This window comes from Mycobacterium sp. (assembly GCF_039583785.1).
Taxonomy (GTDB): Bacteria; Actinomycetota; Actinomycetes; order Mycobacteriales; family Mycobacteriaceae; genus Mycobacterium.
Genome location: NZ_JAVKSG010000019.1, coordinates 1 through 53,691, shown reverse-complemented (window position 1 = coordinate 53,691; position 53,691 = coordinate 1). Strand labels below are relative to the sequence as shown.

The 53,691-nt window shown below is 66.9% G+C and carries 53 protein-coding genes and 1 tRNA gene; 12 read left to right on the top strand and 42 right to left on the bottom strand.

Annotation, left to right across the window (positions count from 1 at the left end):
• The 14 genes from clpC1 to ftsH all read right to left on the bottom strand — a co-directional run.
• On the bottom strand, window positions 1–1,763 hold a 1,763-nt coding region (gene clpC1, locus ABDV69_RS08895; protein ID WP_343573348.1), incomplete at its 3' end, for an ATP-dependent protease ATP-binding subunit ClpC.
• A gap of 241 nt (window positions 1,764–2,004) precedes the next feature.
• Complete coding sequence (lsr2, locus tag ABDV69_RS08890) at window positions 2,005–2,343, bottom strand: histone-like nucleoid-structuring protein Lsr2 (protein WP_343573346.1); 339 nt, start codon at window positions 2,341–2,343, stop codon at window positions 2,005–2,007.
• A gap of 119 nt (window positions 2,344–2,462) precedes the next feature.
• On the bottom strand, window positions 2,463–3,980 hold the full coding sequence (gene lysS / locus ABDV69_RS08885) for a lysine--tRNA ligase (RefSeq protein ID WP_343573345.1): 1,518 nt from the start codon (window positions 3,978–3,980) through the stop codon (window positions 2,463–2,465).
• A 96-nt stretch (window positions 3,981–4,076) separates the two neighbouring features.
• Entirely contained in the window at window positions 4,077–4,901 is an 825-nt protein-coding gene (locus ABDV69_RS08880; protein WP_343573344.1) for a type III pantothenate kinase, read from the bottom strand.
• 28 nt (window positions 4,902–4,929) lie between these two features.
• The gene (gene panD / locus ABDV69_RS08875; RefSeq protein WP_343573343.1) at window positions 4,930–5,337 is read right to left on the bottom strand and encodes an aspartate 1-decarboxylase; all 408 of its coding nucleotides are present in this window, start codon (window positions 5,335–5,337) and stop codon (window positions 4,930–4,932) included.
• A complete protein-coding gene (gene panC, locus ABDV69_RS08870; protein WP_343573342.1) occupies window positions 5,337–6,281 on the bottom strand; it encodes a pantoate--beta-alanine ligase in 945 nt (314 codons plus the stop codon). Before panC ends, panD begins: the two co-directional genes overlap by 1 nt.
• Window positions 6,278–7,189, bottom strand: coding sequence for a DUF2520 domain-containing protein (locus tag ABDV69_RS08865; protein ID WP_343573340.1), 912 nt, complete (start codon window positions 7,187–7,189; stop codon window positions 6,278–6,280). The genes panC and ABDV69_RS08865 overlap by 4 nt, the downstream gene beginning before the upstream one ends.
• A 191-nt stretch (window positions 7,190–7,380) precedes the next feature.
• Complete coding sequence (locus tag ABDV69_RS08860; RefSeq protein WP_343573339.1) at window positions 7,381–8,970, bottom strand: DUF6779 domain-containing protein; 1,590 nt, start codon at window positions 8,968–8,970, stop codon at window positions 7,381–7,383.
• Between the two features lie 98 nt (window positions 8,971–9,068).
• Entirely contained in the window at window positions 9,069–9,545 is a 477-nt protein-coding gene (locus ABDV69_RS08855; RefSeq protein WP_343573337.1) for a DUF3180 domain-containing protein, read from the bottom strand.
• Window positions 9,545–10,084, bottom strand: coding sequence for a 2-amino-4-hydroxy-6-hydroxymethyldihydropteridine diphosphokinase (gene folK, locus ABDV69_RS08850; protein WP_343573336.1), 540 nt, complete (start codon window positions 10,082–10,084; stop codon window positions 9,545–9,547). The genes ABDV69_RS08855 and folK overlap by 1 nt, the downstream gene beginning before the upstream one ends.
• A 52-nt stretch (window positions 10,085–10,136) precedes the next feature.
• Window positions 10,137–10,526, bottom strand: coding sequence for a dihydroneopterin aldolase (folB, locus tag ABDV69_RS08845; protein WP_343573335.1), 390 nt, complete (start codon window positions 10,524–10,526; stop codon window positions 10,137–10,139).
• Window positions 10,519–11,361: a dihydropteroate synthase gene (gene folP, locus ABDV69_RS08840; RefSeq protein ID WP_343573333.1), complete on the bottom strand. Its 843-nt coding sequence runs from the start codon at window positions 11,359–11,361 to the stop codon at window positions 10,519–10,521. The genes folB and folP overlap by 8 nt, the downstream gene beginning before the upstream one ends.
• Complete coding sequence (gene folE / locus ABDV69_RS08835; RefSeq protein ID WP_343573332.1) at window positions 11,358–11,966, bottom strand: GTP cyclohydrolase I FolE; 609 nt, start codon at window positions 11,964–11,966, stop codon at window positions 11,358–11,360. Before folE ends, folP begins: the two co-directional genes overlap by 4 nt.
• Window positions 11,967–11,983: 17 nt before the next feature.
• On the bottom strand, window positions 11,984–14,299 hold the full coding sequence (ftsH, locus tag ABDV69_RS08830; RefSeq protein WP_343573331.1) for an ATP-dependent zinc metalloprotease FtsH: 2,316 nt from the start codon (window positions 14,297–14,299) through the stop codon (window positions 11,984–11,986).
• 248 nt (window positions 14,300–14,547) lie between these two features.
• Between ftsH and ABDV69_RS08825 the strand changes: the two genes are divergently transcribed.
• On the top strand, window positions 14,548–15,480 hold the full coding sequence (locus ABDV69_RS08825) for an alpha/beta hydrolase (RefSeq protein WP_343573354.1): 933 nt from the start codon (window positions 14,548–14,550) through the stop codon (window positions 15,478–15,480).
• A gap of 269 nt (window positions 15,481–15,749) precedes the next feature.
• Here ABDV69_RS08825 and ABDV69_RS08820 read toward each other — a convergent pair whose 3' ends face one another.
• From ABDV69_RS08820 to dacB, 6 genes are all read right to left on the bottom strand, one after another.
• Window positions 15,750–16,502, bottom strand: a complete 753-nt coding sequence (locus tag ABDV69_RS08820; RefSeq protein WP_343573330.1) for an HAD family hydrolase — start codon at window positions 16,500–16,502, stop codon at window positions 15,750–15,752.
• Window positions 16,503–16,504: 2 nt separating this feature from the next.
• Window positions 16,505–17,515: a phosphotransferase gene (locus ABDV69_RS08815; RefSeq protein WP_343573329.1), complete on the bottom strand. Its 1,011-nt coding sequence runs from the start codon at window positions 17,513–17,515 to the stop codon at window positions 16,505–16,507.
• Window positions 17,516–17,647: 132 nt separating this feature from the next.
• The gene (gene hpt, locus ABDV69_RS08810; protein WP_343573328.1) at window positions 17,648–18,250 is read right to left on the bottom strand and encodes a hypoxanthine phosphoribosyltransferase; all 603 of its coding nucleotides are present in this window, start codon (window positions 18,248–18,250) and stop codon (window positions 17,648–17,650) included.
• 11 nt (window positions 18,251–18,261) lie between these two features.
• Window positions 18,262–19,224 (bottom strand): tRNA lysidine(34) synthetase TilS, encoded by a 963-nt coding sequence (gene tilS / locus ABDV69_RS08805; RefSeq protein ID WP_343573327.1) that lies wholly within the window; start codon window positions 19,222–19,224, stop codon window positions 18,262–18,264.
• Complete coding sequence (locus ABDV69_RS08800; RefSeq protein ID WP_343573325.1) at window positions 19,203–20,246, bottom strand: zinc-dependent metalloprotease; 1,044 nt, start codon at window positions 20,244–20,246, stop codon at window positions 19,203–19,205. Before ABDV69_RS08800 ends, tilS begins: the two co-directional genes overlap by 22 nt.
• Window positions 20,243–21,637 carry a D-alanyl-D-alanine carboxypeptidase/D-alanyl-D-alanine-endopeptidase gene (gene dacB / locus ABDV69_RS08795; RefSeq protein WP_343573324.1) on the bottom strand — a complete coding sequence of 465 codons (1,395 nt, stop codon included), beginning with the start codon at window positions 21,635–21,637 and terminating at the stop codon, window positions 20,243–20,245. The genes ABDV69_RS08800 and dacB overlap by 4 nt, the downstream gene beginning before the upstream one ends.
• A gap of 119 nt (window positions 21,638–21,756) precedes the next feature.
• Between dacB and ABDV69_RS08790 the strand changes: the two genes are divergently transcribed.
• The gene (locus tag ABDV69_RS08790) at window positions 21,757–22,245 is read left to right on the top strand and encodes an inorganic diphosphatase (protein ID WP_343573322.1); all 489 of its coding nucleotides are present in this window, start codon (window positions 21,757–21,759) and stop codon (window positions 22,243–22,245) included.
• Here the strand turns inward: ABDV69_RS08790 and ABDV69_RS08785 are convergent, their stop codons facing one another.
• On the bottom strand, window positions 22,246–23,208 hold the full coding sequence (locus ABDV69_RS08785) for a TerC/Alx family metal homeostasis membrane protein (RefSeq protein ID WP_343573321.1): 963 nt from the start codon (window positions 23,206–23,208) through the stop codon (window positions 22,246–22,248).
• Window positions 23,209–23,401: 193 nt separating this feature from the next.
• Between ABDV69_RS08785 and ABDV69_RS08780 the strand changes: the two genes are divergently transcribed.
• The 3 genes from ABDV69_RS08780 to ABDV69_RS08770 are packed head-to-tail and all read left to right on the top strand — an operon-like array spanning window position 23,402 to window position 25,711.
• Complete coding sequence (locus ABDV69_RS08780) at window positions 23,402–24,661, top strand: hypothetical protein (RefSeq protein WP_343573320.1); 1,260 nt, start codon at window positions 23,402–23,404, stop codon at window positions 24,659–24,661.
• A gap of 25 nt (window positions 24,662–24,686) precedes the next feature.
• Window positions 24,687–25,379 carry a glycosyltransferase family 2 protein gene (locus ABDV69_RS08775; protein WP_343573319.1) on the top strand — a complete coding sequence of 231 codons (693 nt, stop codon included), beginning with the start codon at window positions 24,687–24,689 and terminating at the stop codon, window positions 25,377–25,379.
• Window positions 25,376–25,711, top strand: a complete 336-nt coding sequence (locus ABDV69_RS08770) for a DUF2304 domain-containing protein (RefSeq protein ID WP_343573318.1) — start codon at window positions 25,376–25,378, stop codon at window positions 25,709–25,711. Before ABDV69_RS08775 ends, ABDV69_RS08770 begins: the two co-directional genes overlap by 4 nt.
• A gap of 7 nt (window positions 25,712–25,718) precedes the next feature.
• Here ABDV69_RS08770 and ABDV69_RS08765 read toward each other — a convergent pair whose 3' ends face one another.
• Window positions 25,719–26,663 (bottom strand): NAD-dependent epimerase/dehydratase family protein, encoded by a 945-nt coding sequence (locus ABDV69_RS08765; RefSeq protein WP_343573317.1) that lies wholly within the window; start codon window positions 26,661–26,663, stop codon window positions 25,719–25,721.
• Here ABDV69_RS08765 and ABDV69_RS08760 point away from each other — a divergent pair.
• The 3 genes from ABDV69_RS08760 to ABDV69_RS08750 all read left to right on the top strand — a co-directional run bounded on the left by ABDV69_RS08760 (window position 26,629) and on the right by ABDV69_RS08750 (window position 29,162).
• On the top strand, window positions 26,629–28,458 hold the full coding sequence (locus ABDV69_RS08760; RefSeq protein WP_343573315.1) for a hypothetical protein: 1,830 nt from the start codon (window positions 26,629–26,631) through the stop codon (window positions 28,456–28,458). The two genes, ABDV69_RS08765 and ABDV69_RS08760, sit on opposite strands and share 35 nt — an antisense overlap.
• 69 nt (window positions 28,459–28,527) lie before the next feature.
• Complete coding sequence (locus ABDV69_RS08755) at window positions 28,528–28,773, top strand: type II toxin-antitoxin system prevent-host-death family antitoxin (RefSeq protein ID WP_343573313.1); 246 nt, start codon at window positions 28,528–28,530, stop codon at window positions 28,771–28,773.
• Entirely contained in the window at window positions 28,770–29,162 is a 393-nt protein-coding gene (locus ABDV69_RS08750) for a type II toxin-antitoxin system VapC family toxin (RefSeq protein ID WP_343573311.1), read from the top strand. Before ABDV69_RS08755 ends, ABDV69_RS08750 begins: the two co-directional genes overlap by 4 nt.
• Before the next feature lie 14 nt (window positions 29,163–29,176).
• Here ABDV69_RS08750 and ABDV69_RS08745 read toward each other — a convergent pair.
• Both ABDV69_RS08745 and ABDV69_RS08740 read right to left on the bottom strand, forming a co-directional pair.
• Window positions 29,177–29,252 (bottom strand) — tRNA-Thr (locus ABDV69_RS08745).
• A gap of 22 nt (window positions 29,253–29,274) precedes the next feature.
• The gene (locus ABDV69_RS08740) at window positions 29,275–30,501 is read right to left on the bottom strand and encodes a DNA polymerase III subunit delta' (RefSeq protein ID WP_343573353.1); all 1,227 of its coding nucleotides are present in this window, start codon (window positions 30,499–30,501) and stop codon (window positions 29,275–29,277) included.
• 111 nt (window positions 30,502–30,612) lie between these two features.
• Between ABDV69_RS08740 and ABDV69_RS08735 the strand changes: the two genes are divergently transcribed.
• On the top strand, window positions 30,613–32,199 hold the full coding sequence (locus ABDV69_RS08735; protein ID WP_343573352.1) for an adenylate/guanylate cyclase domain-containing protein: 1,587 nt from the start codon (window positions 30,613–30,615) through the stop codon (window positions 32,197–32,199).
• Here the strand turns inward: ABDV69_RS08735 and ABDV69_RS08730 are convergent.
• The 4 genes from ABDV69_RS08730 to ABDV69_RS08715 all read right to left on the bottom strand — a co-directional run bounded on the left by ABDV69_RS08730 (window position 32,196) and on the right by ABDV69_RS08715 (window position 36,679).
• Window positions 32,196–32,594 carry a hypothetical protein gene (locus ABDV69_RS08730; RefSeq protein WP_343573310.1) on the bottom strand — a complete coding sequence of 133 codons (399 nt, stop codon included), beginning with the start codon at window positions 32,592–32,594 and terminating at the stop codon, window positions 32,196–32,198. The genes ABDV69_RS08735 and ABDV69_RS08730 overlap by 4 nt on opposite strands.
• 150 nt (window positions 32,595–32,744) lie before the next feature.
• Complete coding sequence (gene topA, locus ABDV69_RS08725) at window positions 32,745–35,534, bottom strand: type I DNA topoisomerase (RefSeq protein WP_343573308.1); 2,790 nt, start codon at window positions 35,532–35,534, stop codon at window positions 32,745–32,747.
• A gap of 189 nt (window positions 35,535–35,723) precedes the next feature.
• Window positions 35,724–36,302 (bottom strand): hypothetical protein, encoded by a 579-nt coding sequence (locus tag ABDV69_RS08720; protein ID WP_343573306.1) that lies wholly within the window; start codon window positions 36,300–36,302, stop codon window positions 35,724–35,726.
• A 173-nt stretch (window positions 36,303–36,475) separates the two neighbouring features.
• Complete coding sequence (locus tag ABDV69_RS08715; RefSeq protein ID WP_005138711.1) at window positions 36,476–36,679, bottom strand: cold-shock protein; 204 nt, start codon at window positions 36,677–36,679, stop codon at window positions 36,476–36,478.
• Window positions 36,680–37,016: 337 nt separating this feature from the next.
• Between ABDV69_RS08715 and ABDV69_RS08710 the strand changes: the two genes are divergently transcribed.
• Complete coding sequence (locus ABDV69_RS08710) at window positions 37,017–39,359, top strand: DEAD/DEAH box helicase (protein ID WP_343573351.1); 2,343 nt, start codon at window positions 37,017–37,019, stop codon at window positions 39,357–39,359.
• Window positions 39,360–39,657: 298 nt separating this feature from the next.
• The gene (locus ABDV69_RS08705) at window positions 39,658–40,677 is read left to right on the top strand and encodes a PAS domain-containing protein (RefSeq protein ID WP_343573304.1); all 1,020 of its coding nucleotides are present in this window, start codon (window positions 39,658–39,660) and stop codon (window positions 40,675–40,677) included.
• On the opposite strand, the gene ABDV69_RS08700 is transcribed toward ABDV69_RS08705, so the two are convergent.
• The 7 genes from ABDV69_RS08700 to ssd are packed head-to-tail and all read right to left on the bottom strand — an operon-like array spanning window position 40,674 to window position 45,146.
• Window positions 40,674–40,961 (bottom strand): Rv3654c family TadE-like protein, encoded by a 288-nt coding sequence (locus tag ABDV69_RS08700; protein WP_343573303.1) that lies wholly within the window; start codon window positions 40,959–40,961, stop codon window positions 40,674–40,676. The genes ABDV69_RS08705 and ABDV69_RS08700 overlap by 4 nt on opposite strands.
• Before the next feature lie 34 nt (window positions 40,962–40,995).
• On the bottom strand, window positions 40,996–41,295 hold the full coding sequence (locus ABDV69_RS08695) for a TadE family type IV pilus minor pilin (protein WP_343573302.1): 300 nt from the start codon (window positions 41,293–41,295) through the stop codon (window positions 40,996–40,998).
• 23 nt (window positions 41,296–41,318) lie between these two features.
• Complete coding sequence (locus ABDV69_RS08690; protein WP_343573301.1) at window positions 41,319–41,510, bottom strand: DUF4244 domain-containing protein; 192 nt, start codon at window positions 41,508–41,510, stop codon at window positions 41,319–41,321.
• Between the two features lie 33 nt (window positions 41,511–41,543).
• The gene (locus ABDV69_RS08685) at window positions 41,544–42,107 is read right to left on the bottom strand and encodes a type II secretion system F family protein (RefSeq protein ID WP_343573350.1); all 564 of its coding nucleotides are present in this window, start codon (window positions 42,105–42,107) and stop codon (window positions 41,544–41,546) included.
• A 14-nt stretch (window positions 42,108–42,121) separates the two neighbouring features.
• Complete coding sequence (locus ABDV69_RS08680; RefSeq protein ID WP_343573300.1) at window positions 42,122–42,916, bottom strand: type II secretion system F family protein; 795 nt, start codon at window positions 42,914–42,916, stop codon at window positions 42,122–42,124.
• On the bottom strand, window positions 42,913–44,070 hold the full coding sequence (locus ABDV69_RS08675) for a TadA family conjugal transfer-associated ATPase (protein ID WP_343573299.1): 1,158 nt from the start codon (window positions 44,068–44,070) through the stop codon (window positions 42,913–42,915). The genes ABDV69_RS08680 and ABDV69_RS08675 overlap by 4 nt, the downstream gene beginning before the upstream one ends.
• Window positions 44,067–45,146, bottom strand: a complete 1,080-nt coding sequence (gene ssd / locus ABDV69_RS08670; RefSeq protein WP_343573298.1) for a septum site-determining protein Ssd — start codon at window positions 45,144–45,146, stop codon at window positions 44,067–44,069. The genes ABDV69_RS08675 and ssd overlap by 4 nt, the downstream gene beginning before the upstream one ends.
• Window positions 45,147–45,528: 382 nt before the next feature.
• On the opposite strand from ssd, the gene ABDV69_RS08665 reads away from it, so the two are divergent.
• Complete coding sequence (locus ABDV69_RS08665; protein ID WP_343573297.1) at window positions 45,529–46,377, top strand: HAD-IB family hydrolase; 849 nt, start codon at window positions 45,529–45,531, stop codon at window positions 46,375–46,377.
• A 397-nt stretch (window positions 46,378–46,774) separates the two neighbouring features.
• Here the strand turns inward: ABDV69_RS08665 and ABDV69_RS08660 are convergent, their stop codons facing one another.
• The 7 genes from ABDV69_RS08660 to ABDV69_RS08630 form a co-directional block, all read right to left on the bottom strand.
• Window positions 46,775–47,557 (bottom strand): oxidoreductase, encoded by a 783-nt coding sequence (locus tag ABDV69_RS08660; RefSeq protein ID WP_343573296.1) that lies wholly within the window; start codon window positions 47,555–47,557, stop codon window positions 46,775–46,777.
• 68 nt (window positions 47,558–47,625) lie between these two features.
• Window positions 47,626–49,224 carry an ABC transporter ATP-binding protein gene (locus tag ABDV69_RS08655; protein WP_343573294.1) on the bottom strand — a complete coding sequence of 533 codons (1,599 nt, stop codon included), beginning with the start codon at window positions 49,222–49,224 and terminating at the stop codon, window positions 47,626–47,628.
• Window positions 49,212–50,069 carry an ABC transporter permease gene (locus tag ABDV69_RS08650; protein WP_343573292.1) on the bottom strand — a complete coding sequence of 286 codons (858 nt, stop codon included), beginning with the start codon at window positions 50,067–50,069 and terminating at the stop codon, window positions 49,212–49,214. The genes ABDV69_RS08655 and ABDV69_RS08650 overlap by 13 nt, the downstream gene beginning before the upstream one ends.
• Entirely contained in the window at window positions 50,062–50,988 is a 927-nt protein-coding gene (locus tag ABDV69_RS08645) for an ABC transporter permease (protein ID WP_343573291.1), read from the bottom strand. The genes ABDV69_RS08650 and ABDV69_RS08645 overlap by 8 nt, the downstream gene beginning before the upstream one ends.
• A gap of 1 nt (window position 50,989) precedes the next feature.
• A complete protein-coding gene (locus tag ABDV69_RS08640; protein ID WP_343573290.1) occupies window positions 50,990–52,600 on the bottom strand; it encodes an ABC transporter substrate-binding protein in 1,611 nt (536 codons plus the stop codon).
• 322 nt (window positions 52,601–52,922) lie between these two features.
• A complete protein-coding gene (locus tag ABDV69_RS08635; protein ID WP_343573288.1) occupies window positions 52,923–53,405 on the bottom strand; it encodes a hypothetical protein in 483 nt (160 codons plus the stop codon).
• 1 nt (window position 53,406) lies between these two features.
• Window positions 53,407–53,691: TNT domain-containing protein (locus ABDV69_RS08630; protein ID WP_343573287.1), on the bottom strand; the 285-nt coding region annotated here is incomplete at its 5' end.

Below are 53,691 nucleotides of genomic sequence, written 5' to 3'. Positions count from 1 at the left end.
CGGTCGTGGAACTCGCCCATGTCGATCTGGATGAGCGCGTCGTCGTCGCCGAACAGGAAGTTGGCCAGCGCCTTGGACAGCTCGGTCTTACCGACACCGGACGGGCCGGCGAAGATGAACGAACCGGACGGGCGCTTGGGGTCCTTCAACCCGGCGCGGGTACGGCGGATGGCCTTCGAAACAGCGCGGACCGCATCCTCCTGGCCGATGATCCGCTTGTGCAGTTCGTCTTCCATCCGCAGCAACCGGGTGGTCTCGGCCTCGGTGAGCTTGAACACCGGGATACCGGTCCAGTTACCGAGCACCTCGGCGATCTCGTTTTCGTCGACCTCGGCGACCACATCGAGATCGCCGGAGCGCCATTGCTTTTCCCGCTCAGCGCGCTGTCCAACCAGCTGCTTCTCGCGGTCACGCAGGCTGGCCGCTTTTTCGAAGTCCTGCGCGTCGATCGCGGACTCCTTTTCCCGGCGGGCGTCGGCGATCTTTTCGTCGAACTCGCGCAGGTCCGGCGGCGCGGTCATCCGGCGGATGCGCATCCGGGCGCCGGCCTCGTCGATCAGGTCGATCGCCTTGTCCGGCAGGAACCTGTCGTTGATGTAACGGTCGGCCAGGGTGGCGGCGGCCGCCACCGCGCCGTCGGTGATGGACACCCGGTGGTGCGCCTCGTAGCGGTCGCGCAGACCCTTGAGGATCTCGATGGTGTGCTCCACCGTGGGCTCACCGACCTGCACCGGCTGGAACCGGCGCTCCAGAGCGGCGTCCTTCTCGATGTACTTGCGGTACTCGTCGAGCGTGGTGGCACCGATGGTTTGCAGCTCACCGCGGGCCAGCTTCGGCTTGAGGATGGACGCCGCGTCGATCGCGCCCTCGGCCGCTCCGGCACCGACCAGCGTGTGCAGCTCGTCGATGAACAGGATGATGTCGCCGCGGGTGTTGATCTCCTTGAGCACCTTCTTCAGGCGCTCTTCGAAGTCACCGCGGTAGCGGCTGCCGGCCACCAGCGAACCCAGATCGAGGGTGTAGAGCTGCTTGTCTTTCAGCGTCTCGGGCACCTCGCCGTGCACGATCGCCTGGGCCAGGCCCTCCACGACGGCGGTCTTACCGACACCGGGCTCACCGATCAGCACCGGGTTGTTCTTGGTGCGCCGGGACAGCACCTGCATGACCCGCTCGATTTCCTTCGCGCGGCCGATGACCGGGTCGAGTTTGCCCTCCATGGCCGCCGCGGTCAGGTTGCGACCGAACTGGTCGAGCACCAGCGACGTCGACGGAGAGCCGGACTCGCCACCGCGGCCACCAGTGCCGGCCTCCGCGGTCTCCTTGCCCTGATAGCCGCTCAGCAACTGGATGACCTGCTGGCGCACCCGGGTGAGCTCGGCGCCCAGCTTGACCAGAACCTGGGCGGCGACGCCCTCGCCCTCACGAATCAGCCCGAGAAGAATGTGCTCGGTGCCGATGTAGTTGTGGCCGAGCTGCAGCGCCTCGCGCAGGCTCAGCTCCAGGACCTTCTTGGCGCGCGGGGTGAACGGGATGTGGCCGGACGGAGCCTGCTGACCTTGGCCGATGATCTCCTCGACCTGGCTGCGGACACCCTCCAGAGAGATGCCCAGCGACTCCAGCGACTTGGCCGCTACGCCTTCGCCTTCGTGGATGAGACCCAGCAGGATGTGCTCGGTGCCGATGTAGTTGTGGTTGAGCATCCGGGCCTCTTCTTGCGCCAAGACGACAACCCTGCGGGCACGGTCGGTAAAACGTTCGAACATTGGCGGTTACCTGCTCTTCCTCACCATCGGTACTTCGTCATCGTCGGCGGTGGGGCCGACACCGCGTACCTGACGTCCACTGTAGTGGGCGATCGGCCGGGCTTCCTACCTCGCTATCGCTGAGCCACTTCGGAGTTCCCGGCCACAACGCGGTTACAACAAAACAACGCGGGAAAACAGTGAATCGTTTCCCGCGTTGCTTGCAGATCAGTTCGCCACCAGCGAAAGCTGGCTCAGCCGATTAGGTTGCGGCGTGGAATGCGTCGATGACGTCGGCCGGGATACGACCGCGGGTCGACACGTTGTGTCCATTACGACGAGCCCAGTCGCGGATTGCCGCGCTCTGCTCACGATCAATGACACCACGACCCCGGCCCGAGCTCGAACGCCCGCGGCGGCGGCCTCCCACCCGGCGAGACGCTTCCACCCACTGCTTCAGGTCGTTGCGGAGTTTCGTCGCATTCTTGGCCGAAAGGTCAATCTCGTAGGTCACCCCGTCGAGGCCGAATTCAACGGTTTCGTCAGCAGCGCCTTCGCCGTCGAAATCGTCGACAAGAGTGACGGTCACTTTCTTCGCCATTGGCTGAGCCTCACGCTTTCTTCTTAGACACTTGCCATCCAGGACATGTGCTTGGACCGCCCCCGTCTAACAATCTGCCACACGCGCGCGAGTAATTCAATACGGTGCCACAGAACGGCTCAGTTGCTATGCGGACGCACAATAGGAAACAATACCGTCTCTCGTATTGAGAGCCCGGTCAAAGCCATCAGCAGCCGGTCGATGCCCATTCCGGTTCCGGTGCACGGCGGCATGGCGTGCTCGAGGGCAACAAGAAAATCCTCGTCTAGCTGCATTGCCTCATCGTCGCCGGCGGCCGCGGCTCGTGCCTGCTCAGCGAATCTTTCCCGCTGCACCACCGGGTCGATCAATTCCGAGTATCCGGTGGCCAGCTCGAATCCGCGGATATAAAGATCCCACTTCTCGGTTACCCCGGCAATACAGCGGTGTTGGCGCGTCAACGGAGTTGTCTCGACCGGAAAATCCTTGACGAAGGTGGGCGCTGTCAACGTCGAACCGACGGTGTGCTCCCAAAGTTCCTCGATCAACTTCCCGTGCCCGTACCCGCGGTCCGTCGGAACCTCGACGTCAAGTGACGCTGCGATAGCGAGCAAGCGATCGACACAGGTGTTGGGTGTGATCTCTTCGCCGAGAGCCTCTGACAGTGACGGATACATTTCCACCGACGCCCATTCTCCGTCGATGTCATACACGCTGCCGTCAGGTAGGGAGAGTTGTCGAGTACCGATCGCCTCGTCAGCCACCTGTTGAATAAGCTCACGGGTTACAACGGCAGAGTCGTCATAGGTTCCATACGCTTGATAGGTCTCCAACATGGAAAATTCAGGCGAATGCGTGGAATCGGCGCCTTCGTTTCGGAACACCCGATTTAGTTCGAAGACCTTGTCGAACCCGCCGACGACGCAGCGCTTCAGGAACAGTTCCGGCGCGATCCGCAGGTAGAGATCGAGGTCGAGCGCGTTGGAGTGCGTGACGAACGGACGAGCCGCCGCGCCACCGGCCAGAGTCTGCAACATCGGTGTCTCGACTTCTAAAAAGCCGCGCTGCTCGAGGGCGTTGCGTAATGCGCGGATGATCGCAATGCGCCGGCGGGCGACCGTCCGTGCCTCCGGACGCACGATCAGATCGACATAACGCTGCCGCACCCGTGATTCTTCACTCATCTCCTTATGCGCCACCGGCAGCGGCCGCAACGCCTTGGAGGCCATCTCCCAGCTGTCGCCGAGCACGGAGAGTTCACCACGGCGCGAGCTGATCACTTCGCCGTGAACAAAAACGATGTCGCCGATATCGACGTCGGCCTTCCATTGGTCGAGTGCTTGCTGCCCGACGCCGGCGAGGCTGAGCATGACCTGGAGTTGGGTGCCGTCGCCGTCCTGCAGGCTGGCAAAGCACAATTTGCCCGAGTTGCGGGCGAACACCACTCGGCCGGCCACCCCGACGACGTCACCGGTGGTCGAATCGGCAGGCAGGTCGGGATAGGCAGCGCGAATCTGCGCCAGCGTGTGGGTGCGCGCCACCTCGACGGGATAGGGATCGCGGCCCTCGGCCGCCAGGCGCTCGCGTTTGTCCCGGCGTATCCGGAACTGCTCGGGAAGGTCTGGTGGATCCTCAGAGTCGTAGCCGGCGGCGTTCACGAGCTGCCAGTTTAAAGGAGAAGCCGCGAAACAGAAGCAGGGGTCGTGATCGTGGCCCGGCGGCAACCCCTGCTTCTGTTTCGCGAGAAGGGACAGTCAGCGTGCGGTCTTGAGCCGACCACGCTGGCTGTCTCGGTTGTGCTCGAAGACCAGCCGCAGCCCGTGCAAGGTCAGGTGCTGGTCGTAATGATCGACCGAGTGCAACTCGGCCAGCAGCAGCGGCGCGGTGTGACCAGTAGCCACAACAGTGACCTGACTATCTGGGCCGCCGGAGAAGCCGTCGACGTCTTTGCGGATCCGGCCGACCAGACCGTCCACCAGACCTGCGAAGCCGAAAACCGCACCGGCTTGCATGCATTCGACCGTATTCTTGCCGACCACCGAGCGCGGCCGGGCCAGCTCTACCCGCCGCAAGGCCGCCGAGCGTGCAGCGGCAGCATCGGACGAAACCTGGATGCCCGGCGCAATCGCGCCACCCAGGAATTCACCTTTGGCCGACACCACGTCGACGCAGATCGACGAGCCGAAATCGATGACGATGGAAGCGGTATTGTACTTCTGAAAAGCTGAGAGACAGTTGACAATTCGGTCCGCGCCGACTTCTTTGGGGTTGTCGACAAGCAGCGGAATGCCGGTCCGCACACCGGGTTCGATCAGAACGTGCGGCACTGTCGGCCAATACTGCTCGAGCATCACCCGGACTTCGTGCAGCACCGAAGGCACCGTGGACAGCGCCGAAGCACCGGTTAGCTGATCGGAGTCGTCACCGATCAAGCCGTCTATCGTCAATGCAAGTTCGTCGGCCGTGATCTCGGATTCCGTCCGAATACGCCACTGCTGCACCACTTTCGCGTGCTCTTTGGTGCCCGATACCAGCCCGACGACGGTGTGGGTGTTGCGGACGTCGATGGCCAACAGCACGACTAGACTTCCTTCATCGGGGCGAGCTTCATCGCGGCGAGACCAGCTCGTCCGCATCAGCCGGCACGAACGCCGGATCGCTACCCAGGTCGATCGCTTTGTTCTCGGCGTCGACGAAGACGATCCTGGGTTGGTACGTGCGGGCCTGCGCGTCTTCCATCTGGGCGTAGGCGATCAGGATCACCAGGTCGCCGGGATGCACGAGATGAGCTGCTGCGCCGTTGATCCCGATCACGCCGCTACCGCGCTGCCCGGTGATCGCGTAGGTGACCAAGCGGGCGCCGTTGTCGATGTCGACGATGGTCACCTGTTCGCCCTCGAGCAGGTCGGCCGCGTCCATCAGGTCGGCGTCGATCGTCACCGAGCCCACGTAGTGCAGGTCGGCCTGCGTGACCGTCGCCCGGTGGATCTTCGACTTGAGCATTGTCCGTAACATCAATTCCTCCCTGGAGATTCGAGGGATTCGGGCAGCGCCGCGGACACTCGCCCGTCGACGCCCACGGTGGTTCCGATTTCGATGGCGACGTTGTCGAGCAGTCTGGTCTTGCCGAGCCGGGCCGCGACCAACAGCCGGCCGGCCCCGGCCACCGGGGCCGGACCCAGCGCGCTGTCGCGTACTTCGAGGTAGTCCACGTCGATGGTGGGTACCGCGGCGAGCACCGAGCGGGCCGCGTTCAGTGCAGCATCCGCGCCACCCGGTGCGGCATGCGAGCCGGCCAGCAGCGCAACCGACAAAAGTCCGGCCAGCTCGCGCTGCGCGACGTCGAGGTAGCGGTTGCGTGACGACATGGCCAGGCCGTCGGTCTCGCGCACGATCGGCACGCCGACCACTTTGGTGCCGATATTGAGATCGGCGGCCATCTGGCGGACCAGCACCAGTTGTTGATAGTCCTTCTCCCCGAAAAAGATTCGGTCGGGTGCGACAATCTGCATCAACTTGCACACGACGGTGAGCATGCCCGCGAAATGAGTCGGACGCGCGGCACCCTCGAGCTCGGATCCGAGCGGGCCCGGATGCACGACGGTCCGCGGGCCGTCCGGATACATCGCCGAAGCGGCTGGGGTGAAGGCAATTTCGACTCCTTCACCGCGTAAAAGTTCAAGGTCAGCCTCGACGACCCGCGGGTAGGCGTCGAGATCTTCGCCCCCACCGAACTGCAACGGGTTCACGAAGATCGAGACCACGACCACCGAACCGGGCACGCGTTTGGCGGCTCGCACCAGCGCGAGGTGTCCATCGTGCAGAGCTCCCATGGTCGGCACCAGCATTACCCGTCGACCGGTGTGCCGCAGCGCTCGGCTGACGTTGCTGACATCGCAGGGGTTGGCGTAGACGCTGAGTTCGCCGGCGTCGAATTTCGGGGGCCGCTGGATGCTCATTGGGCCAACACCTCGAGCACGTCGTCGGGTGCGTGCACCTTCTCGGCCGTGCGGATCGCGTTCACCCGGTAGGCCTGTGCCAGTTGGGGATCGACGGCCCGCAGCGCGCGCAGGTGCCCGGCGACCGTGCCGGCGTCGCCGCGGGCGATCGGGCCGGTGAGCGCCGCCTGCCCGCGCTGCAGGGTGTTTTCCAGGGCGGCACGGGCCAACGGCCCGAGGATGCGCTCAGCGATACCGTCGGGCTGGTTGTCGACGAGCTGTTGGCCGAGCAATTCGGTGCCCGCAGCCGCCGCCCGTAGCGCATCCAGCGCATCGGTGAGCACCGTGACGATGTGATTGCCCGCGTGGGCCAGCGCCGCGTGATACAGCGTGCGCGCCTGCTCGGGCACCCGGAACGGCTCGCCGCCGATCTCGAGCACCAGCGACTGTGCGATCGCGTAGCCGACCTCGTCGGCCGCGGTGATCCCGAAGCAGGTGTCCGGAAGCCGGGAGATGTCCTCGTCGGAACCGGTGAACGTCATCGCCGGGTGAATGGCCAGCGGAATGCAGTCCTGGGCGGTCAGCGGCGCCAGCACGCCGATGCCGTTGACGCCCGAGGTGTGTACGACGATGGTGCCCGGCCGTACGGCGGAGGTGGCGGCCAAACCCGAGACCAGCCCTGGCAATTCGGTGTCCGGCACGGCCAGCAACAGCAGTTCGGCGTTGCCGGCGACGTCAGGTACCGGCGCTACCGGGGTGTCGGCCAGCCGACGCTCGGCGCGCTGCCGGGAGGCGCGGGATACCGCACTGCAAGCAACCACGACGTGGTCGACGCGTTCCAGCGCCATACCCAACGCGGTTCCCACCCGGCCGGCGGAGATGATCCCCACCTTGAGCCGAGCCGGGCGCAATCCGTCGAACTGCACCATCGCAGACGACCCTCACAAGTCCTTTTGGTTTCGTTCCAGTCCCGCGCTGCGGGTACCGGACGGTCGTTAGGACTGTACCGTGCGACGACGCGGGCCGCGTCGCGGCCCGAGGAGAAGCGCGGTCATCGGACCCAGCCGTGCGACGATGCGGGCCGCGTCGCGGCCCGAGGAGAAGCGCGGTGGTGTTCGTCTCAGTCTTCGCGGCGCCGCCGACGCCCGCCGCCCTCGGACGGGGAGCTTTGCAGCCGCGCCAGCAGATCGGCCACCGAATGGCCGCCGGATTGCGGCTCCTCGGCCTCGGATAGCGGTTCTGTGCTGCGATGACGAGCGCCGGCCGGTGGCGGCGCCGACATCACCGGCCCGCGATCCGGAGGCGGCGGCACGGGCTGCCGCGGGGGAGGCGGCGGGGACATCGCCGGGGCCGATCCGGCGCTGCCTGGCTCGGAGTGGTCGACAGAGTGGCGGGATCGCGCGTGACCGCCCGATTCGCTCCAGTCGTCACCCGATTCGCTCCAGTCGTCACCCTGGTCGCTCTGTTCGGCGGCCGCGCTGGAGTGCCGCCCCCGCCGCTCGGCCGGCGGCTCCGCGGCGGGCTCGCCGATGGTCGGTGACCGGTGCGACGGCTTGTCTCGGGGCGGCCCGTTGTCGTATGCCCACGGCGTTGGTGCAGGGTTCTCGGGCTGAGCGGCGTCCCAGTTGCTGCCGGACGCAGGCAGCGACTGCCCTTCGGAGCTGACCGGCTGCCAGGATGGTGGCCGCGGCGCCTCGGCGGGTGGCGGCCAGGGGATCCGCGGCTCGGGCTGTGCCGGCTCAGGCCGTGCCGGCTCGGGCTGTGGCGGTGACGCGAATTGCGGCTCGGGCGAGGGAGATTCGGGTCGCCGGTGGGAACGCCGTGGGGCCGGCGGCTCGAACCGTTCGGGTCCGGTCGCCCCCCACACATTGGGCGTGGGCCATCCGCTGGGCTGGCCATGCGGCGGAGTCCAGTCGACGTCCGGCGCCGGCTCGTTGCGCGCTGCCGGGGTTTCCTGGTCGCCGGAACGCCGATGCGAACTGCGATCCGGCTCGGCGGCTTCGGCGGCGCCGCTTCCCTGCCGCGGTGGCGCGTAGGCCTCGTGCGGCTGCGGCGCGTAGTTCGGCTGGTAGCTGTCCGTCGCGGGCTGCCGCGGCGGAGCCGGGACCAGCGGTTCCTCGTGGACGTCAATGATCGAGTCGTCGGCCTGCCGGGCGGGCTCTTCGGCACGGACGGATTGCACCCGGTTGATGCGCTCGCGGGCGCTTTCGTTGTCGCGCTCCCATTCGCTGTAGCCACGCACGGCCCTGCGTTCGCCTTCCAAGGCCGGACGATCGCTGAGTTCGGCGTCGAACAGGATTTCCAGATTGGTGCGCAATGCCGCCAACTCGGCTCGCAGCTCCGATACTTCTTCGCTGGCCTGCGCTCGCAATTCGAGGGCCAGCTCGCGACGCAGCTGGGACTCCACCGTGAGCTCGTACTCGCGGCGGGCCGAGATCTCCCGGTCTAACTGCAGGTCGTACACCAGCTTGAGGTCTCGCGCCCGGGCTTGATCAACGTCGCTTTGCCGGCGGTAGATCACCGAGACGAAGGCCGCGACGACGGCGGCCCACAACGCGAGAATCACCGCGAGCTTGAGGAGCTCAACCCTATCGGTGAAGACGAGCGCGGAACTGGCGCCGATGGCCAGCACCAGCAACGCCGTCAGCAGCACCCACCCCGGTCTGCGCCCGCTGCGCCGCACGCGCGCGCCGCGGGACAGATCGGTCATGGCCCGACTGTACCGGCCCCGAGTCAGTCCACGTGTCGTCGTGCTCCGGCGTTTCTCACCTGGACTAATCACGGAAATCGGCTGTTCGCCGCGCCAAGCTAACTTTCGACGCTCTCACCGTTCTCGGTCGGGTCTCCCGGAGATTTACAGCAATGCTGCAACCACAGCGCGGCAATCACCAGACCCAGCGCGCTCAGGGCGGCGACGGCCGTCCCGGCGGTGTCCTCGGCGGCGACCCTGAGCCATGACCGCCGGGGCAACAGATACGCCAGGACGCCCACCCACCAGCCCAGCGTCCAGGCGCCGACCCAGGCCGACGCCTGGGCGATGACCAGGCTGCGAGCAACGGCGAGCGGATGCAGCCAGCCTGGCCCGTCGCCAATCTCGCCGGCAGCGATCTTCGCCCGCACATAACGGCCCCACACCGCCTCCGCGCAGCCGACCGCAAGCAGCGACAGACCCGTCCACACCGTGATCGGCGGAAACCATCGGTACATCACTGTGACCAGCACATATCCCGCGACTGCAGTGCCCAGTACCGCGGCCGTCAGGTCACGTTTGCGGGTGGGACTCATCAGCTTTCGGTGCGCAGCTCGAGAACAAATTCGGTGTGCCGCACGCTGGCGCGATCGGTTGGATCCAGCTCGGCGATCAGCTTGGCGATCGATTGCGTTCCGCCCGCCACGGTCAGCGTCGCGGCCGGGTCGACAGCCAGCCAGGGAATCAGCACGAAGGCGCGCAGGTGAGCCAGCGGATGCGGCATGGTCAGCCCGTCTTCCAGGGAGAACAGCTCGTTGTCGCCCTCCAGCGACGTCAGGTGGCAAGAGATCAGGTCAACATCGAGGGTGCGTGGGCCCCACTTCTGTCCGCGCACGCGATCGGCCGCGGCTTCCATCTCCTGCGCGCGGTGCAGCCAACCATGCCCGTCGAGCGTTGCGTCCTCGGCGATCAGCACCGCGTTGAGGAACGGGCCCTGCTCGACCCCACCCCAGGCCGCAGTCTCGTAGACCGGGGACACCGCTTGCACTGCATCGCCGAGCCGGTCCAGCACCGACTGCAGCCGTGCCAGCCGGTCGCCGATGTTGGATCCGATCGACAGTACGACGCGGGTCATCGGCGCCACTCCTCCACCCCGGCTACGCCGGCGTCATCGTCGTCGACGCGGGTCATACCGGCACCACCTGGCCCTGCCTGCCGCGCCGAGATCGGCGCGCCACTACGGCGACATCGGCGAAGGTGTGCGGAATGGGAGCTTGCGGCTTGTGCAGTGTCACCTCCACGGCGTGCACGCGATGGTCTTTCATGACGTCCTCGGCGATCTCGCCGGCGACCGTCTCAATCAAATTACGGGCCGGGCCCGCGACGATGGCGACCGCCCGCTCGGCGAGGACACCGTAGTCGTAGGTGTCGGCCAAGTCGTCACCAGCCGCGGCGTCCACCAGGTCTATCCACACGGTGATATCGACGAGGAAGTCCTGGCCGTCGGCACGCTCGTGGTCAAACACGCCGTGGTTGCCGCGAACTTTCAAGCCGCGCAACTTAATTCGATCAGTCATCAGCTCCCACCGCCCCAGCCCGTGTCCATGCCTCGACCACTTTGAGAGCATCGACCGAGGACCGCACGTCGTGCACCCGAACTCCCCACGCACCATGCAAGGCGGCCAGAGCCGACACCACCGCGGTTGCCGTCTCGCGGCCGTCCGGTGGCCGGACCTCGCTGTCGGGACCGGCCAGCAACCTGCCGAGAAACCGCTTGCGTGACGCACCGACCAGCACCGGAACTCCACCGGCCACCAACTCCGGTAGGGCGTGCAACAGCGCCCAGTTGTCCCGGGCGGACTTGGCGAAGCCCAGGCCGGGGTCGATGACCAGCTTGGCCGGATTCACTCCTGCGGTAACCGCGTTGTCGACGCAGGCCATCAACTCGGCGCGAACTTCGGCGACCACATCGCGGTAGGGCGGTACCTGGTGCGGCAGTTCGGCCGACACCGAACGCCAGTGCATCAGCACCCACGGCACATCGGCCTCGACCAACAGCGACGCCATGTCCTCGTCGGCGCGACCGCCGGAGACGTCGTTGACCATCGATGCGCCGTTCTCCAGGGCCGCCCGGGCAACGCCGGCGTGCATGGTGTCGACACTGACAGTAATTCCCTGGGCGGCAAGCTCTCTGACGACGGGTACGACGCGAGCCGTCTCGATCCGCGGATCGATTCGATGCGCACCGGGGCGGGTCGACTCGCCTCCGACGTCGACGATCGCCGCCCCGTCGGCGGCCAGCGCCAACCCTTGCTCGATAGCACGATCGGCATAGAGGTAGCGCCCGCCATCCGAGAACGAGTCGTCGGTGACATTCACCACCCCCATGACTTGGACGCGCGTGGTGCTCACCTGCGCAAGATCAGTTCGAGGGCTTCGGCTCGAGATGCATTGTTGGACTTGAATTGGCCGCGCACGGCCGACGTCGTGGTGACCGCCCCCGGCTTACGGACGCCCCGCATCGACATGCAGAGGTGTTCGGCCTCGATCACGACGATGGCGCCGCGAGGATCGAGTTTGCGCATCAGCGCATCGGCGATCTGTGCGGTGAGACGTTCCTGTACCTGCGGCCGTTTGGCGTACATATCGACCAGCCGGGCAATCTTGGACAACCCGGTCACCCGGCCGTCGCGGCCGGGGATGTATCCGACGTGCGCCACACCGTGGAACGCCACCAGGTGATGTTCGCAGGTGGAATACATCGGGATTTCTTTGATCAGCACCAGCTCGTCATGCTGCTCGTCAAAAGTGGTGTCCAGCACGGTATCCGGGTCGGCGTAGAGGCCGGCGAACATCTCCTGGAAACTGCGGGCGACCCGGGCCGGCGTGTCCACCAGGCCGTGCCGGTCGGGGTCTTCACCGATGGCATAGAGCAATTCGCGTACCGCGGCCTCGGCGCGCGGTCGATCGAACACCGCTTTGTTCAGGGTCGCGGTGTCGGAATTCGGCTGCGCCATCGCAGTCTCCGTTCGTGTCAGCCGTGTGTCGAGGGGTTAGACGAACCCGGGCCGTCACCGGGCGGATCGGCGGCCTGGCCTGCCTCTGGTGCGGGCGCACCAGGCGGCGGGTAGGGCTGGCCCGTGTGCTGGCGGGGTGGCCCCGGCCAGTGCTGCGGCGGCGGCGGCGGGTACCAGTATCCCGACTGCTGCAGGCCTGGATGCTGCTGCGGCGGCGGCGGCCATCCCGGGGCATGCCAGCCGGCCGGTGCGCCGTAATCCGGCTGTGTCGAATTCTGCTGACCGCTACCGGCCCCGCCAAGAGAACCGTTGTTGCCGTTAGGAATTCGCTCGACATCCGTCTGGGCAGCATCCCGGGACGCCGCGGCGATGGCCGCCTTGAAGGCCGGCTCGGGCGCCGGTTTGGGCCAAGGCTCGCCGCGCTCGATGGCAAGCTCGCCCGGCGTCTTGATCGGCGGCCTGTCCGACGGAATACGACCACCGAAGTCGTCGAAAAGGGTTAGCCGCGGCCGCTTTTCGACATCAGTGAAGATCGCCTCCAATTCGGCACGGTGCAGCGTTTCCTTTTCCAGCAGCTCGCCGGCGACGGTGTCGAGTATGTCGCGGTATTCGGTGAGGATCTCCCACGCCTCGGTGTGCGCGGCCTCGATGAGCTTTCGCACCTCGTCGTCGATGTCCCGGGCGACCTCGTGCGAGTAGTCCGCTTGGTTACCCATGGTGCGGCCCAGGAAAGGATCGCCGTGTTCGGTGCCGTACTTGACCGCACCGAGTTTGGAACTCATACCGAATTCGGTGACCATCGCCCGGGCGATTTTGGTGGCCTGCTCAATGTCGGATGACGCGCCCGTGGTGGGCTCGTGGAACACCAGTTCCTCGGCGGCCCGCCCGCCGAGCGCCATCACCAGACGGGCGATCAGCTCAGAGCGGGTGTGCAGGCCCTTGTCGTCCTCGGGCACCGCGAGCGCGTGCCCGCCGGTGTTGCCGCGGGCCAGAATCGTCACCTTGTAGACCGGATCGACGCCCGGCATCGCCCAGCCGGCCAGGGTGTGCCCCGCCTCGTGGTAGGCGGTCATCTTCTTTTCCTGCTCGCTGATGATCCGGCCCTTGCGCCGCGGCCCGCCGACCACGCGGTCGACTGCCTCTTCCAGGGCCGCGCCGGTGATCACCGTGCCGTTCTCGCGGGCGGTCAACAGCGCCGCCTCGTTGATGACGTTCTCCAGGTCGGCGCCGGTCATGCCGACGGTCCGCTTGGCCAGCCCGGCAAATTCGACGTCGGGGCTGAACGGCTTGCCCTCGGCATGCACCCGCAGCACCGCGCGTCGGCCGGCCAGATCGGGACTGGACACCGGAATCTGGCGGTCGAAGCGCCCGGGCCGCAGCAGCGCCGGGTCGAGAATGTCGGGCCGGTTGGTCGCGGCGATCAGGATGACGCCGGCGCGTTCACCGAAGCCGTCCATCTCGACCAGCAGCTGGTTCAGCGTCTGCTCGCGTTCGTCGTGACCGCCACCGAGTCCGGCACCGCGCTGGCGGCCGACGGCGTCGATCTCGTCGACGAAGATGATGCACGGGCTGTTCTGTTTGGCCTGCTCGAACAGGTCACGCACCCGGGAGGCGCCGACGCCAACAAACATCTCGACGAAATCGGAGCCAGAGATGGTGAAGAACGGCACCCCGGCTTCGCCGGCGACGGCACGCGCGAGCAGGGTCTTACCGGTTCCGGGCGGGCCGTAGAGCAGGACGCCTTTGGGAATCTTGGCGCCGAGCGCTTGATAGCGCGACGGGTTCTGCAGGAAGTCCTTGATTTCGTAGAGCTCTTCGACCGCTTCGTCCGCACCGGCGACGTCGGCGAAGGTGGTCTTGGGCATGTCCTTGTTCAGCATCTTCGCCCGCGATTTCCCGAAGCCGAAGCCCATCCGCGCGCCGCCTTGCATGCGGGAGAACATCATGAACAAGCCGACCAGCAACAGCAGCGGCAGCACGTAGACCACCAGCGAGCCGATGATGCTGCCCTGGTTGACGACGGTGCTGACCTGGGCGTCCTTCGCGCTCAACTGATCGAACAGCGGAACGGCGTAGCCGGTCGGGAAGTGGGTGATGATCTTGTCGGAGCCCTCGGTGCCGGTCGCGGCGCTCTTCAGCGTCAACCGGACCTGCTGCTCGCGGTCGTCGATCTGGGCGCTCTTGACGTTGCCGGCCTTGATCTGGGCCGTCGCCACCGAGGTGTCGACCGGCTTGAAGCCGCGCGTGTCGTCGCCGAAGTAAAAGAAAGACCAGCCGAGCAGCAACACGACCGCGACGGTCGTGAGCGTACGGATCACGTTTTTCCGGTTCATCAATCATCGGCCGTCTCCGGCCAGGTCCTTCCCGATACACGCAGCTGGAATAGTCCAGGCTACCGCCCGTACGAAACGTCGGCCCGGCCAGAGCCGAGGCCGCGCGGCCGAGCCATAAATTGGCTCAGTCCCAACAACGAATCGAAGTTCCCGACACCTTCCGGGCCAGCGCGGGCGTGTGCTTTGGTGAACCTGTGTCTGACAGCCAGCCGATCACCGAACGGACCATCGAAACCAACGGTGTGAAAATGCATACCGTCGAAGCGGGCGTTCCCGGCGCACCCGTCGTCGTGCTGGCGCACGGGTTTCCCGAAACGTCCTATTCCTGGCGTCACCAGATCCCGGCTTTGGCCGCCGCCGGGTATCACGTGCTGGCCCCCGATCAGCGCGGTTACGGCCGAACCACCCGCCCCGCGGACATCGCCGCCTACAACATTGCCGACCTGTCCGCCGACTTGATCGGCCTGCTCGATGACGTCGGCGCCGACAAAGCGGTGTTCATCGGTCACGACTGGGGCTCCCCGGTGGTGTGGAGTTCGGCTCAGCTGCACCCGGACCGGGTCGCGGCCGTCGTAGGCATGAGCGTCCCCCCGGTGCCGCGCTCGCAGATTCCCCCGACCAAGGCATTCCGGGCCATCTTCGGCGACAACTTCTTCTACATGCTCTATTTCCAGGAGCCCGGGGTGGCCGACGCCGAGCTCGGTGGCGATCCGCGCCGGACCATCACCCGGATGCTGAACGGGCTGACCCGATCCGACGATCCGGCGGCCGCGCTGCGAATGATCAAGCCCGGACCGGCCGGCTTCATCGACCGGCTACCGGAGGCCGACGTCCTACCCGACTGGATCACCGCAAGCGAGGTCGATCACTACGTCGCCGAGTTCACCCGCACCGGTTTCACCGGGGGTCTCAACTGGTACCGCAACCTCGACCGCAACTGGGAGCTGATGGCCGACCCGCCGGCCACCACCATCGCCGTGCCCGCCATGTTCATCGGTGGCACCGCCGATCCGGTGCTGAGCTTCATGCGTCCCTACCGCGCGCCTGAGGTGGTGACGGGCCGCTACCGCGAAGTGCTGATCGAGGATGCCGGGCACTGGCTGCAGCAGGAGAAGCCGGAGCAGGTCAACGAACTGCTGCTCGACTTCTTGTCGAGCCTGGAGACCGGCGCCGACCTGTGAACCGATCGCTGGACTTCGGCGATGTGACCCGCCCTGGGTGCACGCTCAAATCCATAGGCGCACAGTCGATCCTGTGGATGCGCAATCGACGGCGAATGACGGCCGGCTGACCCGTGACAGCGGACGACAGTGGAAGCGCCCAGCGCGCGCCGCAGCGAAACGAGTACCGCTGGGTGATTGTCGACGGGCGTATTTAACCTCAGGCACCGGCGTGGCGCCTCCGCGTCCTGTCAGGCGTCGCCGACGACCGCAGGAGGGACTGGTGTCCGTCACTGACCGATCCCCAGGATCTGCGGCAGCTCGCGGTAGTCGGTGATGCGATGGTCGGGCGCGCAGTCTTCGTAACTCTTAGTGCCCTGATCCGAGTCGAACATGATTGTCCGCATGCCAACCTGACGGGCGCCGAAGATGTCGCGGTACATGTCGTTGCCGACAAAGACGGTCTGCGCGGGCCGCACCCCCAATCCCTCCGACGCGTATTCGAACAGTCTCGGGTCTGGTTTGCGAAAGCCGTGGTCACCAGAGACGACGATGGTGTCGAAGTAGTGAGTCAGCCCCACCTTGTGCAGTTCGGCTCGCGCATAGGCGGTTTGGGCATCGGTGACGATCGCCAGGCGGAACCGTTGCCGTAACTGTTCGAGCATCTCTCGCACATGCGGATACAGCTTGAGCCTGGTGCGTGACACTCCGCGGTAAAACTCCGCAAGCGTCAGCGGAAGTTGAGCGAGTCGTTCCGGCGGCAACTCACGGGTGTAGTCGCTGCCGTGATCGTCGATGATCGAACGCCAGATGGCCACCGCATCGAACTCCGGATACTGCTGCGGGCTTTCCCGCTGCTGACGTCTGAGACGATCGAAATACTCGTCGCGCACCTGTTGGCGCCGCAGATCGATGCCCTGGTAGGTCAGAAAGTGCCCGATCGACCGGAAAATGTCCGCACGGTGCTCGTCGGTATGGATGTGCACGAGCGTGCCATTGACGTCAAACGCGACGGCGATCACTCCGGTCAGTGTGGCGGCCACGATCAACACGCCCGCAACAGCCGCTTGGCCTGCCGAACGAGCTTATTGCCGTAGTCGCCGCCGACGTAATCGTTGCGGGCGACCCGCAGAAGATTCATTGCCATGTAATAGGGAAGCCGCGCCGTGATGGACCGGAATGTCGCGTCGCGGTCGGGGAAATGGCAGCAGTACTCCCACAGGAAGTGACCGATGAACGGCTCGGCCCGGTTCGGGTGACCGGTCGCCGACATAAAAGCATGCTGAATCTCGCCCGTGACCCGGCCGACGTCGAACATCCGATCGCCCCACCTGGCCCGCTCGAGGTCGATCGCTGCCACGTCCAGGCCTTGACCGAACAGGAAATTGGCCGGGGTCGCATCGCCATGCAGCCACACCTGCCGATCACCCCACATCGACGTCCTGTCCCGCCATAAACTCTGCAGCCACAGCAGTTCGTCGGCGTCCCACGCACCAATCCGGTTGCGGCACTTCAACGTGTAGACCAAATCGCTGAAGTACCGGCAGTCGATGTCGAAGTTGACCGGGTCGCCATTGGCCGTCCTGTTATGTTGAGTGGCAAGAAAATAGGCCAGCGCCTTTAGCCGCCAGTACAGATGACTGTGGTTGTGGCCGCGGATGCAGTTCTTGATCGCCGTACTGAATTGCTCGCCTCCGTAGAACTCGATGGCGAGCACACCGTTGAGGTTTACGTCGACGCCCAGGGGTCGCACTACGTGGTGCGGTGAGCCCACCAAGTCGTAGCTCCGCAACCCCCGCAGCGCATCGAACTCCCGATAGGCGGCCCGTGCCGCACGATCACGGTCCCAGCCGAACCTGGGACCGTAGAACTTGCAGATCACCCGTGCCCGGCTGCGCTTTTCCTCGTATGCGTACACCTCGTTGCTACCCCGCAGCCGAAAAGCGCGAAACGCCGGGTTCCGTTCGTACACGCCCAGCTGTTCACCGAAGATCCTGCACAGGAATCCGTACATCCCGTCGTCGCCCGATACGTATCCGACGTATGTGCCAAACACGACGCCTCCCTGCCGTGGTGGGCATCGACCCCGAGCTGTTCGCCTCGCGTACGCAAGATGTTCAGATGATAAATTCCGGGCGCGCGGTGCGCACGCCGAGGCAAGCAGGCATGCGAGGATGCCCGGACCGGTTCAGTCCTGGTAGACCCGCGGGTCCAGGGTCCCAATGTAGGGCAGGTCGCGGTAGCGCTCGTCATAGTCCAAGCCGTAGCCCACCACGAACTCGTTGGGGATGTCGAAGCCCACATAGGCGATGTCGGCGTTGGCGCGCCGCGCGTCGGGTTTGCGAAGCAGCGTGCACACCCGCAGCGAGTGCGGACGACGGCTGGCCAGGTTGCGCAGCAGCCACGACAGCGTCAGCCCGGAGTCGACCACGTCCTCGACGATCAGCACGTCGCGGTCATTGATGTCGCGGTCGAGGTCTTTGAGGATTCGCACCACGCCCGACGACGAGGTCGACGAGCCATATGAGCTGACCGCCATGAACTCGAACTGCGTCGGTATCGGGATGGCGCGGGCCAGATCGGTGACGAACATGACCGCACCCTTGAGAACAGTGATCAACAGCAGGTCGCGACTGTCGGTGCCGGCCCGTTCGCGGTACTCGGCACCGATCTGAGCGCCGAGCTCGGCGATGCGGGTCTGGATTTCGTCTTCGCGTAGCAGGACCGACTTGATGTCCCCCGAATACAGCTCCGGCGATTCCGCGGCCACGAGCACAGCGTGCCATGCCATCGGACCGGGAACTAGACCGGCTCCCGGTGCAGCGTCAGCACCCGGCCGCTGCGGCCGGCGACCAACCGCTGACTGCGCAACGTCGACCCGACCGCCACGCCGCCCTGGCCGCGCCATGCGGTGATCAGCCGATCGACGCCGCGGATCTGCTTGTCGGTCAACCCGATCGCGCCATTGGCAAGCAGCCAGCACCGGATGACACCGCGGCGCACCGGGTCGGGCAGCGCCGTCAACACCTCGATGTCCAGCCCGTCGGGGGTTCCTGCGGCGCCCATAGCCTGGTCGATAAGCGAATCGATCAGCCCGGTATCGCCGCGAAGGGCGGTCGCCGTGCGCGCCAGCGCGTCGGCCACTCCCCCGCCGAGCACCTCTTCGAGCAGCGGCAGCACCTCGTGGCGCAGTCGGCTGCGGGTGAACCGCGGATCGGAGTTGTGCGGGTCATCCCAGGCGCTCAGGCCCATCCCCGCGCACGCGGCATGGGTCGTCTCGCGTCTGATGCCCAGCAGCGGCCGACACCAGGGCGGGTCGTAGGGCTGCATGCCCGCGATCGACCGGGCACCCGAGCCGCGGCCCAGGCCGAGCAACACCGTTTCCGCCTGATCGTCGAGGGTGTGGGCCAACAGCACCGGCCGGTCGTGCCGAGCATCGGCCAGCGCACGGTAGCGGGCGTTACGCGCTGCGGCCTCCGGCCCACCGTCGGCGCCCACCTGCACGCACAGCACTTGCGCGTCAACGCATCCCAGATCCAGAGCCTGTTGACGCGCGGTGGCGGCCACAGCCGCCGAGCCGGGCTGCAGATCATGATCGACGATCAACGCGCTGGTGGGCCGCAGCGATGCCGCAATTGCCGTGAGCGCCAACGAATCCGGGCCACCCGACAGCGCGACACACCAACCGTCGGCGTTGCCGAGATGTTCCGTCGCGAACGCCGCCACCGCTGCGCGGAGTTCGGCTACAGCACCCGATCGATCCATCGTTGCGGGTGCTCGATTTCGATCGGCCGGGGCAGGGTGTCCGGACTCGTCCAGACGGTGTTGAACCGGGTCATCCCGACCCGGTCCACCACGTGGTCGACGAATGCCTTGCCCCGGGTGTACTGGCTCAGTTTGGCGTCGATGCCCAGCAGGGCGCGCAGCAGCCGTTGCAGTGGCGGCTGCGCGCGGCTGCGTCGCTCGTCGAAGCGGGCCCGGATGGTGGACACCGACGGAACCACCACGGGCCCGACGGCATCCATCACATGGTCGGCGTGGCCCTCCAACAGCGTGCCGAGCACCAGCAGTCGATCCAGCGCCTCGCGCTGCGGCTCGGACTGCACGGCACGCAACAGCCCGAGAATGCCCGTCGAGTTCGGGTCTGACCGTGCCGAATCGCCTCGGCTGCGAGCGAATTCGGCCAACCGCCCGACCACCCTCGTCACATCGTCAGCGCCGTCAGTGGTCAGCACACCGAGCGCCTGCGACATGTAGCCGGACAGCCACGGGTTCGCGGTGAACTGCACTCGGTGGGTCACCTCATGCAGGCAGACCCACAACCGGAAATCTGCCGGCTCTACTCGTAATTGGCGTTCCACCGACAGGACGTTCGGGTAGACCAGCAATAGCGCCCCGCCGGCGGCGAAGGGGTCGTACTGGCCGAGGATTCCCGTCGACACGAACGCCAGCACCGCGCCGGTCTGCGCGCCGGTGATCCGTCCGCTGATCGCGCCGCGCGGCTTGTCGGTTCCGCCCGTCATCGCCCGCATCGACTCGGCCGCGGCCCGAATCCACTCCGGCCGGTCGATGATGCGGGCCTCGGGCAGCGCGACGTCGGTGTGCAGACCGGTGACGTCACGCACCGGCGGCTCGGCGGCTTTGGCTGCGGTAGCCAGGTTTTCGATCACCTGGCGACGGGTGTAGTCGGTGGACGGCGGACCCGGCCGGGCCAGCCACTGACCGACCGTCGCCGCGAATCCCCAGTCGACCGCACGCCCCACGGTGACGTCGGCTGCGGCGGTCACGTCACACATCCGCACGACCACAGGGCCACGCCCAGCGCGTCGATCGCCGTCCGGCCGGACATTCCAGCGTCGTTGGAGATCAGCGCGAAGGTCAGTACGCGTCCGCTGCGGTCGGTCAATACACCAGCTAACGCGTTGACGGCGGTCAGCGAACCGGTTTTGGCGCGCAACCATCCGGCCGGCCCGGCCCCGGCGGGCGTGCCGGCGATGAAGCGATCGGACAACGTGCCGCTGCCACCGGCGATCGGCAGTAGGTCCAACAGCGGCCGCAGCTTGGGCTCCCCAGGTCCGGCCGCCGCTTGCATCACAGCGTCGAGCGTTTTCGCGGTCAGGCGGTCGTCGACGGACAACCCGCTGGAGTCGCGCAGGATTGCGCTGCCGGTGTCGACGTGTGCGGTGTTGAGCAGATCGGTCACCGCTGCGACGGCACCGGTGAAGCTCAACGGCTGCTGCATGGACGCGGCGACCTCGCGGGCGATGCATTCGGCCATCACGTTGTCCGAGAGGTTCATCATCTCGTTGAGCCGGTCGATCAGCGGAGCCGACTGGACCGCAGCCAGTTGTCGCGCGCCGGAGTCGACGGGCTGGTTGGTCACGGTCACGTGCTGTTGGTCGACGCCCAGCGCGGCCGCCAGCGCTTGGCCCGCGTCGAGGGCGGGCGTCGGCGACCGTCGCGACTCGTCGGTGGCCGGCTGGATGCGGCCGGCGTCGAGCATCACCGATTCGATCGGCGCGATGTCGCCGCCGCCGATGTCGGCCGGATCCCAGCCGGGCGCGAAGGTGGGACCGGTGAACAGCGAGGTGTTGACCTCGACGGCGGTCGGCGTGACGCCGCTGCGCCGCACCTGGTCGGCGAGATCGCTGAGCCGGGGCGCGCCGTGGTACCAGGTGTCCTGCCCGGGCGCCGCGCCCGACAACGTCGGGTCGCCACCGCCGACCAGCACGATGACTCCAGCGGCCGCCGGCTTACTGGCGACGACCACGCGGGTGGTGACCCGCGCGTTGCGGTCCAGCGCCAGCAGCGCGGCGGCACTGGTCAGCGCCTTGTTCGTCGACGCCGGCTGCAGCAGCACGTCATCGGACTGCTGCCAGAGTTCGTCGCCGGTCATCGCGTCGGTGACGCGTGCGCCCAGCTTGCCCAGGTTAGGGTCGGCCGCCACCAGCGCCAGCGCCGCCGCCAGCGCGGCAGGGCTGGGCACCGGGGCGTCGGCTGTCACCGGCACCACACCCGGCTTGGCCGTGACCGGTGCAGGCGGTGGCGGAACGTGCGCGCCGGCGTCATGGCCGCCCGAAGTGAGCAGCGCCGCCGCAGCCACCAAGGCGGCGACGATCGCCAGCACGCCCACTCCCACGATCAGGTGCGTAGACGTTCGCCACTTGGTGGGACGCATGACTCTCCTGCCTTCTTTGCGCCCATTGTGCCCAAACCCCGGCGGACGGACGTAGCGCGGGAGTCCTACGATCAACACCAAGTGACAAATTCTCTTCTCTTCGCGAAGGAGCCGAACCGGTGCAATTCGACGTAACCGTCGAGATCCCCAAGGGTCAACGCAACAAATATGAGGTCGACCACGAGACCGGGCGGGTTTTTCTGGACCGCTACCTTTACACGTCGATGGCCTATCCGACCGACTACGGCTTCATCGACGACACCCTCGGTGAGGACGGTGACCCGCTGGACGCGCTGGTGCTGCTTCCGCAGTCCGTCTTCCCGGGCGTGCTGGTGAAGGCTCGTCCGGTCGCGATGTTCCGGATGACCGATGAGCACGGCGGCGACGACAAGGTGCTCTGCGTGCCCGCCAAGGATCACCGCTGGGACCACATCCAAGACGTCGGCGACGTTCCGCAGCATGAGCTGGACGAGATCAAGCACTTCTTCACCCAGTACAAGGCGCTCGAGCCGGGCAAGTTCGTGAAGGCCGCCGACTGGGTGGGCCGCGAGGACGCCGAGGCCGAGGTGCACCGCTCGATCGAGCGATTCAAAACCGAAGGCCACTAGCTAGCCCGACTCGCGAGTCCTCCAGATGCTCGCGACCGCAGCGACCACGAGAGTCACCGCGATCACCGCGAGACTGACCAGTGTCGGTATCTCCGGCACCTCGATGTGCTTGCCGCCGTTGACGAACGGTAGATCGTTGTCGTGCAGCGCATGAAGTATCAACTTGACGCCGATGAACACCAGGATCACCGCGAGGCCCTTGGACAGATAGACCAGTCGCTGCAGCAGGCCCTCGACGATGAAGTAGATCTGACGCAGACCCATCAACGCAAAGACGTTGGCGGCCAACACCAAATACGGCTCCGACGTCAGGCCGTAGACCGCCGGAATGGAGTCCAGCGCGAAGAGCAGGTCGGTGGCACCCAGGGCGATGACGACCAATGCCATCGGGGTGATCGACCGCCCCGCCGCCGCTTTGACGACGAGCTCGCGCCCGTGCCAGGTGTCCGTGACATTCATGTGGTTGCGGGCGAACCGGACCAGCGCGTTCTCGGTGTCGGCGTCGTGGGTGGCACCGCGCGCCAGTCTCGCCGCGGTGTGCACCAGAAACCCGCCGAAGATGTAGAACACCCAGGTGAATCGCTGAATTGCAAGCGCGCCCAACGCAATAAAGATGCCGCGGAAGACCAGCGCGATCACGATGCCGATGAACAGGGCCTCACGCTGATAGACCCGGGGCACACCGAAGCTCGCCATGATGACGACGAAGATGAACAGGTTGTCGATCGACAGGCTGTACTCGGTGAGCCAGCCGGCAAAGAACTGGATGGCGAACTGCTGGCCGTGAAAGAACCCCGTCCAGATCCCGAAGCAGACGGCGAGCGCGACGTAGGCCGACAAGCCCAGCGCCGATCGGCGCATGGTCGGTTCCCCCGCCCTGCGCGCCGTCACGAACACGTCGAACAACAGCACCGCAATGGCCATCACGAGGGTGCAGATCCACTCCAGCGGGTGGACGTGCATGGGGATACCTCCGGTCGGATGACAACCAGAGGTCTCTTCCACCGCCGCAGCGGCCCGCGGGCCGGTCACCCGATGGTGGGCGACGTGATGACGACTCCGAGGTGTGAGGAATACTCCCCTCCGCCAGCAGTGTGTCAGGTCGGTGTCGTCGCGGCATGCTCCGGTGGGCGACGGCTGTGAGTATTTTCAAACCGTGACCGAAGTGGGCGCCACCCCGGGCGTCGGGGCCTTCGCCAGCCCGATCGCCCGCAGCAGCGTGGCACGAGTCGGTACGGCGACGGCGGTGACCGCGGTGTGCGGGTATGCGGTGGTGTACCTGGCCGCCCGCGACCTGGCACCGGCCGGCTTCTCCGTGTTCGCGGTCTTCTGGGGAGCGTTTGGGCTGGTCACCGGGGCGGCCAACGGGCTGCTGCAGGAGACCACCCGCGAGGTTCGCGCCGCCGGGTGCGCCGGGGTGCTGCCGGGTGCCCGCACGCGTCCGATGCGGGTGGCGGCCCTGGTGGGGATCGGCGCCGCCGTGCTGATCGCCGCCGGCTCACCGCTGTGGAGTGACCGCGTCTTCGCGCACGCCCACGGGCTTTCGGTGGGTCTGCTCAGTGTCGGGCTGGCGGGGTTCTGCCTGCACGCGACGTTGCTGGGCATGTTGGCGGGCACCAACCGCTGGACACAGTACGGGGCGTTGATGGTCACCGACGCCGTCATTCGGGTGGCCGTTGCGACCGCCACGGTGGTGCTCGGCTGGGCTTTGATCGGATTCCTGTGGGCCACCGTCGCGGGTGCGCTGGCCTGGCTGATCATGATCGGGCTTTCGCCGACGACTCGCGCGGCGGCGCGCCTGCTGACACCGGGCAGCACCGCGACGTTTTTACGCGGGGCGGCACACTCGATCACCGCGGCCGGCGCGAGCGCAATTCTGGTGATGGGCTTCCCGGTGCTGCTGAAGGTCACCTCCAGCCAGCTCGGCGCGCAGGGCGGGGTGGTGATTCTGGCGGTCACGCTGACCCGCGCACCGCTGCTGGTACCGCTGACCGCCATGCAGGGCAATCTGATCGCACACTTCGTCGACCAGCGCACGGCACGCCTGCGGGCCCTGCTTGCACCCGCCGCCCTGGTCGCCGCCATCGGCGCGGTCGGCGTGCTGGCTGCGGGACTTCTCGGCCCGTGGCTGCTCCGGGCCGGGTTCGGGCCGGACTATCACGCGTCGGGTGTCCTGCTGGCGTGGCTGACCGCCGCGGCGCTGACGATCGCGATGCTGACGCTGACCGGTGCCGCAACCGTCGCTGCCGCGCTGCACCGCTCATATGCGCTGGGCTGGGTGTGCGCGACGGTCGCCGCGATGCTGCTGCTGCTGCTGCCGCTGCCGCTGCAGATCCGCACCGTGGTCGCGTTGCTGTGCGGTCCGCTGGTCGGAATCGCGGTACACCTGCTCGCGCTTGCGCGTGCGGGCCGCTGATCTGCGTGTACCTTGTGGGCTTGACATGCCCAGTGAAACGCGCGACGTCTGGATCGTGGTGCCCGCCTACAACGAAGCGGGTGTCATCGGCGATGTGATTCGCCAGCTGCGTTCGGTGTTCGCCCAGGTGGTGTGTGTGGACGACGGCAGCGCCGACGACACCGGCGACATCGCGCGCCGCGCCGGGGCGCATCTGGTGCGACACCCGGTGAATCTCGGCCAGGGCGCGGCCATCCAGACCGGTGTCGAATACGCCCGCAGCCGGCCGGGTGCCCGAATCTTCGCCACCTTCGACGCCGACGGTCAGCACCGCGTCAACGATGTCCTCGCGATGATCGACCGCCTGCACTCCGAGTCCGCCGACATCGTCATCGGGACCCGATTCGGCCCGGGCGTCAGCCGGCCCCCGCTGCTGAAACGCGTTGTGCTGCAGACCGCGGCGACGCTGAGCCCACGTGGCCGCCGACTGGGCCTGACCGACACCCACAACGGCTTGCGGGTCTTCAACAAGACCGTTGCCGATCGGCTGAACATCACCATGAACGGGATGAGCCACGCAGCAGAATTCATCCTGCTCATCGACGAAAACCGTTGGCGGGTGGCCGAACAACCCGTCGAGGTGCTCTACACCGAGTACTCCTCGGCAAAAGGCCAACCTTTGCTCAACGGCGTCAATATCATTGTCGACGGGATTCTACGAGGAAGGATGCCGCGATGAACTGGATTCAGGGTCTGCTGATCGCCTCGATCTTCGCGCTGGTGATTTACCTCGTGCGTTCCCGTCGCAGCGCCCAGTCCCAAGCTTGGGTCAAGATCGGTTTCGTGCTGTTCGTGTTCTCCGGGGTGTATGCGGTGCTGCGCCCGAACGACACCACGGTGGTGGCACATTGGCTCGGGGTCGCCCGCGGTACCGACCTGATGCTGTACGCGTTGATCATCGCGTTCAGCTTCAGCACGCTAAGTACCTACCTTCGGTTCAAGGACCTCGAAGTGCGCTATGCGCGACTGGCCCGCGCCATTGCCCTCGACGGTGCGCAAACACCGGAGTGACCCACCACTAGCGGGAGTGCGCCTGCCGGAAATACTCCACCGTGCGCGCGACGCCCCGATCGAGCTGGACGTGCGGGCGCCAGCCCAGAACCTGCTCGGCTAAACCGATGTCGAGGCAGGATCGCTTCAGGTCACCCAGCCGCGGCGGGTGGAACTCTGGGTCGTCGGGCGCGCCGACGGCCACCGCGACCGCTGAATGCAGTTGGCGGTCAGAGGTTTCCAGCCCGGTGCCGATGTTGAAACGCTGACCGCCACCGTCGGGACCCGAGGCTTTGACGAAAGCGTCCACCACGTCGTCGACGAAAACGTAGTCGCGGGTGTTGGACCCGTCGCCGAATACCTTGGTCGGTTTACCCGACAGCAGCGCCTGCGCGAAAATCGCGACCACGCCGGCCTCGCCATGTGGATCTTGGCGCGGCCCATAGACATTGGCCGGGGCGATGTGCGAGCACTCCAGCCCGTAGAGGTGCCGGAACGTGTTGAGGTAGATCTCGCCGGCGACCTTGCCCGCGGCATACGGCGACGCCGGATCGGTGGGCACGGCTTCGCTGGTCGGGTAGGTCGGTGGCGTTCCGTAGATCGAACCGCCGGACGAGGTGTGCACCACCTTGCGCACGCCGGTCCGCCGCGCGGCGTCGGCGATCCGCACGGTGCCGATCACGTTGACCGAGGCGTCGAATTGCGGGTCGGCCACCGAGTGCCGCACGTCGATCTGAGCGGCCAGGTGGAACACCACCTCGGGCTGGTGTTCGCCGAAGATCGCCTGCAGATCGGCGGTGACGATGTCGGCCTCGACGAAGGCGAACTCGGCGGTGCCGACCAAGTGCTCGAGGTTGGTGGCCCGCCCGGAGGCATAGTTGTCCAGCCCGACGACGGTGTGGCCGTCGCTGAGCAACCGGTCGACTAGCGTCGACCCGATGAACCCGGCAGCCCCGGTGACCAGTGCGCGCACCGGCTCACCATACCGACGGGCCGGCCGGCTACCGAAGGTGGCGTTGGCCGCTGCGGCGCTCGTCGCCGCTGCGCTGGTGATCCGCGGCGTGCTGGCGTTTCGGGGCTACTTCTACTGGGACGATTTCATTCTGGTCAGCCGGGCCGGCACGCAGGCCCTGCTGTCGCCATCGTTCCTGTTCGACGATCACGACGGTCACGTGATGCCAGCCGCATTCCTGGTCGCCGGCGCCATCACCCGGCTGGCGCCGCTGAATTGGATCGGACCGGCCATCAGCCTGGTGGTGTTGCAGCTGCTGGCCTGGCTGGCGCTGTTGCGCGCACTGCAGGTGATCCTGGGCTGGCGGCCGGTGCTGTTGGTGCCGCTGACCTTTGCGCTGTTCACTCCGCTGGGTGTGCCGGGGTTCGCCTGGTGGGCGGCGGCACTGAACTCGCTGCCGATGCTGGCCGCGCTGGCCTGGGTCTGCGCGGACGCGATCATGCTGGTTCGCACCGGAAATCAGCGGTATGCGCGCACCGGCGCCCTGGTGTATCTCGGTGGACTGCTGTTCTTCGAGAAGGCCGCGGTGATTCCGTTCGTCGCATTCGCGGTGACCGCGCTGCTGTGGCACGTGCAGGGCGAGCGCGCACCGCTTGTGACGGTGTGGCGTCGCGGCTTTCGGTTGTGGACGGCGTCGCTGGGGCTGACCGCCGGCTGGATCGCGGTGTATCTGGCGGTGGTGAACCAGCGCCGATGGAGTTCGGACCTGTCGATGACGTGGCATCTGCTGCGCCGCTCCATCACTCACGGCATCGTCCCGGGGTTGGCCGGCGGACCGTGGGAGTGGGGCCGGTGGGCCCCGGCCTCGCCGTGGGCGACCCCGCCAGCGTCGGTGATGGCGTTGGGCTGGGTGGCACTGGCCGCGGTGCTGACGCTCGCACTGCTGCGCAAGCAGCGCATCGTGCCGGTATGGCTGACCGCCGCCGGTTACGTGGTCGCCTGCCAGGTGCCGATCTATCTGATGCGCTCGTCACGCTTCACCGCACTGGAGCTGGCCCAAACCTTGCGCTATGTGCCCGATCTCGTGGTGGTGCTGGCCCTGCTGGCCGCGGTCGCGTTGTGCGCACCCAACCGTCCGTCGTCGCGGTGGCTCGATACGTCTACGGCGCGCACGGCGGTGACGGTCGTGCTGGCGGCGGCGTTCGTGGCCAGCAGCCTGTACTCGACGGCGACGTTCCTGACGTCCTGGCAAAACAACCCCGCTCAGCCCTACGTGATGAACGCCCGCCGCGACCTGGCTGCCGCGCATGCACACTCGAGTGCGCCGCTGCTCGACCAGGAGGTCGACCCGCTGGTCCTGGGCCGGGTGGCCTGGCCCGAGAACCTGGCCGGCCACCTGTTCGCACTGCTCCGTGATCGCCCCGAATTTGGCTCGGCAACAACACAATTGAGAACATTGGATAGCAAGGGTCGACTGGTCGACGCGCAGGTGACCTGGGTGCGCGCGATGGCACCCGGCCCGGTGCCGCAATGCGGGTATCTGGTGCAGCCCGACCATCCGATCGAGATCGGGCTCGACGGGCCACTGCTGCCGACGGACTGGACGACCGAGATCAACTACCTGGCCAACAGCGACGGATCGATGTCACTGGCACTGTCCGACGGGACTACCACCCGGGTGCCGGTGCATCCCGGGCTCAACCGGGTCTTTGTGCGACTTCCCGGCGCGGGCAACGCCATCCGGGTGCAGGCCAACACTGCCGCATTGAGCGTGTGCATTGCGGCCGGACCGGTGGGATACGTGCTGCCGCGCTGACGCGGCTGACGGCGACGCTGGCGTGGCACCTTTGACGATCATCGGCTGCACCGCGAGTAAACTAAGTTCATGACTAAGTCTATGGCTGTCAGGGTAGGCGTTCATGAGGCCAAGACACGCTTGTCGGAGCTCCTTCGGCTCGTCGACAGCGGGCAGGAGATAGAAATTGCGCGCGGTGGTGAACCGGTGGCCAAGCTTGTGCCGTTCCGCTCCCGGGAGATCCGGCGCTTAGGTATCGATCACGGCGTGTATACCGTGCCCGAAGAATTCGACGCTCCGCTGCCGAACGATGTTCTCGAAAGCTTCCAGCAGTGAAGCGCTACCTCGTCGACACTCATGTTTGGTTGTGGATGCAGTCAGACCCCGACCGGCTGAAGGCCGAAACAGCTGCGATCCTTCAGGACGTCCGCAACGGCATTCTCTTCTCGGCCGCGAGCGCGTGGGAGATCGCAATCAAATATCGGCTCGGCAAGCTGCCGTTGCCCGAGCCGCCCGCCTTCTACGTGCCCGATCGCATGCGCCGTTCCGGAACCTCTCCCTTGCCGGTCGAACATGCGCACACGCTGAGGACCGCCGAGCTTCCGGTTCACCATAGGGATCCGTTCGACCGCGTCCTCGTCGCCCAGGCCCAGCTGCTCGACTTGACGATCATTACCGCGGACGAGCAGTTCTCTGCTTACGACGTTGCGGTGGCAGCGGCTTAAGAGCCACCAAAACCTGGAGCCACCTAGGAGAATCGAACTCCTGACCTGCTCATTACGAGTGAGCCGCTCTACCGACTGAGCTAAGGTGGCGTGCCCGACGGGCGGGACGAGTCTACGGCAGGCCCGCTCGCACACCCAAGTTCTCCTCGCGCAGCGCCTGACCGATCGTGGCGACCATCGCGTCGACGGCGAACTTGGGTTTGACGTTGATCGCCAGCGCCTCCCGGCACTCGAGCACCGCTTCGATGCAGCGCAGCAGCCGATCGGCCGGAACGTGGGCGGCCATCGCCGCGATCTGGGATGCCATGTCGGGGTGGTTGGGCCGCACGCCACCCGCGCCGGCCGAGACCAGCAGCGCGTCGCGGAAATACGTTGCCAGGTCGATCAGCGCCCGATCCAGCGCATCCCGCGACGCCCGGGTCAGGCGCGACTTCTGCCGCCGCTCAAGGTCTTTGATCGCTCCGGCCGATCCACGCAGCGCGCCCGCGGTGCCCTTACCGGTGCCGCCGGCGCCCAGTGCCGTCCGCAGCTCCTCGGTTTCGGCCTCGTCGCGGTCGGCCGTCAACACCGCCGCCTCGGCCTCGGCGGCCGATACCAACGCCTCGGCGGCGGCAAATGCCTTCGACCGGGTCGCGGCGTCGCGGGCCAGCCCCAGGGCCTGCAGCCGCCGCTCGCGCGCCTCCGGATCGGTGGCCAGCCGCCGTGCCCGTCCGACGTGCCCGCCACTGACCGACGCCGCCCAGTTCGCGGTCTCGGCCGACAGCCCGTCGGCCTCGATCAGGACCTGGGCGATCGCGTCCGGCTTCGGCGTCACCAGCGCGATGTGCCGGCAGCGGGACCGTAGCGTGATCGCGATGTCCTCAGGGTCCACCGAGGGCGCGCACAGCAGGAACACCGTGCGCGGCGGCGGCTCCTCGACCACCTTGAGTAGCGCGTTCGCCGCGCCCTCGGTCAGCCGGTCAGCGTCCTCGACCAGCACGATCTGCCAGCGCCCGGTGCTGGGCCGCCGCGACGCGACCTGGACGATCGCCCGCATCTCGTCAACGCCGATCGACAGCCCCTCGGGGATGACGCGGCGGACGTCGCCGTGCGTGCCGGCCATCGTCGTCGTGCAGGACCGGCATTCGCCACAACCGGGCAATCCCTCGGTTGTGCACTGCAAGGCCGCGGCAAAGCACAGCGCGGCCACCGAGCGACCCGAACCCGGCGGGCCGGTGATCAGCCAGGCGTGCGTCATCGCGGCGCTGTGAGTCGTATCACCGCGAGCGGCGGCCGCGGCAGCCACCAGGTCAGCCTCGACCGACTCCTGGCCGACCAGACGCGCGAATACCCGGGACATCACCTCCCGAGATTAGTGGGCACCGCCGACCCTTTCGCACGATCAGCCACCGCTTACGGCCGTTTTGGCTACTTTTAGGTCCCCGCCGACCGATACGGTGGGCAGGTGACCATGGCCGGGGCGCTACCGAGACGAATCCAGGCATTCGTCCAATGGTTTGTCCGCACCCCGTGGCCGGTGTTCACGCTGAGCCAGTTGCAGGCCGACATCATCGGCGCCTTGTTTGTGTTGGGCTTCCTGCGCTACGGGGTGCCGCCGGAAGACCGCATCGAGCTGCAGAAGCTGCCGACCATCAACCTGGTGATCTTCACCGCGTCGATCGTGGTGCTGTTCCTGCTCGGAGCGGCGGTCAGCGCGCGATTGTTGATGCCGGTGTTCCGGTGGCAGCGCCGCGACTCTCTGCTGGCCGACCCCGACCCGGCCGCGACCGAGGTGGCCCGCAGCCGCGCGCTGCGTACGCCGTTCCACCGCACGGTGATCAACCTGGCATCCTGGCTCATCGGCGGTGTGATCTTCATCGTCGCCAGCTGGCCGGTGGCCCATCACGCCGCACCGGTGGTGGCCGTCGCGACCGGTCTGGGCGCCACCGCCACCGCGATCATCGGCTACCTGCAGTCCGAACGGGTGCTGCGCCCGGTAGCGGTCGCCGCCCTGCGTGGTGGGTTGCCGGAAAACATCCGCGCCTCCGGCGTGATCGGCCGCCAGATGCTGGCCTGGACGCTGTCCACCGGCGTGCCGCTGCTGGCCATCGTGCTGGCCGTCGTCGGCGACAAGGCTGAATACCTGCACGGGCCGCCGGAGAAGCTGCTGAACCCGATCCTGCTGCTGGCGTTGTTGGCGCTGGGCATCGGGCTGGCCAGCACGCTGCTGGTGTCGATGTCGATCGCCGACCCGCTGCGCCAGCTGCGCTGGGCGCTCGGTGAGGTGCAGCGCGGCAATTACAACGCGCACATGCAGATCTACGACGCCAGCGAACTGGGCCTGCTGCAGGCCGGCTTCAACGACATGGTCCGCGACCTGTCCGAGCGGCAACGGCTGCGCGACCTGTTCGGCCGCTACGTGGGCGAGGACGTGGCCCGGCGGGCGCTGGAGCGCGGCACCGAATTAGGCGGCCAGGAGCGCGATGTCGCGGTGCTGTTCGTCGACCTGGTCGGCTCGACCAAGCTGGCGTCGACCCGGCCACCGGCCGAGGTGGTCAGCCTGCTCAACGAGTTCTTCCGGGTCGTGGTGGACACCGTCGGGCGGCACGGCGGTTTCGTCAACAAGTTCCAGGGTGACGCCGCATTGGCCATCTTCGGGGCGCCGATCGAGCACCCGGACGCCTCCGGCGGTGCGTTGGCCGCGGCCCGCGAACTGCACGACGAGCTGCTGCCGGTGATCGGTTCGGCGGAATTCGGCATCGGGGTGTCGTCGGGCCGCGCCATCGCCGGGCACATCGGTGCGCTGGCCCGTTTCGAGTACACCGTGATCGGCGACCCGGTCAACGAGGCCGCGCGACTGACCGAGCTGGCCAAACTGGAGGACGGCCACGTCCTTGCCTCGGCGGTCGCGGTCAGCGGCGCGCTGGATGCCGAAGCGCTGTGCTGGGATGTCGCCGAGGTGGTCACTCTGCGTGGGCGTACCGCGCCCACGCAGCTGGCTCGGCCGCTGCACCTGGCGGCCCCAGAAGATGTGCTCCGCGAAGAAGTCCGCGGTTAGCGGCCGTTGGGGGCGACGGTGAGATCGCTGGGCAGCAGCGGCCCGATGTCGATAAAGGATTTCCCCCGCGGGTCAGGGGTGCCGACCGGATCGTTTCCCAGGTTCAGCAGGTCGCCCAGGCCCGGCACGCTCGACGCTTGACCGCCCTGGAGGACCCCGGCGTCGGACTCGATGATGTTCTGCACCACCACCGGGCTTTCCGGTCCGCCTATGGTTTGCAGCAAGTCGGCGATCGATGGGCTGTTCGCGTCGGGGTTCTCGTGCGAGTTGTTCGAGAGCTGTAGCGCGGGCACCTCGACGTCGCGCAGTGGCGGCGACGACGGGACGGCGAGCAGAACGCCGACGCCACCGAGCGCAACACCAGCGGTGATGCAGTATCGGACGGCCGGTCGCATGACTCTCCCTTACCCAACGCGTGCGGGCTGCACGACGTGTAGCGACACTATAACTGAGAAGCGGCTGAGAATCACTACTTAATTTCCAAAACACCTCGAAAAGTTTGCCGAGGATGCCTTCAGCCCGCCGATACCACGGTAAATGTCCTGCTAGCTGCGCTTGACGGCCTTCTTCGCGGCCGACTTCTTAGCCGGAGCTTTCTTCGCACCTTTCTTCGCGGCCTTCTTCACCGGGCCACGGGCACGCCGATCGGCCAGCAGTTCGGAGGCACGCGCATCGGTGACCGACAGGACGTCGTCGCCCTTGCGCAGACTCGCGTTGGTCTCGCCGTCGGTGACGTAGGGCCCGAACCGGCCGTCCTTGATCACCATCGGCTGGCCGGACGCCGGATCGGTGCCCAACTCGCGCAGCGGCGGCGCCGCAGCACCTTGGCGCCCGCGTCGCTTCGGTTCGGCGTAAAGCTTCAGCGCCTCCTCGAGCGTCACCTCGAAGATCTGATCTTCGGTCGCCAGCGAGCGAGAATCGTTGCCGCACTTAAGGTATGGGCCGTAGCGACCGTTCTGCGCGGTGATCTCCTCGCCTTTATCGGGGTCGATACCGACCACCCGCGGCAGCGACAGCAGCTTGAGCGCGTCCTCGAGCGTGACGGTCTGCAGGTCCATGCTGCGCAGCAGCGAACCCGTCCTGGGCTTGGGACCGGTGGGCTTCTTGCCCTTTTTCGCGGGCTGTCCCGCGGTGCCGTCGTCGTCGTCCGGCTTGGGCAGCACCTCGGTGACGTAGGGGCCGTAACGGCCGTCCTTGGCGACGATTTCGTGCCCGGACTCGGGGTCGATCCCCAGTGAACGCCCTTCCTGCGGCGTCGAGAACAACTCCTCGGCGACGTCGAGAGTCAGTTCGTCAGGGGTCAGCGAGTCGTGCAGGTTGGCCCGCTGCGGCGTCAGTTCGCCGTCGTCGCCGACCACCATCCGCTCGAGGTACGGCCCGTTCTTGCCGACCCGCACGTTGACCGCGCGACCCTCGTCGTCGTCGAAAAGCTTGATGGAGTTGACTTCTCGGGCGTCGATGCCTTCGAGGTTGACGCCGACCAGTTTCTTCAGCCCGCCGGAACGGGCGATCGAGTCGGCCACCCCGTGGTCGCCGCCGAAGTAGAAGTTGTTGAGCCAGTTACTGCGTTGCTCGGTACCTGAGGCGATCGCGTCGAGTTCGTCTTCCATCGCCGCGGTGAACCCGTAGTCGACCAGCCGGCCGAAATGCTGCTCCAGCAAACCCGTGACGGCGAACGCGACCCACGACGGAACCAGCGCACTGCCCTTTTTGTGGACGTAGCCGCGGTCCTGGATGGTCTTGATGATCGACGAGTACGTCGACGGCCGTCCGATGCCGAGCTCTTCGAGCGCCTTGATCAGCGACGCCTCGGTGTAGCGGGCCGGCGGGTTGGTGGAGTGGCCGTCCGGGGTCAGCTCGGCGGCGTCCACCCGCTGGCCCTGGGTCAGCTGCGGCAGCCGGCTCTCGGCGTCGTCGGCCTCACCACCGGCCTGGTCGTCCACTGTTTCGACGTAGGCCTTGAGGAACCCCGGGAAGGTCAGGGTGCGACCGCTGGCCGAGAACGTGACCTGTCGCCCGTCTGAGTCGCCGTTGATCCGCAGGCTCAGCGTGGTGCCGCGGGCGTCGGCCATCTGCGAGGCCACCGTGCGCTGCCAGATCAGCTCGTAGAGCCGGAATTCGTCGCCGTCGAGTTCGCGCCGCACCCCGTCGGGCGTGGCGAAGGTTTCCCCCGCCGGCCGGATCGCCTCGTGGGCTTCCTGCGCGTTCTTCACCTTGCGGGTGTACTGGCGGGCCGAGGGGTAGACGTACTCCTCGCCGTAGAGCTGACGGGCCTGCGTGCGGGCCGCGTTGATCGCCGACTGCGACAGCGTCGTCGAGTCGGTACGCATATAAGTGATGTAGCCGTTCTCGTAGAGCCGCTGGGCGATGCTCATCGTGCGCTCGGCGGAGAACCGCAGCTTGCGACCGGCCTCCTGCTGCAGCGTCGACGTCATGAACGGCGGATACGGGCGACGGGTGTAGGGCTTTTCCTCGACCGAATCGACCGTCAACTGGGATCCACGCAGGCCGGTGGCCAGCGAACCGGCGCTGGACTCGTCGAGCACCACCACTTCGCTGGGCTTGCGCACCGTGCCGAGGGAGTCGAAGTCACGGCCGGTCGCGACGCGGAGGCCGTCGACCGTGGTCAGCCGGGCGGTGAACCGCGGCGGCTGCGCCTTGGGGTCCGAAACGCTGGCGTCCAGCTCGGCCACCACGTCCCAGTAAGCGGCGCTGCGGAACGCCATCCGGTCACGTTCACGCTGCACGATGATGCGGGTGGCCACCGACTGGACCCGGCCCGCGGACAGCTTGGGCGCCACCTTCTTCCACAGCACCGGGCTGACCTCGTAGCCGTACAGCCGGTCCAGGATGCGGCGGGTCTCCTGGGCATCCACCAGGTCGGTGTCCAGATCGCGCGGGTTGGCGGCGGCCTCCAGGATCGCCTGCTCGGTGATCTCGTGGAAGACCATCCGCTTGATCGGCACGCGCGGCTTGAGGGTCTCCAGCAGGTGCCAGGCGATCGCCTCGCCCTCGCGGTCACCATCCGTAGCCAAGTAGAGCTCGTCGACGTCTTTGAGCAGGCCCTTGAGCTCGGTGACCGTGCTCTTCTTGTCCGGGCTGACAATGTAGAGCGGTTCGAAGTCGTCGTCGACGTTCACCCCGAGCCGGGCCCAGGGCTGCGACTTGTATTTCGCCGGCACGTCGGCCGCCGCCCGCGGCAGGTCACGAATGTGGCCTCGGGAGGATTCGACGACGTAGTTGGCGCCCAGGTAGCCGGCTAGTTTGCGCGCTTTGGTCGGCGACTCGACAATGACGAGTCGCCGTGTGGCGCCATTCCCGGCGCTATCAGCCACCTGTTTTTACGCTCGCTTTCGCTTACTTCTGGATCCCCTGCCGGCTCCGGGGATGCTCCGATCCACCGTCAGCCAGCGTCAATCTACGGTGCCTTGCGGCCTGCAGACACCTGACAATGTGGCACCCGAGATGGGCCGACGCAAACCGACCCCCCGTGCGGAGCCCTTTTTGAGGCCGCTCTGGTTCAGCTAGACGTGCGGCCAGAACGGCAACGCCTCAGCGGCCTCAGGCGGCTCTCCCACGTTCTCTACCAGGCGCGATAGCCTGCGCCGACCACCGATTCGCAGTGCGGGGCGGGCCCCGCGGGTGCCGATCAGGGTCGGCGCGATCCCGACCCGCATCAGCGCGGACGCCAGCGGCGAATGGGTGTCGGGTGCGTGCGGGTCCAGTCCGAGTAAATAGCGATCGGCCTCCGGGCTGCCGGCCGCCAAGATCCAGGCGCGCAGTTCGCGCGGGCCCGGCAGCCACGACGGCGGGACGGTCTTCACCGCGCCGCGTGTCCACTCGCCGGCCATCGGACGCAGCCGGGCGTCCACGTCGGTGCGCACCAGCGGTGTGTGCTCATCGGTCTGGGTGATCTCGGCCGTCAAACCGGCCTCTTCGATCATCTGGCCCAGCGCTTCGGCCCGCCAGGCCTGCTCGACGACCACCGACAGCCGGGCGCCGCTGCCGACCGTGACGATCTGGCCGGCGCCCGCGAGCACCCCGGTGAGGTCGGTGACCGCAGGCGGAACCGACTCAGCCGAGAAGAACGACAGCTGGCTCACGTCAACGACATTAAGCGCCCGACCGACGACGATGCGCGCCGCAACGCGGCGCGAGGTGGGGGTACCTCCCAGCCGCGGAGCGGCGCGGGGGCGAGTCGGGCAAGCAGCGACAACCCCCCGCCCGAATCCGGTGATTCCGGAGGACCGTGCGGGGGGTTGTCGTTGACAGCTGCTCAGACGGCGCGAACGCCGGTGGCCTGGGGACCCTTGGGGCTCTGGCCGACCTCGAACTCGACTCGCTGGTTCTCCTCGAGGGTGCGGAAGCCGCTTCCCTGGATCTCCGTGTAGTGGACGAACACGTCGGCCGAACCATCTTCGGGGGCGATGAAGCCGAATCCCTTTTCCGCGTTGAACCACTTCACAGTTCCCTGTGGCATTTCTCGATATTTCCTTTACTACTCGGGTGCGGAGCATCACCTCGATGCTCCGGGCCCGTTCCGACCGCTAGACCTTGCTGAGTCGCCGGAACTTCACCCGACCTACAACCTCGCAGGAACCGCGACCGCAACGTCGATCCTGCGAAAGTTTGACACGAACACAGAAGCTGCGACCGCAAACAGTCAACCATGTTCATCGCCTCAGCAACAGCCTGAGGCGAGCATTTGAGCTACCACTGGGTGAACAATCAGAGCGCGACGTCGATACCGCCGGTCACACAGGGGCAATCGGTCGGCAGTTTTGGGTGATCAGTTCCCGATCAGGAGGCAGGTGGTCGTGGTGACGTTCGGCAGCGAGTTGCTCGCCGCAGCGGTCGCCGGCATCGAGGCGGGCGAACATCCGCTACGCCATGTCGCCGAGTTACCGGCACGGCCTGGCCGCCAACGACCTTGGCCGACATGGGTCGAGCCCGATGTGCTGCGCGCGTTCACCGACCGCGGCGTCAGTTCGCCGTGGGGACATCAAGTGCAGGCCGCCGACCTGGCACACGCCGGGCATCACGTTGTTATCAGTACTGGCACGGCATCGGGAAAGTCGCTGGCCTATCAACTGCCCATTCTCAATGTGCTGGCGACCGATCCGCGGGCCCGCGCGCTGTACATCTCGCCGACGAAAGCGCTTGGCCACGACCAGTTGCGGACCGCCCACGCGCTGACCGCGGCCATTCCCCGACTGGGCGATGTCGCGCCGACCGCCTACGACGGCGACAGCCCCATCGAGATCCGGCGTTTCGCGCGGGAACGTTCCCGGTGGGTGTTCTCAAATCCGGACATGGTTCACCTGGCACTGCTGCGCAACCACGCCCGCTGGGCGATGTTCCTGCGTCATCTTCGGTTTGTCGTCGTCGACGAATGCCATTACTACCGAGGCGTTTTCGGGTCGAACGTGGCGATGGTGCTGCGACGTCTGCTGCGGCTGTGTGCGCGTTACTCCGCTGATCCCGCCGGCTTGCCGACGGTGATCTTCGCCAGCGCAACGACATCCGATCCGGGTGCGACCGCGACCGAACTCATCGGCCAACCGGTCGCGGCAGTCACCGAAGACGGCTCGCCGCAGGGTGCCCGGACCGTCGCGTTGTGGGAGCCCGCGCTGCGCGCCGACCTGACGGGCGAAAACGGCGCCCCGGTACGGCGGTCCGCGGGCAGCGAGGCGGCACGGGTGATGGCAGACCTCATCGCCGAAGGGGCGCGGACCCTGACCTTCGTACGGTCGCGCCGCGGAGCTGAACTGACCGCGTTGGCAACCCGGGCGCGACTGGAAGACATCGCGCCGCAACTCACCGAGACCGTGGCGTCGTACCGCGCGGGGTACCTGCCCGAAGACCGCAACGCCGTGGAACAGGCCCTGCTCGACGGACGGTTGCGCGGCCTGGCCACCACCAACGCACTGGAACTGGGCATCGACATCGCCGGGCTGGATGCGGTGGTGCTGGCAGGCTTTCCCGGGACGGTCACATCGTTCTGGCAGCAGGCCGGCCGATCCGGTCGGCGCGGACAGGGCGCGCTGGTGCTGCTGGTCGCCCGCGACGATCCGCTGGACACCTATCTGGTGCACAACCCCGCGGCACTGCTGGATAAGCCCATCGAGCGGGTGGTGATCGACCCGTCCAACCCTTATATCCTGGGCCCACAGTTGCTCTGCGCTGCAACGGAATTGCCCGTTGACGATGCCGAAGTGCGGTCGTTGGGTGCCCAGGACGTGGTTAGCGCACTGGTCGACGACGGACTGCTGCGACGGCGGGCCGGCAAATACTATCCGGTGCCGGGCGTGGATCCTCATCCGGCAGTGGACATTCGGGGGTCGGGGGGCGGTCAGGTGGTGATCGTGGAGAGCGACACCGGACGGCTGCTGGGAACGACCGACACCGGCCGGGCAGCCGCCTCGGTGCATCCGGGCGCGGTGTATCTGCACCAGGGTGAGAGTTATGTGGTCGACTCGCTGGACTTCGACGAGGGTATGGCTTTCGTCCACGCCGAAGACCCCGGATATGCGACATTTGCCCGAGAGGTCACCGACATCGCCGTGACCGGACCCGGCGACCGCCGGACTTTCGGGCCGGTCACCCTGGGCCTGGTACCGGTCAGCGTGACCCATCAGATCGTGGGCTATCTGCGCCGCCGACTCAACGGCGAGGTGATCGACTTCGTTGAGCTGACGATGCCGCCACACACCCTGGACACCATCGCGGTGATGTGCACGATCACACCGGAAGCACTGGACCAAAACAGCATCGGCCCGTTACAGATACCGGGCTCGTTACATGCCGCCGAGCATGCCGCGATCGGGCTGCTGCCGCTGGTGGCTAGTTGCGATCGTGGCGACATCGGCGGGTTGTCGACCGCGGTCGGACCAGAATCCGACGGACTCCCAAGCATTTTCGTCTACGACGGCTTTCCGGGCGGAGCCGGGTTCGCCGAACAGGGTTTCCGGCAGGCGACCACGTGGCTGGGCGCGACGCTCGCGGCGATCGAGGCGTGCGAGTGCACCTCAGGATGCCCGTCGTGCGTGCAATCGCCGAAGTGCGGCAACGGAAACGATCCGTTGGACAAGGCTGGGGCGGTGCGGGTGTTGCGTCTGGTGCTCAGCGCGTTGGGGAGCGGGACGCAGTCATACGGATGACGACCGACCCCTCGAACGGTCGACGTCCATATGGCGATTTCTTCGCAGCGGCCGCTTCGGAAACGGTGTCCGCACTGCCGAAGAAACGTGCGCCCGGCGGAATCCAAAACGCGATGAGCGGCGTCAGCTGTTCACCATCCGCAAGGGACGCAGCAGGAAAATACCTTTCGACCAGCAACCTGTGCAAGTTGATGACCCGCATATCAATAAGACCCACAGGTTGATCTCAGCGAAACGCACATGGATTCGACAGTGAGGCAACGGGTTATCCCTCGTCTCGCCGCTAAACTGCTGACCTATGACCGACGACTGGCTGCTGGTGGAGACGCTGGGCCGAGAACCGGCCGTGGTGGCAGTGGGCCGTCAACTGCAGGACCTGATCCCGATAACGGCGTTTTTGAAGCGCGCCCCCGGTCGCGCTGCCATCCAGTCCGCGATCGCCGAGTCGATGCAAACCAGCAAAGGCCTGGTCAGCATCACCCCCAAAAGAGCCCGGGTGATCCGCACCGAGCCGGTCGTGATGAACGACGGCCGCATCCATGGAGTGCAGGTGTGGATCGGGCCGCCCGCCGACGAGCCGCCCGAGCGGCCGATCCCGGGTCCGCTGAAATGGGACATGACTCTCGGGGTGGCCACCGACACGGCAGAGTCGCTGACGAACATGGGCCGCAATATCGAGCTCGAAGATCCAGCGGAGCGGGCGTTCGCGGAGTGTTGGCCCGCGGGTGAGCTGAAGCCCAACGAAAGCCGGGCGCTGGCGGCGGCGGTCAGGTTCGAGCCGGGTCACACCGTATGCGACACCTGGGACGGCCTGGACTGGCAGGGCAATCACATTCGGGTGAGCTTCGTCACCCGCAATGTACTCGAGCCGGGAGCCGGCGGCCGCGATCACATGATCGCGCGGGGCATGAATTGGCGTGCCGAACCCGCCGACCAACCGGGTTCGTCGGATCGTCTTGCCCAGCAGATCCTGCACGGACCGGCCCAGCCCGAAGTGCATCGTGCGCTGTTCGATCCGCACAGCTGGACGCTGCTGAAGTGGCTCGACGCGCCATGCCCGTTCTACGACTGGCGTCGCATCACGGCCGACAGCCCGCGGATGCATCCCGACGATGAAGCCAAGGCGGCCGCCATGAAATCCGAGTTCGCCGCGGGCGCCACCTCCGCCGTGCTGCGGATGCCGGCTCACGACGGCGGATGGGTACCGGTGCACGTGACCGCCAACCGGGTGGAAATCGACACCGACACCTTCGCGGGGCTGGTCTCGCTGCGGCTGCCGACTCCCGCCGAGCTCGCCGCGGCGGGGCTGCCGGGCTAGGCCGGCCCGGCGCGGGCGGCCGCCCGCGCTTTACCCCATGCGCCCGCACCGGCCTCGATCGTGATCACCACATCCAGTTCGTCGATGGCGCAGCCGGCGATGCCACTGCGCATCGCACGGGACACCGCGGTGGCTTGGGCGCAGGCCGACTCGGCTCCGGCGGGCAACCGCGCCGCGGCGGCCAGCGCGGCCAGATCGGCCGCGGCCTGCGCTCGGTGCCGCGCCACCACAGCGGCGCCGAGGTACGCGCTGCCAGCGGTGACAGTCAGCAGCACGGCGACCATCGCGGCCGCGACTACAGTGACCGATCCCCGCTCGTCACTGCGGTTCGACTGCCGCCGCTGCGGTGGCCGAGATATGCAGCGCCTGAAGCAGATTCGATCTCGCGGTAACCGTCGCGACGACAAAGCCACCGTCGCGACGAATCTGCACGGCGGCACCACCGGGGGCGACTGAGCGGGCAGCTGCGATCGCCGATCGTTCGTCACCGCGCGCCGCCAACCGGGCCGCCTCCCGCGCGGCGTCGATGCATCGGACTTGCGCCGACACCGCGGTGACGCCGACCAGGCAGAACACGAGCGCCGTGAGCAGGGTAGCGACGCCGAACGCCGCTTCCACCGTTGTCGCACCCGCATCGTCGGCTAGCTCTTGGTGTTCAGCGCACGGGCGATGATGTTCGTCAACGCCGACACGATGGAGTCGCCGGTGACGATGCCGTAGAGAACCGCGGCGAAGGCGGCCGCCGCAATCGTGCCGATCGCGTACTCGACCGTCGACATACCCGACTCGTCCGCTGCCAGCAGCGTCAGCTGCGCTTTCAATGCCTGAAACATACTGCCCTCTCTCCTTTTTCGACATGGCATTCCTCACAACAAGCCCGACTGCAGGAAGTCGCCGGCCAGACCCGCTATCACCGGGACGACGCCCAGGCAGACGAATGCCGGCAGGAAGCACAGTCCCAGCGGACCGGCGATCAGCACGCCTGCTCGTTCGGCCGTCGCGGTGGCTGCGTGTACCGCGTCCTGCCGGCACTGCGTCGCGAGCCCTGACACCGCGTCGGCGAGCGCCACCCCCGACACCGCGGACCGCCGCGCCAGCCGCAACACCGCATCGATCTGCGGGTCAGTGCCGCCAGTCGGCGTGGACCAGGCAGCGGCCGGGTCGGCGCCCAGCGCCAGCAGGTCGGCTGCGCGACGCAACACCTGCGCCAACCGCGGCGGCGCCGAGGCGGCGGTTGCCGACGCGGCAGTCGACACCGCCATCCCAGCGGCCAGGCAAACCGAGAGCACATCCAGGCTCGACGCGACCGCCAAAGGATCCGGACCCCGGGCCGCCGGTCGTGCCGCCCGCGATTGGCGCGCCGGCAACGCGGCGCGGGCCCGCACGGCCGATGGGCCGGCACTGCTCAGCAGCGCTGCGGCCAACAGCATTGTCGCGGTCGTGGTCACGCTGCGGCCTGGTCGGTGATGCGGTCGGCCCACAGCAGCCCGCCGCAGACCAGCGTCAGCCCGGCGACCAACAGCCACCCGCCCAGCCCTCCGCCGAGTAGGAACGCGGCCGGGTGCGCCCCGATCGCCTGACCCATCAGCACCGACAGCACCGGAAGTCCCGCGAGGATGGTGGCGGTGGCGCGGGCACCCGCCATCGCCGACCGTACCTGGCCCGAGAAACGCTGTCGCTCAGCGATATCGCGTTGCGCCGCCTGCATCAGCGTAGAAATGGCCAGCCCGTGATCGGCCGCCAGCTGCCAGCACACCGCCAGCCGCTCCCACTGTGACGGCAGCGCGGCGCTCGCACCGACTCCGCGTAAACCGGCGGCGACGTCGGCGCCGAGCCGGGCACGGGCGGCCACCGCACGACATGCGCCGGCGACCGGTCCGGCTGACTCTTCTGCCGCCACGGCGAACGCGGTCGCCGGGTGTGCCCCGACCCGGAGTTCGCCCACCAGCACGTCGATCGCGGTCTGCATCGACCGGCTTTCGTCAATCCCCCGATCGCTGCGACGTCGACGCCGGCGCCGCAAGGACATCGTTGCGATGACCACACTGGCTGCCAATACTGTTGTCAAAGGCAGTAATACAGCACTTAGTGCCAGCCCAACCCCCGCGGTGCACACGACGGCCCGAATCGGCGCAACGCCGCGATTCCGACCGTCGCGGGTCAGTCGCCGTCGCGGCGACGACGGAAGGACCAGCACCGCGGCGGATAACGCGATTGCGGCGAACACCGGTGGGTTCATGCCGGCGTCCGGCTTCGCAGCAGCGCGTGAAATCCGGCGATCTCGGCGGTGAAGCCGCGATCGGCGTGCCACACCGTGACCGCGTGAACCCGTTCGTCGGTGCGGCGCAACACGGCAAGTTCACCGAGCCGTCGTCGCCCGCCGCGATCTCGGGCAACATGAAGCAGCACCTGAATCGACGCAGCCAATTGGCTGTGCAGCGCAGCACGATCCAGGCCACCGAGAGCGCCCAGCGCCTCGAGACGGGCCGGGACTTCGGCGGGGTTGTTGGCGTGCACTGTGCCCGCGCCACCGTCGTGTCCGGTGTTCAGCGCGGCCAGCAGATCGACCACCTCGGCGCCGCGGACCTCGCCGACCACGATGCGATCCGGCCGCATCCGCAGCGCCTGACGGACGAGTTGGCGGACGGTGACCTCGCCGACGCCCTCGACGTTGGCACACCGCGCCACCAACCGCACCAGGTGTGGATGCGGCGGCGACAACTCGGCGGCATCCTCCACACACACGATCCGCTCGTCGGGTGCGACCCCGTTGAGCATCGCCGACAGCAGTGTCGTCTTGCCTGCGCCGGTGCCGCCGGACACCAGGAACGCCAGCCTGGCGGCGATCACATCGTCGATCAACTTCGCGGCCGCGGGAGCTATCGCACCGGCCGCGATCAACGCCGCGAGATCTTGGGTGGCGGGCCGCAGAACCCGCAACGACAGGCAGGTGCCGGCCACGGCGATCGGCGGTAGGACGGCGTGCAGCCGGACTGCGAAATTACCCATTCCTCTCAACTGACCGTCGACCCATGGCTGCGCGTCGTCGAGACGCCGGCCCGCCGCCAGTGCCAGCCGCTGCGCCAGACGTCGGACCGCTGCTTCGTCCGCGAAGCGAACGTCGGTACGCCGCAGTCCCTTTCCATCGTCGACCCATACCGCGTCCGGCGCAGTGACCAGCACATCGGTCGTGTTGTCGGCACACAGCAGCGGTTCCAGGATTCCCGCACCGGTCAGCTCGGTCTGCAGTATCCGGAGATTGCTCAGCAGCTCGGTGTCACCGAGCACCCCGCCGGATTCGGCCCTGATCGCCTCGGCCACCACGGCAGGTCGCAGTGGCACCGACTCGCTCGCCAGCCGCTCGCGCACCCGATCGATCAGCGAGCCGCTCATGCCGCACGCATCTCGGCGCGATGCGTCGGCAACGCGGCCAGCACCTTGCGAGCCGCCGTGGCCAGCGCAGACCGACGCCCCAGCCGCAGACCGGTGTGCTCGAGTTGCTCGGCCAGCCGCGGATGCGGTCTCATCGCCGCCAACAGCGGCACGGCCGCGATCGTCGCCACTTCATCGGCGCGCAGCCCACCCGGCGACGGACCCCGGACCACCAGGCCCAGGTTGGGATTGATGCCGGCGAGCACCGGAGCGATCGTCGCGGTCGCCGCGCAGGACCGCACATCGCACGGGCTGACCACAACCACGAGATCGGCTGTGTCCAATGCGGTTTCAACGGCATCCGTCATCCGACGTGCGAGGTCGCAAACCACCGTCGCCCCGCCGCGCCGCCCGGCATCGAGCACGGCTTGCACTGCGCCGCGGTCTAATTCGTAACCGCGCCGGGTGCCCGACAGCAGACTCATCCCGCGATGCTGCGGTAACGCATCGCGCACCGCCGACCAGGTCAGCCGTCCGCCCTGCAGTGCAAGATCTGGCCATCGCACGCCGGGCGTGGTCTCCGCGCCGACCAGCAGATCGATGCCGCCGGCCCAGGGGTCGAGGTCGACCAGCATCGGATCGGTCGCCGACCGCGCCAAGGCGACCGCGAACAGCGAGGCACCCGCTCCGCCACACCCGCCGATCACCGCCAGCACCGCGCCGCGGGTGCCGTCGTCGTGGGCCGATTCGGCGGCGTCGGCCAGCTCGCGGACCAGATCATGCTCGTGTGCAGGCAGTCTCAGTACGTGCCCGGCACCCACCTGGATCGCCGCGGCCCAGGTCGAGGGCGGCGGGTCGTCGCTCGTCGCGACGATGACGTGCGCGCGCCGCGGTAATCCGGTGCGTGCGCAGCCGAGTGCCGCCGCTTCGTCGAGCACGACGGCCGACGCCGCCGACCATGCCTTCCTGCTCACCGGTAACGAGCACGCGGCGTGGACGACCCGCACGCCCACAGCCGCTGCCACCCGGTCCAGTTCAGCGCTCAGAACCGGATCGGTAAGGACCGCGAGAATCCCGCCCGCATCGGTGGTAGCCATCGGCCCACCGTGCCGCCGATAGGTCGGAGCCGCCAGTCGGAATATCCGAATCTGTGCACAACGCCGAGGCCCTGCACAGGACGGTGGGGCTGAGAATTTACCCGAGAAAAGAGACGACCCCCGCCAGGGGGGGAGGAGGCGAGGGTCGTCGTGAATCAGCCCCGGGGGGTCGGGCTGATTCACCCTCGGCAAAGCCGAGTGATGCTTACTATACACATGAGAGTGTCGCGCAGCGCAAGGGGTTTGCGTTCGAAACGAACGTATGACCTTTGAACGACTGGACCAAACGCCTCGCTGGTAACACCTGTTACGGGACCATGTTTGACCGGCGGTTTTAACGGCGGCGTCGCGATGTATCGGCACTTCGCCCTATGCTGTGGCGGTGACCGTATCCGACTCGGCCGCTGACCAGCAAACATCGTCGACGCCCACCGGTCCCGGTCCGCGCACGGCAGCATTTTTCGATCTCGACAAGACGATCATCGCCAAATCGAGCACGCTGGCGTTCAGCAAACCCTTCTTCGCGCAGGGTCTGATCAACCGCCGGGCCGTCCTCAAATCGAGCTACGCCCAGTTCTTGTTCCTGCTCTCGGGTGCCGACCACGACCAGATGGATCGGATGCGCATCCATCTGAGCAACATGTGCACCGGATGGGACGTCGAGCAGGTCAAATCGATCGTCAACGAGACGCTGCACGACATCGTCACGCCGCTGATCTTCGCCGAGGCAGCCGACCTGATCGCCGGCCACAAACTGTGCGGCCGTGACGTCGTGGTGGTGTCGGCATCCGGTGAAGAACTGGTCGCGCCGATCGCGCGCGCACTGGGAGCCACCCATGCGATGGCGACCCGGATGGTCGTCGAGGACGGCAAGTACACCGGTGACATCGGGTTCTACTGCTTCGGCGAAGGCAAGGTGCAGGCGATTCGCGAATTGGCCGCGCGTGAGGGCTATCCGCTCGAGCACTGCTACGCCTACTCCGACTCGATCACCGACATGCCGATGCTCGAAATCGTCGGGCATCCCAATGTGGTCAATCCCGACCGCGCGCTGCGTCGCGAGGCGGGTGCGCGCGACTGGCCGGTGCTGGAGTTTTCCCGGCCGGTGTCGTTGCGCGACCGCATTCCGGCGCCGTCGGGAGCCGCGGTCGCCACCACCGCCGTAGTGGGGATCAGCGCCCTGGCGGCCGGCGCACTGACCTACTCGCTGCTGCGTCGGTATGCCCTGTAGTCACGCGTAGCAAACATTCGACGTCACGGCCCGGCATCGCTTTGGTATTTTCCTGACAATTGACACTTGATGTGACCGGGGTCACGGAGTACAAAGGAGTCACGGAAGCCCGGTACGGCCAAGATCGTTCCAGAAGAGAAGGGCCGATCTCCCGGACGGGGCAACCGAGCACGGTTCCCGGCACCCACGCGGAGTCATAGCCGCGATAATGGCAGAAGTGTTGCGGGCCTGCGTAATTGCGAAGCGTGGACGGTAACGACGGCCCTTTGGGTGGGGCTGAAACCGAAAGCGTCGCAAGAACGCCGAGGCCATCCCACGCAACCCACAGGTGCACGCATGGTAACCGAGACCCGTGCTAGCGGGCGGCGAGCCGAAAGTCTTCGGTGCGTCGCCCGCTCTATTTGTTTCGGTGCCCGCTTCCACCCTGCTCGGTGAGGGTTTCAGCAATCGTCAGCGCCTCCTGCGCGCCGGTGCGCATGGCCCGGCAGGACAGCACCAGCCAGGACGCCATCCCTTCGGGCGTTCCTAATGCAAACCCGGCCGCCGCTTGCCGGTATTCGGCAGCGCGACGCATCCATCCCACCTCCGGCACACCCAGCCCGTGCGGGTCGAGTCCGGTCGCGATGGTGACCAACCGCGACACCGCACGGGCCACCACGCCGTCCGCGGTGCCGAACGGCGCCAGGGTCAGCAGCTCACCATGTGCGACGGCGGCAATCACCGGGGCCGGCGTCCTCGTGCCGCCCGACACGATCTGCGCCAGCAGTTCCAGACGGGGTCCGACGTCGGCATCCGGGCGCGGCCGGCCCAGCCGGCTCTCGTCGACCCGGTCGGCCGCGGCCAGCATGTGCAACCGGGCCAGGGCCTGTAGCGGCGCGCGCTGCCACACCCCGACCAGGTTGGTCTCGCCACCCTCGAGGGCTTGGGCGACCCGCAAGGATCCCGCAAACACCGGGTCGCTGACGGCGGAGGCATCGAGCTGGTCGTCGAGCTTGTGGCCGCCGCCGTCCAGCACCGCGGAGGCCCGTGCCGACCGCAGTGCCGCTTCGGCGGCGGTCACCGGCCAGCGCCGCAGGTTGGCGCGGTGGCGGTGCGCCCGACCGAGCGCCTCGCGCGCCTGATCGCTGGCGGCGGCGACGCCAGGCAGCTCCATCAGCGGAGCGAGCGGGTCAGGGCTCATTGGCGCCGCTCCTCCTGCCTTTTTGTGATCGCGTTGTTCCGGTTATCGTCGGCGCACGTCATGGCCTGTCAGGATAGGCCAGCGTCGGCGCCGGGAATCGCGGCCAATAACTGCCGGGTGTAGTCGTGCTGCGGGCTGGTGAAGATATTCTCGGTGGCCGCGTGCTCGACCACCCGGCCTGCGCGCATCACCATCACCTCGTCGGCGATCTGTCGGATCACCGCCAGGTCGTGGCTGATGAACAGATACGTCAGGCCCAGCTCGGCTTGCAATTCGGCCAGCAGCTCCAGAATCTGCGACTGCACCACGACATCGAGGGCGGAGACGGCTTCATCGCAGACCACCACGTCGGGCTGTAGCGCCAGCGCTCGCGCGATCGCCACCCGCTGGCACTGGCCCCCGGACAGCTCGCGGGGGCGCCGGCCCAGCAGCGACGACGGCAGCGCGACCTGCTCGGCCAGCTCGCGTACGGTCTGCTGACGACGGCGACGATCGCCGATACGGTGGATCCGCAGCGGCTCCTCGATGATCCGGGCCACCGAGTACATCGGATCCAGGCTGGCATAGGGATTTTGGAATACCGGTTGCACTTGACGACGAAAGGCCAACGTCTCTCGTCGGCTCAGGGAGGTGGCGGCACGATCACCGAAAACCACTGTGCCCGAACTGGGTTCGAGCAGGCCAAGCACCATCCGGGCCAGAGTCGATTTGCCGGAACCGGATTCGCCCGCGACCGCCAAGGTAGTGCCGCGCCTCAGTCGGAACGAGACGTCGTCGACGGCACGCATCTCCGTCGTTCGCCACGGCGCCCCGTGCGACGACCGGTAGATCTTGGTCAGCCCGGCGGCGACGATCACGTCCGGCGACTCATCCGCGACCCGTCGTGTGGCGGGGGGCTGCCGCAACGACGGCGCGGCCGCCACCAGGCGTTGCGTGTAGGGGTGCCGCGGATCGTGCAGAACCACCTGCGCTGCACCGGCTTCCACGACTTGACCCTGGTACATGACGATCAGCCGTTCGGCTCGTTCGGCGGCCAGCGCCAGGTCATGGGTGATCAGCAGCACCGCCGTGCCGAGTTCACCGGCGAGGTACTGGAGGTGATCAAGCACGCGGCGCTGCACGGTGACGTCCAGCGCCGAGGTCGGCTCGTCGGCGATCAGCAGCTTCGGCCGGCCGGCCAGCCCGATCGCGATCAGGGCTCGCTGGCACATCCCGCCGGACAATTGGTGCGGATACTGCCGGGCCCGCAGTGCGGGATCGGGCATGCCGGCATCGGTCAGTGCATCGACCGATCGACGATTGATGTTGTTTGCGCGCAATGCTTCTCGCACTTGGAAGCCGACCCGCCAGACCGGGTTCAAGTTGGTCATCGGATCCTGTGGCACGTAGCCGATCCCGCGGCCGCGGACGGCGCGGAGTTGCCGCGCAGTGCCGGCGGTCAGGTCGGTGCCGTCGAACTCGATGCGGCCCGACGTGATTCGACCACCGGGTGGGAGTAATCCCAGAATCGCCGCGGCAGTAGTCGATTTGCCCGAACCCGATTCGCCGACAATCGCGACGATCTGACCGGCTCCCACCTCGAGATCGACACCGCGCACCGCCGGGTCGTCGCCGAAGCGGACTTCGAGGCCGGTGACGCTCAGCAGCGGGGTGCTCATAGCCGCCACGCCCGCGACGTCGGGTCCAGGGCGTCGCGCAGCACGTCACCCATGGTCATGAACGCCAGCACCGTGATCGCCAGTGCACCCGCGGGATAGAACAGGATCGGCGACCCGGCGCGCAGCCGGATCTGGTCGACGTTGATGTCGCCACCCCACGACACCACCGCCGGCGGCAACCCGACCCCGAGGTAGGACAGCGTGGCCTCGGTGACGATGAACAACCCGAGCGCGATGGTCGACACCGCGATCACCGGGCCGAGCGCATTGGGCAGCACGTGTCGGACCAGGATTCCAAACCTGTTCATTCCCAGTGCCTTCGCCGCGAGCACATAGTCGCTGCCCCGAACCGCGAGCACAGCGGCACGGGTTATCCGGGCGATCTGCGGCCAGCCGAACAATGCCAGGATCGCGATCACCGTCCACACTGTGCGGTGGCGCATGACCTGCATCAGCACAATCGCGGCAAGCAGCAACGGGATACCGAAGAAGACGTCGGCCACCCGGGACACGATCGCATCCAGCCAGCCGCCGTAGAAGCCGGCCAGCGCCCCCAGGGCTCCCCCGACGACGAATACCAGGACCGTGGCACCCAATCCGACGGTGAGCGAGGCGCGCGCCCCGTAGACGGTGCGGGCGTAGATGTCGTGCCCCTGCAGGTCGGTGCCGAACCAGTGCGCCGCCGAGGGGGCGAGCAGGCTCTGGTCCGGGTTGGCATAGCTGGGATCGGCGGCGGTGAAAAGCGCCGGGAACACGGCGGCCAGGACGATCAACGAGATCAGCCCCGCGCTGATGATGAACTGCGGCCGCCGCCTCAGTGCCCGCCACGTATCACGCCAAAACGAGTCAGCCATAACGGATCCTGGGGTCCAGCGCCGCGTAGAGCAGATCGACCGCGAGGTTGGCGACGAGATAGACGACGACCAGCACCGTCACGATCGACACCACGGTAGGCGCCTCCTGGCGGGTGACCGCCTGATACAGCACGCCGCCGACACCATGGATGTTGAATATGCCCTCGGTAACGATTGCACCACCCATCAGCGCGCCGAGGTCTGCGCCGAGGAACGTCACCACCGGGATCAGCGAATTGCGCAGGATGTGCACCACGACCACGCGCGTCCGTGACAACCCCTTCGCGGTGGCGGTGCGCACGAAGTCGGCGTGCGCATTGTCGGCCACCGCGGACCGGGTCAACCGCACCACGTACGCGAATGACCCCGCGCCGAGCACGATGCCGGGCAGCAACAACCGGGCGAACGTGGGCTGGTCACCCACCGTCACCGCGGCGAGACCCAGCCGAACCCCGAAGACGAACTGCGCGAGGAACCCCAGTACGAAGATCGGCACGGCGATGATGATCAGGCTGACGATCAGCACCCCGCCGTCGAAAACCCCGCCCTTGCGCAACCCGGCGATCACGCCGAATCCGACACCGAACAGCGCCTCGACCGCCAGCGCCACCAGAGCCAATTTGAACGTCACCGGAAACGCCTGTGCCAGAACAGCACTGACCGGGAGGCCGGAGTAGGCGTGACCGAGGTCACCACGCAGGACGCCGCCCAGGTAGTGCAGGTACTGCAACCAGAACGGGTCGTCGAGGTGGTACTGCGCACGCAGGGCAGCGGCCACCGCCGGGCTGAGTGGACGGTCGCCGCCGAGCGCCGCAATCGGGTCGCCGGGTAACAGGAACACCATGCCGTAGATCAGCAGGGTGGCGCCGAGAAAGACCGGGACCATGGCCGCGACTCGTCGGGCGAAATACCAGCCCACGTCAGGCCTTCACGATGCGTTCGTAGTCGGGCAACCCGTTCCAGGTCAATGCGACGTGGCTGACCGCGGACGACCGCCCCGCGACGGCCACCGTGTACCACAGCGGCACGACAGCCATGTCCTGCAACAAAATTCGCTGTGCGACATTGGCTTTTGCGTACGATTGCGGCAAGTCGGGGGCGGCCTCGGCGGCTGCGATCGCAGCGTCGAACCGCGGATTGGAGTAGCCGACGTCGTTGGCGCCGGCATTGGTGACGAACAACGGTTGCAGAAATTCCAGCATCGACGGGAAGTCGCCCTGCCACCCGGCGCGGAACGCCGTGCTGATGGTGTGACTGGTGATCTGAGTCCGAAATCCGGCGAAGGTAGGTTGTGGCGCGCCGACGGCATCGATGCCCAGCGTATTCTTGATGCTGTTGGCCACCGCGTCCACCCAATCCTGATGCGATCCGTCGGCGTTGTAGGAAATCAGGTACGTACCAGACCATTTCGAGATCGCATCGGCCTGCGACCACAACGCCCGCGCCCGGCCCGGGTTGAAGTTCAGTGCATCGTTGCCGTCGATGTGGGGGTCGTATCCGGGCAACGAACTCGCGGTGAAGTCGTGCGCCGGTGTGCGGGCCCCGGAGAATATCTTGCGGCAGATCTGATCGCGGTTGATCGCCGCCGACAGTGCGAGCCGGCGCAGCCGACCCTCCTCGCCGGAGAAGTGCGGCAGCCGCAGCGGAGTGTCCAGCGTCTGGTTGGCCGCCGCCGGCGCGGTGATCGCACGATCGCCGAGGTCTCGCCGGTAGACGGGCAACACACTGGGCGGAATCGTATCCAGCACATCGAGATTATTCGACAGCAGGTCGGCGTAGGCGGTATCGAGGTTTGCGTAGAAGACAAACCGCAGCCCCTTGTTCTGCGGCATCCGGTTGCCGTGATAGCCGGGGTTGGTCACCAGGTCGAGCTTGACATTGTGCTGCCAGGCCGGATTGCCAGGCTGATCGCCGAGTCGGTACGGGCCGTTGCCGATCGGGTGCCGACCGAACGCCGCCATGTCTTTCAGCGCCGCGTCGGGCAGCGGGTAGAACGGTGAAAATCCCAGCCGCAACTTGAAATCGATGGTCGGCCCCTTGAGCCGGACGGTGAATTCACGGTCGTTGACCACCTGGAGTCCCGACATCGTGGTCGCGGTCGGCTTCGCTGCGGCCACCTCGTCGAAGCCGGCGATCGGGGAGAAAAAGCTCTGCTGCAGTTGGGCATTGGTGGACAACGCACCGTAGTTCCAGGCGTCGACGAACGAGTGCGCGGTGACCGGTGACCCGTCGCTGAACGTCCACCCGGGTTTGAGGACGATCCGATAGTTGACGTCGTCGGCAGTCTCGATCGCGCTCGCGACCTCCAACGCGGGAGCGCCCTTGGCGTCGTAGGACATCAGGCCGGCGAACAGCCTGTCGACAATCCGGCCGCCGTTGCTGTCGTTGGTATTGGTGGGGATCAGCAGGTTCTGCGGTTCGCCGGCATTGACGATCACCACGTCGGTTCGGAGGCCGACCACGTCGCAGCCCGTCAGCGACGCGGCGACTACCATTGCAGCCAACGCGACCGCGATTCGTAACCAACCCATAACAGCGACACTATGACCTGCTGCTAAGTGGGTCCGCCTGCGGTTGAGCGTTCAGCCGAAACTATCCGTACCGAAGTCCACCGCCGCCCAGGGGGATCGGCACCGAGAATTCGGCCACGAACTACGCGGCGCGTCGCGCCAACCCCGCCTCGTGAGCCTGTCAAACACTCGCGACGGATGGCCCCCTGCGCAGGCGCCTCTCGCGACTTGCCGCGAACGCCATTCCGTCAAACGAGCGTGGTTCAGAAACCCAGCAACAGTGTCCTAAGTGGGCATCAAGGATGATGGTGCCTGGTATTGCATAAGAGCCTTGCGGACACCGTTATTCGATATCTTGAGTAAGCAGATTTTCGATCTCGCTCACAGACATGCACATGACATGGCTAAACACTGTCGCACTCGCATCCGATACGACCGCCCTACCGTCGCCGGCTCGTAATTCAACGAAGTGATCGCGCGATGTCGTGACTACCTCGACACCGGGCACCGGGCCCTGTGAATTTAGTTCTGCCCCTAGCTGCTTGGCGCCGATAGCGCTACGCGCAATCGATGCCCAGCGCCAAATTAGGAACTTCTCGGCCAGGTCGTAGGTCGAGAGTAAGGCGATATCGTTGTACCGGTGACCACGATCATTGACGGTGTCAACCGCCCACCATCCATCGTTGTGGCGTAAGTAAACGGAGTTGTCGTCTGAAAGAAATGCGATGTCACAATCGTCGCAGTCTGTCGATACGGTCACCCCGCCTATTCCGATCATCGTGGACCATTTAATCCATCTAGATGAAAGTCGGGAGAAATCAGTCAACTCAAGGTCCTTTCGACTTCAAGAAACCCCAGTCCAGCAACTCTTGTACCGATGGTTCCTGGCCTTCGGGTGCGATTATTCGGTACTGGATGCCGCCGCCGGGCTGGTGGAACCACGGTGCTACCTGGGACTGTTCGATTTGCCAGCCCGGTGGGAGTTTCGCAGGATCGGCTACTACGTATTCGCAATAAGGCTTTAAAGCACTGGTTGGGGGCAGCGAGAGCTCAGCAAAAGGGGTGCCTTCAGGGGCCAGGTAGTCACCGCCGGGATAGCCAAAGCGACCTAG

What these genes read in the sequence shown, in the direction of transcription:
- panD (WP_343573343.1), bottom strand. Translation starts at nt 5,337, where the DNA reads ATGTTACGGACAATGCTCAAGTCGAAGATCCACCGGGCGACGGTCACG.
- ABDV69_RS08715 (WP_005138711.1), bottom strand. Translation starts at nt 36,679, where the DNA reads ATGCCACAGGGAACTGTGAAGTGGTTCAACGCGGAAAAGGGATTCGGC.
- ABDV69_RS08680 (WP_343573300.1), bottom strand. Translation starts at nt 42,916, where the DNA reads ATGAACCCACCGGTGTTCGCCGCAATCGCGTTATCCGCCGCGGTGCTG.
- tilS (WP_343573327.1), bottom strand. Translation starts at nt 19,224, where the DNA reads ATGGATCGATCGGGTGCTGTAGCCGAACTCCGCGCAGCGGTGGCGGCG.
- dacB (WP_343573324.1), bottom strand. Translation starts at nt 21,637, where the DNA reads ATGCGTCCCACCAAGTGGCGAACGTCTACGCACCTGATCGTGGGAGTG.
- hpt (WP_343573328.1), bottom strand. Translation starts at nt 18,250, where the DNA reads ATGGCATGGCACGCTGTGCTCGTGGCCGCGGAATCGCCGGAGCTGTAT.
- ABDV69_RS08775 (WP_343573319.1), top strand. Translation starts at nt 24,687, where the DNA reads ATGCCCAGTGAAACGCGCGACGTCTGGATCGTGGTGCCCGCCTACAAC.
- ABDV69_RS08700 (WP_343573303.1), bottom strand. Translation starts at nt 40,961, where the DNA reads ATGGTCGCCGTGCTGCTGACTGTCACCGCTGGCAGCGCGTACCTCGGC.
- lsr2 (WP_343573346.1), bottom strand. Translation starts at nt 2,343, where the DNA reads ATGGCGAAGAAAGTGACCGTCACTCTTGTCGACGATTTCGACGGCGAA.
- ABDV69_RS08855 (WP_343573337.1), bottom strand. Translation starts at nt 9,545, where the DNA reads ATGAGTCCCACCCGCAAACGTGACCTGACGGCCGCGGTACTGGGCACT.
- ABDV69_RS08640 (WP_343573290.1), bottom strand. Translation starts at nt 52,600, where the DNA reads ATGGGTTGGTTACGAATCGCGGTCGCGTTGGCTGCAATGGTAGTCGCC.
- ABDV69_RS08690 (WP_343573301.1), bottom strand. Translation starts at nt 41,510, where the DNA reads ATGTTTCAGGCATTGAAAGCGCAGCTGACGCTGCTGGCAGCGGACGAG.
- ABDV69_RS08785 (WP_343573321.1), bottom strand. Translation starts at nt 23,208, where the DNA reads ATGCACGTCCACCCGCTGGAGTGGATCTGCACCCTCGTGATGGCCATT.
- folK (WP_343573336.1), bottom strand. Translation starts at nt 10,084, where the DNA reads ATGACCCGCGTCGTACTGTCGATCGGATCCAACATCGGCGACCGGCTG.
- ABDV69_RS08730 (WP_343573310.1), bottom strand. Translation starts at nt 32,594, where the DNA reads ATGCGACCGGCCGTCCGATACTGCATCACCGCTGGTGTTGCGCTCGGT.
- ABDV69_RS08755 (WP_343573313.1), top strand. Translation starts at nt 28,528, where the DNA reads ATGACTAAGTCTATGGCTGTCAGGGTAGGCGTTCATGAGGCCAAGACA.
- ABDV69_RS08760 (WP_343573315.1), top strand. Translation starts at nt 26,629, where the DNA reads ATGAACCCGGCAGCCCCGGTGACCAGTGCGCGCACCGGCTCACCATAC.
- ABDV69_RS08735 (WP_343573352.1), top strand. Translation starts at nt 30,613, where the DNA reads ATGGCCGGGGCGCTACCGAGACGAATCCAGGCATTCGTCCAATGGTTT.
- ABDV69_RS08650 (WP_343573292.1), bottom strand. Translation starts at nt 50,069, where the DNA reads ATGGCTGACTCGTTTTGGCGTGATACGTGGCGGGCACTGAGGCGGCGG.
- ABDV69_RS08675 (WP_343573299.1), bottom strand. Translation starts at nt 44,070, where the DNA reads ATGAGCGGCTCGCTGATCGATCGGGTGCGCGAGCGGCTGGCGAGCGAG.
- ABDV69_RS08685 (WP_343573350.1), bottom strand. Translation starts at nt 42,107, where the DNA reads ATGCTGTTGGCCGCAGCGCTGCTGAGCAGTGCCGGCCCATCGGCCGTG.
- ABDV69_RS08860 (WP_343573339.1), bottom strand. Translation starts at nt 8,970, where the DNA reads ATGACCGATCTGTCCCGCGGCGCGCGCGTGCGGCGCAGCGGGCGCAGA.
- ABDV69_RS08705 (WP_343573304.1), top strand. Translation starts at nt 39,658, where the DNA reads ATGACCGACGACTGGCTGCTGGTGGAGACGCTGGGCCGAGAACCGGCC.
- ABDV69_RS08825 (WP_343573354.1), top strand. Translation starts at nt 14,548, where the DNA reads ATGCATACCGTCGAAGCGGGCGTTCCCGGCGCACCCGTCGTCGTGCTG.
- ABDV69_RS08660 (WP_343573296.1), bottom strand. Translation starts at nt 47,557, where the DNA reads ATGAGCCCTGACCCGCTCGCTCCGCTGATGGAGCTGCCTGGCGTCGCC.
- folE (WP_343573332.1), bottom strand. Translation starts at nt 11,966, where the DNA reads ATGGCGCAGCCGAATTCCGACACCGCGACCCTGAACAAAGCGGTGTTC.
- ssd (WP_343573298.1), bottom strand. Translation starts at nt 45,146, where the DNA reads ATGGCTACCACCGATGCGGGCGGGATTCTCGCGGTCCTTACCGATCCG.
- ftsH (WP_343573331.1), bottom strand. Translation starts at nt 14,299, where the DNA reads ATGAACCGGAAAAACGTGATCCGTACGCTCACGACCGTCGCGGTCGTG.
- folB (WP_343573335.1), bottom strand. Translation starts at nt 10,526, where the DNA reads ATGACTGATCGAATTAAGTTGCGCGGCTTGAAAGTTCGCGGCAACCAC.
- ABDV69_RS08865 (WP_343573340.1), bottom strand. Translation starts at nt 7,189, where the DNA reads ATGGTGCAGTTCGACGGATTGCGCCCGGCTCGGCTCAAGGTGGGGATC.
- ABDV69_RS08740 (WP_343573353.1), bottom strand. Translation starts at nt 30,501, where the DNA reads ATGTCCCGGGTATTCGCGCGTCTGGTCGGCCAGGAGTCGGTCGAGGCT.
- ABDV69_RS08770 (WP_343573318.1), top strand. Translation starts at nt 25,376, where the DNA reads ATGAACTGGATTCAGGGTCTGCTGATCGCCTCGATCTTCGCGCTGGTG.
- panC (WP_343573342.1), bottom strand. Translation starts at nt 6,281, where the DNA reads ATGAGCATCCAGCGGCCCCCGAAATTCGACGCCGGCGAACTCAGCGTC.